Source organism: Klebsiella sp. CD33, assembly GCF_051992865.1.
GTDB lineage: Bacteria > Pseudomonadota > Gammaproteobacteria > Enterobacterales > Enterobacteriaceae > Klebsiella > Klebsiella pneumoniae.
This window is the reverse complement of the sequence record NZ_CP197023.1, coordinates 3,629,353-3,686,736: the sequence shown is the minus strand read 5'-3', so window position 1 is coordinate 3,686,736 and position 57,384 is coordinate 3,629,353. Positions and strand designations below refer to the sequence as shown.

Sequence of the window (57,384 nt, the reverse complement as noted above, 5' to 3'; positions counted from 1 at the left end):
CGTGCGGCTGATCGCCAATAAGATCGCCGGCGAGCCGACGCCAGCCACCTACGACTTCAAGGCGGCAGCGATTCCCCAGGCGCTGCTGGCGGCCCAGCCGGGAGCGGTAAACGTGGCGTCGCTGGGGAAAATTATCCCTGGCTGGGGCCAGACCGAAGACTTTATCGCGCCGTGGTTCGCGACGCTGGAAGCGAAGAACAAATAAAATCAAGCCGGGTGGCGGTGGGCGGCGGCCTGGTGCCCTCGCCCCGGCCCTCTCCGCAGGGAGAGGGGGAAAACCATGCCACCGGGCGAGAGGGATCCCCTATGTCAGCATTACCTTCCCCCGAATACAGCCGCAATATGCGGCTGATTGGCCATAGTGATCAGGGCGGTCGTCCGGACGGCGTGCAGCTGATGGTGCATCGCGGATTCGCCTATATCGGCCATATGGTGTCGCAGGGTTTTTCCGTGGTCGATGTTCGCGATCCGACCCGGCCCACCACCGTCAACTATATTGCCGCGCCGCCGGGCACCTGGAACGTGCACCTCCAGGCGCATGACGATCTGCTGCTGGTGATCAACGCCCGGGATCTGTTTGCTGACGCCCGTTTTGCTGATGAGAAGGTGTACTACACCCGCTCGGTGGGTGACACGGTCAGCGATGTGCAGGACAGGGGCTGGAGCGCCGGGCTGCGCATCTTTGATATTTCCACTCCCGCGCAGCCGCGGGAAATCAGTTTCCTGTCGCTTAACGGCATCGGTATTCACCGCATCTGGTACGTCGGCGGGCGCTGGGCGTATGTGTCCGCGCTGATCGACGGTTTTACCGACTACATCTTCCTGACCATCGATCTGGCCGATCCGCGTAAGCCCGAAGTAGCCGGGCGCTGGTGGCTGCCTGGGATGCACCAGGCGGGCGGTGAAACACCGGACTGGCCGCAGGGCAAACGCTATGCGCTGCATCACGCCATTATTGCCGGGGATACCGCCTACGGCAGCTGGCGCGACGGCGGCCTGACGCTGCTGGATGTCAAAGACCGTACCCAGCCGAGGCTGATTAGTCATCGCAACTGGAGCCCGCCGTTCGGCGGCGGAACGCATACCGCGCTGCCGCTGCCGGATCGTGACCTGCTGGTGGTGCTGGATGAAGCGGTGCTCGACAACCAGGAGGACGGCGAGAAGCTGATCTGGCTGTTTGATATCCGCGAGCCAACCAACCCGGTGAGCATCGCCACCTTCCCGCCGCCGGACGAAGCGGATTACGTGGCGAAAGGGGCGCATTTCGGCCCGCATAACCTGCATGAGAACCGGCCGGGGAGCTTTGTCAGCTCAACGCTGATTTTTGCCACGTATCAGAATGCCGGCGTGCGGGCTTACGATATTTCCAACCCGTATCGCCCGTTGGAGACCGGGGCGCTGGTGCCGGCTGCGCCTGAGAGAATGATGGATACCCGTCCCGGCCGCCCGCGGGTGATCCAGTCCTGTGACGTGTTTGTCGATGCGCAAGGCATTATCTACAGCACCGATTACAACGGCGGGCTATCGGTGATTGAGTATCTGGGGTGAGGGTAAGGTAAACGCAAAATTGTACTCGCATGTCTGCCGGGTGGCGGCTTTCGCCTTACCCGGCCTACGAAAGAGTGCAAGATCAAACCGTTATGCGGCTATCTGTAGGCCCGGCAAGCGCAGTGGACTGACCCCATAAAGTTGGATGGTTCATATTAAGCGGCTCTCAGAGCCTGGGTTCGGTACTCTACCGGACTCAGGCCTTTTAATTTCAGGCTTATCCGCTCGTTGTTGTAGTAATGGATATAGTCCTCTACGGCTTTTCTTAGCGCACTGACACTCCTGAACTCCCTCAGATAAAAACACTCCGATTTCAGGGTACCGAAGAAGTTTTCCATCACTGCATTATCCAGGCAGTTTCCTTTACGCGACATACTCTGCGTCATCCCATGCGCCTTTAAACGTTCCTGATAGCTCCTCATCCTGTAATGCCAGCCCTGATCCGAGTGCAGCAGCGGAGCATCTCCCGGTCTGAGCTTCGGGAACGCACCGTCCAGCATCGTATTCACCATCTCCATCACCGGCCTTTCCGACAGGCTGTAGGCGATAACCTCCCGGTTAAACAGATCGAGAACTGACGACAGGTAAAGCTTTTTTCCCTGTACCGGGAACTCTGTCACATCTGTTACCCATTTTTCGTTGGCTTTTGACGCACCGAAGTTCCGGCTCAGGATATTGGGCGCGGCCTCGCCCGTTCTCCCTTTCCAGGCACGATATTTTTTCGCCCTTATCACAGACCGGAGTGACAGTTCTGCCATCAGCCGCTGCACTGTTTTATGGTTTATCCGCAGCCCCTGTTTTCTCAGTGCGAGCGTGATCCTGCGGTAGCCATAACGACCTTTGTGATAGTGGTATATCTTCCTGATGTTCTCTTTAAGACCCGCATACCTGTCCCCTTGCTTCAGTGCATTCATATTGTAATACCACGTGCTACGGGACATACCGGCCGCCCGCAGAAGGTCCCGCAGAGCGTGTTCATGCCTTAGTTCACTGATTATCAGGGCTTTTTGCCATTTTTTTCGCTCTGAACCAAGGCTTTCAACTTTTTTAGATAGGCATTCTCTGCCCGCAGATAACGCAGTTCGGCCCTGAGCTCTTCGGGGGAGAGTTTTTCCAGCTCTTTATCTGTCAGTGGTGGGATATTTTTTGGCTTTGTCATTTTTCCGGGCCGTCCGCATTGTATGTTTAAAAGACCTTCCGCTCCGGCATCGTTGTACACGTCGAGCCAGCGCCGGACAAGTATTTCTGCGGAGAGATTAAACCGGGCAGCCGCTTCACGCATCGTCAGGCGGTCACTGATAACCGCCCGGACGACCACGAGTTTAAATTCATCGGAATAATGATTATTTTTTGCAGTCAGGCCTTCTGCACCGTGGAACTGCCATGCCCTGACCCAGCGACGGACAGATGTTCTTTCAATACCAAAAAGGTCGGCTGTACTCTGTTCTCCGTCTTTACCGGACAAATAATGATTAACCACAGCCAGTTTTGCTTCAGGGGAATACTTTGGTTTAGCCATAAAATTGCACCTTACTCAGTTGGGTGTCCAACTTTTGGGGTGCAGTCCAGCAGCGCCGCCGGGCAATCCCAGAAAATGGCACTTTTTTAGGGGTTGCTCCCTCTCCCTGTGGGAGAGGGTTGGGGTGAGGGAAACAGGCGCACTCAGCTGTACTGGCGTACCCGCGCCAGCAGCTCGTCGACGCTGTCGATACGCTCGGCCAGCACGATCAGCGCTCTGCCCAGGGTAATGGCGTGGCGCAGACACTCATGACGCATGGCGTCGTCCTGGATAGTGTCGATATCCGCGACGTGCGACAGTCCGACGCTGCGGCGGATAAGTTCGCTGCCGCAGAAGCCGACTGCGTCCGCCCACACCTTTTTCAGAAAGGCGGAGGCGTAGCCGGGGTAAGCCAGCGCCGCGTCGCGGGTTTTCTCCGCCGCCAGCGCCTGGAAGTGCTCGGCAAAGGTGGTCCACAGCTGGTGGATGTCGTTCAGCCGCTGCTCGCGCGCGGCGGCGGCATCGCGAATGCCGAGCTGGCCCGGCAGGCCGCAGTAGTTCAGCAGCAGGTTGCCGATGGCGGTGCCGATATCGAAGCCAATGGGGCCGAAGTAGCCGAACTCGGCGTCGATGGCCTTCAGGCTGCCTTCGGCAACGAAGATCGACCCGCTGTGGATATCGCCGTGCAGCAGCGCTTCCGCATGGGCAAAGAAACGGTGCTTCAGCGCCGCCACCGCCAGCTTAAGCTGAGCGTCGTCGCGCAGGGCGGCGACATCGGCCTCCAGCTCCGCCGGGTAGTTATTGCGCTCGTGGATCTGATACGGGTCGTTAAAGAACAGATCCTCGGTGATCTCGCACATCGCCGGGTTAATAAACTGCGCCACCTGCGCCTTTTTCTCGTGGGGATGGAGGTAGAAATCGCTGGTGTGGAACAACACCTGCGCCAGATAGTCGCCAAGCTGGCGGGCCGCCTGGGGATAGTAGACGTTAGCGATAAGCTCTCCGCGCCAGATGCGGTGGTCGGAAAGATCTTCCATCACCATCACCGCCAGCTCGGGATCAAAGTGATGGATTTTTACCGTGTGCTGCGGGCTGTGCTGATAGTGGGCGATAAGAGTTTGCGCCTCCAGACGGGCGCGGTCGAGGGTCAGCGGCCAGGATTCGCCGACGCAGCGCACGTAGGGCAGAGCCTGTTTGACGATCGCCCGGCTGACGCCCTGGCGATCGAACACTTTAAACACCAGATTGAGGTTGCCATCGCCCACTTCCTGCGCGCTGACCAGCTCAGATGGGTTGTCGATGCCGGCGAACTGTTGCGCGTAAGCCACGGCATCGTGGGCGGTGAAGGTATGGTATTGCGACATTGCCTCGATCCTCGAATTCTGATTAAGCCGTTCAGACGTCTATACTTCTGGATTCCATCCTGACACAATGTGATACAACAACGCAACAGGGATTTAACGACATGCAGACATTACAGACCACCAGCCTGCGGGTGAGTGAAAATCAGCTTTTTATTCTCGACCAGCAGGCCTTGCCGCAGGAAAAACGCTGGCTGGCGGCGGATAACGTTGCGCTGCTGGTGGACCATATTCATACCCTGCGGGTGCGCGGCGCGCCGCTGATTGGCCTGTCCGCCAGCCTGCTGCTGGCTCTGCTGGCCCAGCGCGGCCTGAACCGGGATGCACTCCAGCAGGCGCTGGAGACGCTGCGCGCGGCGCGGCCGACGGCGGTCAACCTGATGAATAATCTGGATCGCATGAAGCAGGCGCTGGCCCGGGAGGATTACCCGCAGGCGCTGGAAGCGGAAGCTTTGCGTCTGGTCGAAGAAGATAAACAGCTGTGCGACCGCATCGCTGAGGCGGGCAGTGCGCTGGTGAAGCCCGGCAGTCGACTGCTGACCCACTGCAACACCGGTGGCCTGGCGACCGCCGGGGTAGGGACCGCCCTCGGCGTTATCGCGCTGGCGCACCGGCAGGGAAAAGTGACCAACGTATGGGTTGATGAAACCCGGCCGCTGCTGCAGGGCGGTCGTTTAACCGCCTGGGAGCTGGGCGAGCTGGGCGTGCCCTATCAGCTGATCGCCGATTCAATGGCCGCCAGCCTGATGGCGCAGGGGCAGGTGGATGCGGTGTGGGTCGGCGCCGACCGTATCGCCGCCAACGGCGACGTGGCGAATAAAATCGGCACCTATTCTCTGGCGGTTTTGGCCCATTATCACCAGATCCCGTTTTACGTCGCTGCCCCGCAGACCACCCTCGACCGCCATTGCCCGAACGGGGCGGCGATCCCCATTGAGCAGCGCGCGGCGGCGGAAGTGACCGGAGTGGCGGGCAGCTTCGGCGCGGTACAGTGGGCGCCGACGGGGGCCGCCGTTTACAATCCGGCGTTCGACGTCACGCCTGCTGGGCTGATAAGCGGCTGGGTGCTGGACAGCGGGGTGGTCACCCCGGCGCAGGTCGCCGCCGGGGCGTTTGCGCCGGACAATGAATAGCCGACACCGTGCCGGGCCTGGAAAAAATGGCTTTCCCGGGCCCGGGCAAGCGCTGCATTACTACGGCAGGACCATGGCTACCGCCGGGGCGGATGACCGGTCGATACGCTGACCCAGCGCGGTGATGGCCGCCTGGAAGGGACACAGCGTACCGACGTCGGTCTGACGGCAGCCCGGCTGATGCCACTCCTGACGCAGCATCGGGTGCTGCGCGTCCGGCGTCTGCAGACGACGCAGGTCGTCGAGGCCCTGGGCCTGGAAATAGACCCGCAGATAGCGTTCTCCGCTCTTCGCGTTGCGCCAGCGCTCCAGCACCAGGCTACTGCCCGGCGGGATATTTCCCCGGCTGTAGCCCGGCAGCTGCCAGCTAAAGTTCATCAGCGTGCGCACCATGGCGATATTGGTGTCATGGGCCACCAGCAGCAGCCAGCGTACGTTCGGATTCGCCTCCGGTTTGACGCCATCGAGCATAGCGTTGAGCAGCACCGACCCGCGTTTTTGCGCGGTATACAACACATCGTTACTCAGATCGTAGTTTTCCGTTAACAGCGGCAGCAGGGCGGTGATCTGCCTGGCCTGGGTGATCTTGCCCCACGCCAGCTGGCTGAGAGGCAGGTTTTCACTCCAGCCGAGACGCAGCGTCTCCACCATATTGGCCATCACGCTCAGTCCGCTAATGGTGGTCTTCCCACTTTTGCTCTGCTCGACCTGCCACGGGGTATCGAAGATCGGGCAGGGCTTATCGGCCTGACAAACCACCTGTTTCAATAGCTGGATGGTCGGCGCCAGCGCCTGCCGACGCTGCGCCAGATCCCCGGCCTTCTCTTTCACCGCCGCCAGCTGGCGGGCGGGGTCGGTTTGCGTGGCGGCGAACTTGTCGGTCTGAAACAGGGGATCGGCATCCCCGCTGACATAATGGATAGCGACGCCGCAGCCGGGGAAGGCGCCATCCACCAGCGCCTGGGCGGTCGCTCGCGTCCGCTGCAGCGGGCTGGCGCGCACGTATATCGACTCCGCCGTCGGGCATCCGGCCTGCAGCAGGCCGAGCTGGCGGTAATGCTGGCCTTCCGCACGCCCTTTGTTGACCACGGCGGCATAGCCATGGCCGGTGAGCTCCCCGTCATGGGTGGTCCACTCGGTCCACGGTCGGCCGGTGGCGGCCTCGATGGCTTCCCGGTTGCCGGCCGTCGGCGGACGAATACCGTGGCGGCTGAGCTCGACCACTTTCTCCAGCTGCCAGTCCGCGGCGGCGGCAGATTGCAGCGCCAGCAGCGGCAGCGCGCAGGCGATAAACAGGCGTAACAGCCCCTGATGTCTTGCAGGCATCATATCTTCTTCCTTATTCGTTAATCGGTTATGAGGAGAACGAGGTCTGCCGTTCGACGGCATGGCGCCGGGCGACGATGGCGGCAGTGGTAAAACAGAGTAGCGCGGAACCTAGACCGGTACCCACCCAGAACAGCGCCAACGTGCTGAAATCATACAGCGTTTTGCCGTTCTCAAGGATAGCCGTTTTATCAATAATGATCCCGGTGAGAAACTCGCCCAGGCCGGCGCCGGCGTAGCTGGCGATGCCGATGGTGCCGAGCGCGGCCCCCGCCGCTTTGCGCGAAGAGATATCGACGGCGATCAGCCCGCCAAGGAAGCAGGTCAGAGCGCCAATAGTGGCCCCGAAGATAATCATCGCCAGAATATCAGTGTAGTAATTGTGCGGCGACCAGAGCATCAGGGCGAAGCCGGCGGTGTTCAGCAGGCTGATAAACCCGGCCATCACGCTGCGGTTGCGCGGGAAAAAGCGGTCGGAGAGCATGCCGGCGATGATGGTCCCGGCGATGCCGGCGATAGCGTTGACGCCGATAATCCCGGACGCCTCCAGGGTGGAATAAGCTTTATCCTGCTCGAGAAAGAAGATCCCCCAGGAGTTGACGGCGTAGCGGTCGATGTACATAAAGGCGGAGGCGAGGGCGAGGGTCCACAGCGCCGGGTTGCGCAGCGCCAGCAGCTGGTTTTTAAACACCGAGCCGCGGGCTTCGACCTCCTCCTGCGGTTCATCGCGGATGACGTTGATGGACGGGAAGCCGCTGCTCTGCGGCGAATCGTGCATGAACAGCACCAGCAGCACCACGCCGGCGGCGCCGAGCGCGGCGGTGGACAGGTAGCCCATCTGCCAGCCAAACCCGGCGATCACCGCGGCGATCACCATATAGGTCACCGCCTCGCCGATATTATGCGCCGTCGACCAGATGCCATAGAAGGTGCCGCGCTCCTTAACGCCGTACCAGCGCGCCAGCGAGACCGCGCAGGGGCCGACGCCCATCGACTGCGCCCAACCGTTGATCCCCCAGAAGATGGCCAGCAGCAGGGCGTTGGTGGTCATCCCCATCATCAGGTTCATCCCGGCGCTGAGCAATAAACCGAGGCTCATATAGCGCACCACGTTGGCGTGATCGGCGATAAAACCATTGACCAGTTTGCCGATGGCGTAGCTGAAGAACAGGGTAGAGCCGATCATGCCGAGCTCCGTCGGGGTGATCCCCAGCTCCACCAGCGCGCTTTTGGCGACGGTGAAGGATAACCGGCAGACGTAAAAGGTGACGTAGGCCAGGGTCATGGCGATAAAGGTTTGCCAGCGCACCCGGCGAAAACGGTGTTCATCAAACGCGGCGCCCGCTTTCGGCGGCGACGCCCGGAAAAAAGCGATAATTCCAGACATAGGTGGTTCTCCGCAGGTCGGAGGCCTGACTGATTGATGTGGTTCGTCCGTGAATGAAGTTATCGTTACTGTGTAGAGTACATAATCAGAAATAGCCTGACCCGTAAGGGTTAATGTAATGGTTGTGGGATCATCTTTTTCAGCTGCGGGTAGAGCGTCTGGCTGGCCAGCAGCAGCGGATTGCCGCGCTGGATCCCCTCCTGCGCCAGAAAATCGTTGCTGGCGCCGCCCGCTTCGCGCATCAGCACCAGCCCCGGCAGGGCGTCCCACGGGTTCATGTGCGGCTCGTAGTAGCCAATCAACCGGCCCGCCGCCGCCCAGGCGCTCATCAACGCCCCGGAGCCGTTGCGGATAAACATGCCGCCGTCGCTGAGCAGCGCCTGCAGAAACGGCAGAAAGTCCGCCGGGGTGACGCGATGCGAGGTGCCGACGCCCATCACGCCCTCTTTGACCGTCGTCGCGGGGTGCGGACGGATCGGAGCGTCGTTGAGCCAGGCGCCATGGCCCCGCAGGGCGTGAAACAGCTCCCGATGGTTGGGGTCGTAGACCACGCCGATGACCGGTTCGCCGTCGGCGACGATCGCCAGCGACAGGCACCAGGTGTGCAGGCCGTTGAGGAAACAGCTGGTGCCATCGATGGGGTCGACCACCCACAGCACTCGCGCGTCGGGCAGGCGAGCGCCGCTCTCTTCGCCGAGAAAACCATCCTCCGGAAACGCGCTCTGAATGCGCTGTTTGACAAAGGCCTCCACCCGCTTATCGGCCACGCTGACCACATCCTGCAGGTCGTCGCCCTTATGGTCGACGGTCAACGCCTCGCGCTGTTGATAGTATTCAAACGCCAGCTCAGCCCCCGCTTTCGCCAGCTCGCAGGCCAGACGGTAGCGGGCCTGTAGCGCTTCTGATTCCTGAGATTGCATAGTGACTCCCTATTTTGCACACGTGTGCATTTTGCGTGAAAAAAACAGCCCCGAAGGGCCGAATGAGTGTGGCCGGGTTTCGCAGAAGATTCTGTGATCGCTCCAGCATAAAATGATTTTTTCATTTGGCGCTATGACGAATAATTAGTTTCACCGGCACTTCGCGATGGCGCGAGGGCAGGCTGAAGCGGGCGATCCGCGTCATTAACAAATCCACCGCGTGGTGGGCCAGCAGGGCGGTATTCTGCTGAACGGTGGTGAGCTGATAGGGCTGCCAGTCCGCCTGCGGGATATCGTCAAAGCCGACGATGGCCGGCAGCGGGGCGGCGGCGTCCCGCAGGCCGTCCTGGGCGCCCAGCGCCAGCATATCGGTGGCGCAAAACAGCGCCTGCATCCCGGGGTTTTCAGCAACCAATTCTCTGGCAGCCTGGTAGCCGGCCTGATAGCCGCCGCCGTCGCAGAAGCGGCTGCTCACCGCCATATCCGACGTCCGGGCGATAAAAGCCTCATAGCGCTGGCGGGTGCTGAAGTTCTCGCGATTTTCGCCAATAAAGCCAACCTGCCGCCAGCCTCGGCGGCTGAACAGATCCGCCACCAGCTTCGCTCCCTGGGCGTTATCGCTGCACACCCGGTCGCAGCCGGCGAGGTCCGCATGGCGGTTGATCAGGGTGACGGGGATCTTGCGCGCCAGATACTCCTCCGCCAGCGACAGCGGCGGCGCGCCGGAGGTGATGATCACCCCGGCGACGTGATAGCTCAGCAGTTGTTTAAGCGAGGGGGCGAGCTGCTGCGGATCGTCAGCGTTCATCAGCAGCGGCATAAAGCCATTGAGCGCCAGCTGATGGACCAGCGGCGCCAGCAGTTTGCTGCGAAACGGGTTGTCGAAACCGGCGGTAACGATGCCGATAAAATTACTGCTGCCGGTGATCATCGTCCGGGCGATGATATTCACCTGATAGCCCAGGGCTTCCGCGGCGCTCAGCACCTTCTGCCGGGTCTTCTCCGACACCGAGGCGCCGGGGGTGAAGGTGCGGGAGACCGCCGAGCGCGAGACGCCGGCCAGTCTGGCCACGTCCTCGGCCTTAATCCATTTTTTATCGCTCATCGTCGTTTCGCGCCGTCTGTTTTCCAGGATGCCGACGCCCGGGCGGGCGTCGGTCACGCACACTGCCTGAAAAGGTATCACAGAAAGGCGTCGTCGCGCAGCGCCTTGCGCCCTATGCCGGGTAGCGGATGTGCTCCACCTCACGCTGCAAAATCACCTTGCCGTGGCGAATGGAGGTCAGCACCCGTGCCTGACGACGGACGGCCTCGTAGTCGTTTTCCGCATCGAGGATCAGCAGGTTCGCCGGGCGGCCTTCGGCGAGGCCGTAGTTATCGCCCAGACACAGCGCCCGGGCGCTGTTGTCGGTGACGAAGTCGAGGCAGCGCTGCAGATCGTCATAGCCGAGCATATGGCAGATGTGCAGTCCGGCATCCAGAATGCGCAGGATATTGCCGTTCCCCAGCGGATACCACGGATCCTGAATCGAGTCCTGAGCAAAGCAGACATTGGTGCCGGCGCGATCCAGCTCCGCCACCCGGGTGACGCCGCGCCGTTTCGGCCAGCTGTCAAACCGGCCCTGCAGATGAATGCTTTCGGTCGGGCAGGAGATGAAGTTGATCCCCGAGGCTTTCAGCAGGCGAAACAGCTTTGAGCAGTAGGCGTTATCGTAAGAGCCCATCGCGCAGGTGTGGCTGGCGGTGACCTGCGCCCCCATGCCGCGCACCCGCGCCTCTTCCGCCAGCACTTCGAGGAAACGCGACTGCGGATCGTCGATTTCATCGCAGTGGACATCCACCAGGCGGCCGTAGCGCTGGGCGAGGTCCATCAAAAACATCACCGAGCTGACCCCTTTGTCGCGGGTGTTCTCATAGTGCGGAATGCCGCCCACCACGTCGGCGCCCATCTCGATGGCGCGCGTCATCAGCTCCCGGCCGTTGGGATACGATTCGATTCCCTCCTGCGGAAAGGCGACAATCTGCAGATCGATGAGATCGGCGGCCTCTTGTTTCACCGCTAGCAGCGCCTGCAGGGCCGCCAGCGACGGGTCGGTGACATCCACATGGGTGCGGACGTGCTGGACGCCGAAATCGCGCAGCATGCCGATGGTTTTCAGCGCTCGCTGACGGGTGTCCTCCGGGGTAATACTCGCTTTGCGCTGGCTCCAGCGGGTGATGCCTTCAAACAGGGTGCCGCTGCGGTTCCACTCCGGCTCACCCGCGGTGAGGGTGGCGTCAAGATGGATATGCGGCTCGACGAAGGGCGGGATCGCCAGCCGGCCCTGGGCGTCGATAGCCCCGGCGTCGGCAGTCTGCATCGCGGCCTGGGCGGTGATGCGGTGAATCATCCCGTCCTGCAGGTCAAGAGTAAACAGCGCCTCCTGGCGGCGCAGGCGAGCGTTAATAATTTTCATGGTGGGTCCTGTAAATGGTTTTGCGATAAACGCCAGATCACCAGCGCGACCGAGGCGTTGAGATGAAACTGAGGGTGGCTGACCGGGTAGCCGGTCAGTTTTTCAATGCGCTGGATGCGCTGATGCAACGTGTTGCGGTGGAGACCCAGCCGGTCGGCGGCCCGCACCACGTTGCCGTTCTCCTGCAGCAGCGTCTCGAGGGTCTCCAGCAGCAGCCATGGCGCTTTGCGGCCCGGCTCGATCAGGCAGCCCAGGGTGTCGTGCATAAAATCGTTGAGCAGCGCCGGGTCGCTGACCGCGGACAGCAATTTGATAAACCCCAACTGCTGATAGTCGCTGATACGCTGGGTCGGCCGCAGGGTATCGCACAGATCCAGCGCCTGGCGCGCCTGCGACAGCGCCCGCGGGTAACCCTGCAGCTGCCTGACCGGTGCGGAGAGGCCGCAGAGCAGCGACAAACTCTCCTCTCCGTCCGCCAGCGCCTGCAGCCACTGCTGCAGCCATTTTTTCTGCTGAAAGCCTTCCCCCTCCTCATCCGGCAGCAGAAAAAGAAACATATTGCTGCGCTCCAGCAGCGGGAAGGGATTGCCCTGCTGGTTGAGCTGCTGCTGCAGCTGCTGACGTACGCTGCGGTGGGCCTGCAGCAGCCAGGCTTCGGCCTGCTCGGGCGGGAACTGGCGAAACAGGCGGGACAGCCCCTCCAGACGCAGCGCCGCCAGCCGCAGCGGACGGGTAAAATCGAGCTGCTGGTGCAGGGCGCGCTGATGGAGCATCTGCAGGTCCGGATAGTCGCCGGTGACCAGCTGCATCAGAATGTCGCGCTGCGACTGCAGGACGTTTTCGCTGCGGACCAGCGCGGTGCCGATGCGCTCGGTGACAATCACCATCTTCAGCAGGTAGGGCTGCTCGATCAGCGGCATGCCCAGCTCGTCGGCAAGGGCGATCAGCGTGGCGGGAATGGCGTGGATATAGGCCTCGCCGGTGAGGATCACCATCCCGGCGATGCCGCGCTGTTTGCCCTCTATCAGCAACTGGATCAGGTTGGCTTCATCCCGGGGATGGTTGATGCCGGTGATAAACACCAGCTCGCCGCCCATGATCCACTCGGCGATATGTTCATTTTCCGCCACATAGTACCAGCGTACGGCCCGCTGCAGCCCTTGCTTTCCCGCCCGCAGACGCAGGGCGGAGAGTCCCTCAAGGGCCAGCAGTTCGCTGACCGTCAGGCTCATGGCTCCTGCTCCGCGACGGCGGCAGGCTGGCGTTTGCTTAGCAGGGTCAGGACGATATAGACCAGCGCGGAGACGGTGATCCCCACCAGCGGCGCGATCCACGGCGAAAGATAGGCCACCACCGCGCCGGCGGCGTAGGCGCCGAGTCCCAGCCAGTTAAAACGCGGCAGGCGGGCGTTCTGCAGCAGGGGATAGCGCCCGCTGCGGGCGAACCAGTAGTCGGCGAGGATCACCCCGCCGATGGGCGGAATAATACTGCCCAGCAGCACGAGGAAGGGGATCAGCATTTCGTACATCCCGCCAATGGCCAGCACAATGCCCACCCCGGCGGCGGCGAGGGTCAGCGTCCGGCGACGTTCGCTGCGCAGCAGATGGCAGGCGGCGGCGGAGACGTTATAGATGGTGGGGCCCTGGATGGTCAGCAGGTTGAGACAGAGCATGATCACCGCGGCCACCGACAGCCCCTGCAGGATCAGCACTTCAACGATATCGGCCTGTTGATAGACGATAGCGCACCAGGCGCCGGCGACGATCATCAGCCCGTTGCCGATGAGGAAGCTGCCCATGCTGGCGAGAATGGCGGTCCGGCTGGAGTTAGCCAGCCGGGTCCAGTTTGTCGCCTGGGTGGCGCCGCTGGCGAAGGTCCCGAAGACCATGGTGATGGCCGCCGACCAGGTCATGGTGTCGCTCGGCGCAATACGGGTCATCGCCTGCCAGCCGCCGGCGTGGTGCAGCGCCAGATACATGGAGACCATCAGCAGCACAAACATCAATGGCACCGACAGGCGCGACAGCGCGTCCAGTCCCTTGTAGCCCACCAGCGCGGTGACACAGAACAAAATGCCAAACAGCACCATCAACGGCTGGGTCAGCGCCTCGGGCAGAGCGAGGATCTTCACCAACGAGATAGCGACCGTGGCGGTGCCCCAGGCGTACCAGCCCAGCTCGGCAAAGCCAAGAATAAAATCGGCCAGCTTGCTGCCAATCTCCCCGAAGCAGAACCGGCCCATCAGCACCGTATTCAGGCCGCTGCGCGCGGCGATCCAGCCCAGCGACGCGGCATAGAGGGCCAGCAAGGCGTTGCCGATGACGGCTATCCACAGCAGATTGACGATGGAAAAGGAGACGCCGAGTTTACCGCCGGCGAACATCGTGCCGGTGAAAAAGGTAAAGCTGAACAACACCATGGCGATGGAAAATACGCCTTTGCGTCCGGCGGCGGGCGCTTCGACGAGGGGAAAATCATTGCTGTTTGACATCCTGGAACCTCTGGCTGGTAGATGGGCGGTGATAGCCGGAAGTAGCAAGAGATGTGCCAGGAAAAACCGGGCACGGGGAATAGCACGCGGTGTGCAACATGCACAGTTATTGAAGGATCCCGGAGGGGTAATGCCATTCTACTGTGCATCCTGCCAGGTTTTGCACCAGTCCAGGGCAGAGGAGGGCAGTGAGCGCATCCCTGGCGCCGGAGGAGAATTTTAGCCAGGACGATCCGCCTGTTTTTGGCCAGAGAGTAGTGGAGAATAGCGGTGTACTGAAAATGGTTGGTTAAATCACTGTGAATAAAGGTTATTTAATATGCTTTTATGATATAACCATTTGTCTTGTGTGTGTTTCCTGAAATATTGTCCCCTCCGGTTAGCGGTGTTAGTATCGGATAAATAGCCATTTAGACGGCTAAATAAATCATCGCTAACCTAAGGAACTGCTATGTGGCAAGAAAGACTCGCGCAACTGGTCACCACCTGTCATTGGATCGGCGCGAAAGGCTGGGCGCCGGCGACCGGCGGCAATATGTCGGTGCGTCAGGATGATACCTGGTGCTGGCTAAGCGAGTCGGGCCGCGACAAAGGCAGCCTGACAACCGAGGATTTTCTGCAGGTTGAGATCGCCACCAACCAGGCGCCTTCCGGACGGAAGCCGTCGGCCGAGACCGGTCTGCACACCCTGGTGTATCGCCTGTTCCCGGAAGCCAACGTGGTGCTGCATGTGCATACCGTCAACGCCACCGTGCTGTCGCGCATCGAAAAAAGCGACACGCTGGCGCTGCAGGGGTATGAAATGCAGAAAACCCTTAGCGGGCAGCATAGCCATCTCGATACCGTTCCGATCGCCATCTTCGATAATGACCAGGATATTGACGCCCTGGCGGCGCGGATTGCCGATTATGCGCAAACCCGCCCGCTGCGCTACGGCTTTCTGCTGCGCGGCCACGGCCTGACCTGCTGGGGGAAAGATATTCAGGAGGCCCGCCGTCAACTGGAGGGGCTGGAGTTCCTGTTCGAGTGCGAGCTGATGCGCCGCCGCTACGAGCCCTGAGCCGGAGCAGGTATGGATTTTTATCTTGGTATCGATATTGGCACCTCGCGGGTGAAAGCGGTGCTGTTTGATCAGCATTTCACCGCCTGCGCCAGCGCCGCGGAAAACACCTCACCCCGCCTGTCGGCCAATGGCTACGCGGAACAGGATATGACCCAGCTGTGGCATTCGGTGCTGGCTATTCTGCGCCAGATTGCCCGCCACCCGGCGCTCCAGGCGGGGCGGCTGCGGGCTATCGGCCTCGCCGGGCAAGGGGAGGGGGTCTGGCTCAGCGATGAGCAGGGCGAACCGGTGGGCCCGGGGATCCTGTGGAGCGATACCCGCAGCCACGAGCTGATGAGCGACCTGCTGCGCCGACCCGGCTTCGACCGCCGCTATTTCGCCGATACCGGCACCCACCTGCAGCCCTGCAATACCAGCCTGCAGCTGTACTGGCTGAAACAGTATCAGCCGGCGCGGCTGGCGGCCGCGCGCTATCTGTTTTTCGCCAAGGACTGGATCCGCTTTCGCCTGACCGGCGTGGCGGCGCTGGAGCTGACGGACGCCAGCAGCTCGTTACTCAATCAGCAGACCGGCAGCTGGTCCTCGGTGGTGATGAACGAGATGGGGCTGAACGAACTGCTGCCGCTGTTTCCCCCGCTGCTGGCCCCGGATGCCCCGGCCGGCACGCTGAGCGACGCGGTGGCGGCGCTGACCGGGCTGCCCGCCGCGACGCCGGTGGCCGCCGGGGCGCTGGATGTCTGTAGCGCCGCGCTGGGCTGCGGCGCGGTCAACGAAGGGGATATCTACACGATCCTCGGCACCACCTGCTGCACCGGGATCGTCTGCCGCGGCCCGCAGACGGTGAACGAGGCGACGCGCTTTGTCACCCATACCGAAGCCGGACAGGTGATCTCCCTGTTTCCGATGCAGGCCGGTACGCCAAACATTGACTGGCTGCAGCAGCATATTTCGCTAGACGCCGATCTGGGGCGCCTGGAGCAGGCGATCGCGGCGGTGGAGCCAGGCAGCGGCGGCGTCTTCTGGCAGCCGTACCTCAATGGCGAACGTGCGCCGTTTTACAGCCCGGACGCGCGGGCCGGCTTTTTCGGCATTAGCCCGCACACCACCCGCGCCGAACTGCAGCGCGCGGTGTTTGAAGGCCTGGCCTTCGCCATTGTCGATGCGCTGCAGGGTTATCCGCAGGGCGGCGAGCTGTATCTGACCGGCGGCGGCGCAGCCTCGGCGACCTGGCTGCAGATTATCGCCGACTGTACCGGACGCACGGTGGTCTCCAGCGCCTTTAACGAACTGAGCGCGCGCGGCGCGGCGATCCTGGCGGCCCGTAGCGTCGCGGCGCTGGCCGAGACGCCTCCGCTGGCGCAGACCCGCTATCAGCCGCGCCCTCAGGCGCATGCCCGCTACGCGGCGCTGTATCCCGTTTACCGCCTGCTGCGCGAGCAGATGCTGCCGGTATGGCAGGCCAGACAGGCCGCCCTTCAACCTCTTTCTCAGGACCTACAACCATGAAAATCGTTTTTACCGCCGAGCATGCTGGCGACCTTAGCGCCTTCCACCAGCTGGGCGAGCTGCTGGTGGAGGGGTGGGCGCTGGGCAAACCGAAACTCAGCGCCGGTCAGCTGATTGAGCTGGCCCACGACGCCGAGGTGCTGGTGACCAGCTATGATGAGGTGACGGACGCGGTAATGGCCGCCTGTCCGCGCCTGCAGGTGATCGCCTGCACCCGCGCGAATCCGGTGAATATTGATACCCAGGCCGCCCAGGCGCGCGGCATCCGGGTACTCTACACCCCGGGGCGCAATGCCGATGCCGCCGCGGAGCTGACGCTTGGCCTGATGCTCAGCCTGGCGCGCCATATTCCGCAATCCCATGCGGCGCTGAAGCGGGGGGAATTCACGCAGGCTGACAATGCCGCCGCCGCCACCCAGCAGGGTCTGCGGCGGGATGTGGTCTGGGACGTGAGCCCGGAAAGTCCCTATGAAGTGTTTAAAGGCACTGAACTGCGCAATAAAACGCTGGGGCTGGTGGGGTATGGCAACATTGGCCGCCGAGTGGCGCGTATCGCCCGGGCGTTCGGCATGGCGGTGTTGGTGGTGGATCCGTTCGTCGCCGCAGAGGATATCAATGAGCCAGGGCTACAGAAAACGACCCTGGAGGCGCTGTTCCGCGAGGCGGATATCGTCAGCCTGCACCTGAGCAGCGGGCCGCACAGCGACGGGCTGGTGAATGCCGCGCTGTTAAACAGCATGAAGCCCGGCGCGCTGCTGATCAATACCTCTCGCGCGGCGGTGGTCGACGAGGCAGCGCTGATTGATGCCCTGCGCCACGGCCCGCTGGGCGGCGCGGCGCTGGATGTCTATCACCGCGAACCGCTGTGGCGCGATCATCCTTTTGTCATCGAGTTCGATAACGTGATTATCACGCCGCATATCGCCGGAGCCACCCGGGAGAGTATCGCCAAACACACGGCGATGATTGCCGCCGATCTTCAGCGCTATGTCGCCGGGGAGCCGCTGCTGTACCAGTGGCGTTAAGCCGCTTGCGCCGCCGCATTCTGCAGCGGCGCGGGTCCATCGTCAGGGGCGATGGGCCGCCATAAAAGCCTGGGTCTGTTCCCAGTCCACTACCCCGGCATCCGATCCCATCCCGGTCGCCACCAGCGCGGCCACCGCCGAGGCGACGTCACACGCTGCTTTCACGCTGAGTCCGCGCGCCAGTGCGGCAATAAACCCGCCGCAGTAGCTGTCGCCGCAGCCGGTGGTATCCACCGCCTCGACCGGCCACGGCGCAATATGCTGCGGCCCGCCATCGCGGCCGATAAGCCAGGAGCCGTTCTCGCCGTCTTTCAGAATGCAGGTGCCCACGCCGAGCGCCAGGAAGAAGCGGCCGATGGCCTCCGGCTGCGTCTCTCCGGAGAGAAAGGCGGCTTCCTCCAGCGAAGGCATGAAATAATCCACCGACGGCAACAGGGGCCGCAGTAGTTCGAGGGTCTCTTCATTCGGGGCGATAAGGTCAAAGCTGGTGGTGACTCCGCGCGCTTTGGCCGCCTGCAACAGCCGCGCGCTCTGTCCCTGGTCCATTGCCGCCAGCAGCCCGGTCCCGCCGTGATGCAGGAAACGACAGTCAAGGACGGCGTCAAATTCCGCTTCACTGACAAACAGGGCGTCAGACGCGCCCCGGCAGTGCAGGGCCGGACGTTCGCCGTTGGGGCGAATCGGCAGGATCGTCGCCGAGGTCTCCTTCAGCGCGGTGCGCTGGATAAGCGAGCAGTCGATGCCCAGCCGGGCATAGCTGGCGAGGATAAAGTCGGCCTTTTCATCTTCGCCCAGGCAGGCCACCGCTGCGGTGCGGATCCCGAGCTTCGCGGCGTTGATATTAGCCCCGGCGGCGGTGCCGGCGGGGTTGAGACGAATTTGCTCAATAAAGGCGACGCCGCCGCGCGGCGGGATCGCCACCACCGGGCGCCCGGCGATATCCAGAATAGTCAGGCCGACAAATACGGCGTCAAAGGTTGCCATCGTTCTCCCGTTTAGCGATGCGTTTGGCGCAGGCGCGCCTGCCAGAAGGATAGGGCGAGGGCCACCACCAGAATCACGCCGACCAGCGCGTCCTTCACCAGATAATTGAGCCCCATCAGGTTCAGGCCGTTATCAATAATGGCAAGGAACAGCACGCCGCCGAGGGTGCCGAGGATGCTGACCCGGCCCAGACGGGTAAAGGCAGTGCCGATAAATACTGCCGCAATGGCGTCCATCAGGTAAGACTGCCCGGCCAGCGGGGTAAACTGCCGCAGGTTGGCGGAGAGGATCACCCCGCCGACGGCGCAGAGCGCCGAGGCGGCCACCAGCACGCCGAGCATGGTCAGGCGATCGCGGATCCCGGCGATACGCGCCGCTTCGCTGTTCTGACCGATGGCGCGGACATATTTGCCCCACAGGGTGCGCTCGGTAACCAGCCAGGCCGCCAGCCACAGCGCCAGCACGATCGCTACCGGCGTGGGGATCCCGCCAAGGTTGCCCACCGCCAGGTCGTGATACTCCGGAGCCATCCGCCGATAGGCTATCGCGCCGCCGCCGTCGGTATAGATGCGCTCGGCGCTGCTGGCGATAAACCAGGTGCCGAGCGTGGCGAGGAAGGGACGGATCCGGCAGATGAGGATCAGAAAGGCATTGAGCAGGCCAATCAGCACGCCGCCGAGCAGAGCGCAGCCCACCGCGGCCTGCCACGGCAGATGCCAGGTTTTCAGGGCGACGAGGGCGAAGGCGGCGCCGAAATCGAGCGCGACGCCCACCGACAGATCAATCGCCCCGGCGCTGACGATCAGGGTCATCGCCATCGCCACAATCAGCAGGATCGCGCTGCCCTGCAGCAGGTTGGCCCAGTTATCCACGGTTAAAAATACCGGATTCGCCCAGCCAAACAGGGCGATGGCCAGCAGGATGATGACGCCAAATCCGGCCCGCGACAGCCAGGCCAGCGGGCTGCTGGCCGTCTGTTCCGCCGACGCAGAGGTTTTCAGAGTGATTTGACTCATGCCTCGCCTCCTTTGTGTCTGACCGCCGAGGCCGCCAGCACCACCAGGATCAGGCCGCCTTTAATGGCGCCCATCCAGAAGATATTGACCCCCAGCAGGCCGAGCCCGTTAGAGAGGGCGTTGACCAGGATTGCCCCCAGCAGCGCGCCCCAGATGGTGACCACCCGACGGCGCGAGAAGGCGGCGCCGATAAAGGTCGCCAGCACGGTCTCCAGCAGCAGCGGCGTGGCCGTCCCGCTGGAGCTGCCGGAGCCCTGGCTGAGCAGCGGCAGAATAGCCAGCCCGGCGGCAATGCCCGCTAACAGCCAGACCAGCAGGGTCAAGCGGCGCACGTTCAGGCCGCTCATCTGCGCCATATCGCGATTGCCGCCCACCGCCTGCACATGCTGGCCGAAGCGGGAGTGGTGGAGCAGGAACTGGAACAGGATAAACACCCCCAGCAGGTAGACCAGCGGCCAGGGCAGGCCCAGCACGCTGTTGTCGCGAAAGGCGACCATCAGCGGATCGCTGACCGCGATGCGCCGCTGGCCGGTCAACAGATCTGTCAGACCGGTAAACGCCACCGAGGTCGAGAGGGTGGCCAGCAGCGGCTGCAGGCCGGCCGCCAGCACCAGCAAGCCATTGATCGCCCCGCACAGCAGGCAAACCGCCGCCAGCAGCGCCAGCAGCAGGAGATACGGCGTGTGCCATTCGGCCAGCCCGAGGCTGAGCAGCGCGACGCCGAGCACCGCCGTCGCCGGCAGGGAGAGGTCGATGCCGCCGGAGACCACGTCATCTCCGCCCACGGCGATAACGCAGACCAGGCCGAAACAAAGGATTGCCAGCGGAACGCTCTGGACCAGCATCAGGCTGATATTTTGCCAGCTGAGAAAGTAGGGCGACTGTACGCTCAGCCATACCAGCAGCGCCAGAAACAGGATCAGGGGAAATTTTTCAATCAGCGTCGCCAGGCCCGGACGGCCGCGACGCTGGATAGCAGTACTCATGGTGAAGGCTCCTGTCCGCCGTTGATCGCCACCAGTAGGGCGTCCAGCGTTAGCCCGCGGGTGGGCAGATTGGCCGCCAGCGCGCCGCGCCAGAGGACCAGGATCCGGTCGCATAGTCCGAGCAGTTCGGGGGCGTCGCTGGAGGAGACCAGCACCGCCCGTCCTTGATCGGCCAGCTGGCGCGTACGTTGATAAATATCCCGGCGGGCGCCGATATCGACCCCAAGGGTGGGTTCATCGAGAATAAACAGCCGGGCATCGGTCCCCAGCCAGCGGGCGAGGATCGCTTTTTGCTGATTACCGCCGCTCATGTAGCGTACCGGCAGCCCCGGGCGTCCCGGGCGGATCGCCAGCTGTTCTATCCAGTCGCGCGCTTTCTGCTCGGCGATACCCCGCCGCTCCCAGCCAAAGGTGGCGGTCTCCGGCAGCGAGGCGAGATTAATATTGTCGGCGGTGGTGAAGGGCAGGATCAGCCCCTGATGGCGGCGGTCGCGCGGCACCAGCGCCATGCCGGCGCGGATCGCCTGCTTTGGCGTACGAATGCGCCGCGGCCGGCCCTCGAGGTGGATGGTGCCGCGTTCCGCCGGGCGTAAGCCGTAGAGTAGGTCGACCAGCACATCGCGTCCGGCGCCCAGCAGGCCGGCGACGCCGACGATTTCGCCCGGCTGAATATCAAAAGAAAGATCCTGCAACTGCCGCCCGTCGCTCAGCTGGCGCACCGAGAGCAGCGGGGTCGCCCCATTGTCTGCCGCCGGGCGCTGGCGCGGAGTATACAGCTGGTCGATTTCCCGGCCGACCATCATGGCGATCAGCGCCTCGGTATTCTGCAGCAGGTCGCGGTCCGGGTAGCCGACAACTTCCCCGTTGCGCAGCACGGTGCCGCGGTCGCAGAGGGTGGCTATCTCATTGAGGTAGTGGGAAATATACAGAATGGCAATGCCCTGGTCGCGCAGGCGCAGGATGGCGGAGGAGACCAGACTGGCCTCCTGCGCCTCCAGGGGGGCGGTGGGTTCGTCGAACACCACCAGCCGCGCTGCGCCGTCGATCAGCGCGCGGGCAATTTGTACCAGCTTGCGCTCGGCCAGGCTCAGGTCGCGCACCAGCCGTTCGGGGTCGATCGCCAGCTGCCAGTTTTGCTGGAAAAATTGCGCCGTGGCGGCCTTCATCCGTCGGCGATCCAGCGCCCCCCAGCGGGTGCGATACTCCTGGCCCAGAAACACCGATTCCGCGACGGTAAAGTGCGGGATCAGGTTCAACTCCTGGTGGATAACGCGGATGCCGGCGGCTTCGATGGCTGCCGGATTGCCGAGGGGCAGCGGGTGACCGTCGAGGGTGGCGCTGCCGCTGTCGGCCTGATACACACCGGCGAGGATCTTGATCAGCGTCGATTTACCGGCGCCGTTCTCGCCAATCAGGCCATGAATCTCCCCCGGATTGAGGCGCAGGGTAACCGCATTAAGCGCGGTGACGCTGGCAAAACGTTTACCGATCTGCTCCATGACCAGACCAGCGGCGGGGCGTTCCCCGCCTGGATGTTGATTAATCACTGCAGCTCGCCGTATCCCAACTGTTTATACACCGCTTTCGCTTCCTGCGGACCTTTCACCGGAACCACCGGAATAAAGGTTTGCACCGGTAGTTTCTGGCCGGCAAAGTAGCGGGCCACGTTGTCAGCCGAGGTCTGGCCGATCAGATGCGGCTGCTGCGCGACGTTAGCCACGAACGGGCTGCCGGGCTCCGCCATGATCTCCAGGGTCTCCGGACCGGCGTCGATGGCCGTCACTTTCACGTCTTTATCGCGACCGGTCTCTTCCAGCGCCTGGACGATGCCGATGGCCGGTTGATCCCAGCAGGCGACATGGATGGCGTCCAGTTTGCCTTTCGGATACTGGCTGAGTAATTCGAGGGTTTTCTTGCGCGCGTCTTCCGGCGAGTTGGCGAACTGTTCCGCGAGCTCGGGCTGGATAATATGAATATCCGGATAATCCTTAAGGACATATTTCCACTGATCGTAGCGAATTCCGCAAATACGCAGCGCGCTGGAGAAGGCGTTAAATACGGCGACGTTGCCTTTGCCGCCTAATTCATCCGCCATGTAGCGGCCGATGGTTGAGCCTAAGGTGTAGTTATCGGAAGTAGTATTGTTGACCGAATATTGAGAAACATGATCTACGGTAAATACCGGGATACCGGCATCACGCAATGCTTTAAATTTTGGTTCGACGGCGCTATCGCCGAGAATACTAATTACCGCGTCCACCTTGCGTGACAGTAAAATATCGTGGTTATTGGCATGCACCTGATTATCGCGGCCGCCATCGACGCCAATGACTTTGCCCCCCAGCTTCTCCACCTCCTTTGTCGCGCCTTTAAAGGCCTCGCGATCCCAGAAATGCTGAGTGCCGACCACGGCAACGCCAATGGTTTTTCCCTGTAAGGAGAGGGCGTCTGCGGCAGCGACGCTCAGCGAGGCAAGGGAAAGCAGTGCCAGCGCGGCAGGCAATAATTTTCTTTTCTGCGACATTGTTATTATGATCCTGTGATGAAGGTGGTTGCGGACCGGTAGCATGACAAGAAGCACCTCGCCACCTCAAATACAAAATAAGTCTAAGTTATGCCAGGAATGTTATATCGCAGAAACGTCAGAGAAAAAGTTTATTTTGTCATGAGGAACCTGAAAATATTTCATGATGGCGGATAGACCTTTTTATTTTGTGGTTTTATTTTTGACTTATTCCGTGTTTATTTAGCGGATAAAGACAATTTTCTTAATATTGTGAGTGCATGGGAAATACGGCGTCTACAGAGAAAAAAAGAAGATTGCGCGGGCTAAAGCTTTTTTTAGCAGAGCAATGTCTGGCCGGGTAAGGATTATTACCCTATTTCCCCGCTTTATTGTAATGAACCTTAAGCTGAGAAGAACGCGGGCGCTATGAAGAAACAGCATAATTATACGGTGATGCACTGGGGAACCTGGCAGGTGGAGAGCCGTGAGGGCGAGATCGTGGCGGTTAAGCCGGTGCCCTGGGATAAAAATCCCTCACGCATCGGCCAGTCGCTCCCCGACGCGGTGACCAGCCAAACGCGCATTCGCCGTCCGGCGGTGCGCGCCGGATATCTCCAGCACGGGCCGGCGTCACGAGAAGGGCGAGGTAAAGAGCCCTTTGTCGAAGTCAGCTGGGAGGTGGCCCTGGACCTGCTGGCGCGCGAGCTGCGCTCGGTCAAGGCGCGCTGCGGCAATGAGGCGATCTACGGCGGCTCCTACGGCTGGGCCAGCGCTGGACGCTTTCACCATGCGCAGAGCCAGCTGCACCGGTTTCTCAAGGGCTTTGGCGGGTACACCGCCAGCACCAATACCTATAGCAGCGCCGCGGGCGAGCGTATTCTGCCGCATATTCTCGGGCCGCTGAGCCCGCTGCACCGACAGCATACCCATTTTTCCGAGCTGGCCCGGGAGTGTCAGCTGTTTGTCGCCATTGGTGGTCTGCCGCTGCGCAATGCCCAGGTCAACGGCGGCGGCGCCAATGACCATATGCTCCAGTACTGGCTGGATAAGATGCAGGCCAACGGCACGCGGTTTATCAATATCAGTCCGGTGCGCAATGACCTCAGCGCGGTGCCCGACGCCGAGTGGCTGGCCATTCGGCCGGGCACCGATACCGCACTGCTGCTGGCCCTGAGCTATGTGCTGATCGCTGAGTCTCTCTACGACCAGGCGTTTGTTGCCAGCCATACCGTCGGGTTTGCCCCCTATCGCGCTTATCTGTTGGGCGAGCACGATGGCGTGGCGAAAACCCCGGCGTGGGCGGCGGCGATTACCGGCCTGGACGCCCAGCGCATCGCCGATCTGGCGCGGGAGATGGCCCGCCACCGGACGATGGTGAATATCTCCTGGTCTATCCAGCGCGCCCGTCAAGGGGAGCAGGCCTACTGGGCGACGGTGGCCCTGACTGCGCTGCTGGGACAGCTCGGCACGCCGGGCGGCGGCCTCGGGTTTGGCTACGCCTGCACCAACCTGGCGGGCGCGGTGCGAAAAGCGTTTTCCGGCCCACGCTTACCCGCCGGAGAGAATGCGGTGGACAGCGTTATCCCGGTGGCGCGGCTGTCCGATATGCTGCTGCACCCGGGAGAAACCTATGAGTTCGACGGTCAGCAGCGGCGCTATCCCGATATCCGTTTAGTCTACTGGGCGGGAGGCAATGCGTTTCATCATCATCAGGATCTCAACCGACTGTGCGAGGCCTGGCGCCGCCCGGAGACGGTGGTGGTGCATGAGCAGTACTGGACCGCGCAGGCCAAATTCTCCGATATCGTTCTGCCGGCCACCACCTCGCTGGAGCGAGAGGATATCGGCAGCGGCGGTCACGACGGGTTTATGATCGCCATGAGCGCGCAGATCCCGCCGGTGGGCGAGGCGCGTGACGATTACGCTATTTTCTGCGATCTGGCCGGGCGGCTGGGATTCGGAGAAGCGTTCAGCGAAGGGCGGGACGCCGGGCAGTGGCTGCGTCATCTCTATGAGGAGTCAAGACCGCGGGCGCAGGAGGAGGGTATTGCGCTGCCCTCGTTCGATGACTTCTGGCAGCAAGGGGTGCTGGAGTACAGCGCGCCGGAGCGGCCGCAAATTTTTCTCGCCGATTTTCGCGCCGATCCTGAGCGCTATCCGCTCTCCACCCCCTCCGGCAAAATTGAACTCTTTTCCGCCACCGTCGCCGGGTTTGGCTATCGCGAATGTCCTGGCCATCCGTGGTGGGATGAACAGGAGGCCGCCCGGCAGCGACAGGAGGCGGCGCGGTGGCCGCTTCATCTGCTCTCCAGTCAGCCGCGCGCCCGCCTGCACAGTCAGTACGACCACGGCAGCGTCAGCCGGGCGACGAAAGTTCAGGGACGCGAGCCGCTGTGGATGCATCCGAGCGATGCGCAGGCAAGGGATATCCGCGAAGGCAGCGTGGTGAAAGTCTATAACGACCGCGGGGCGATTCTGGCGGGGGTGCACCTGAGCGAGCAGATTTTGCCCGGCGTGGTACAGATGTCCACCGGCGCCTGGTATGACCCGCTGGATCCGAAGGAAGAACGGTCGCTCGATAAGCACGGTAATCCCAACGTATTAACCGAGGATCGCGGCAGTTCGCGCCTGGGGCAGGGCTGTAGCGCCCAGAGCTGTTGGGTGGAGATCGCCCCGTGGCGTGAGGAACTGCCGCCGATCACCGCCTTTGATCCGCCGAAGTTTATTGAAGTTTAGGCGTTGGCGCTCGCCGGCGGCGGGGCGGGTAGCCCGGAGAAGGCGCGGTATGCGCCGCCTCCGGCAAAGCCCGCGCCTGGCGGTTTAAGACTGACGACAGTTTGACGTTACGCCAGCCGCGGGTAGGCGCTGGCGATATCGTCGCCGGTAAACTGGGCGATCCAGCCTTCCGGGTTATCAAAAATGCGAATGGCGGTGAAGTTCGGTTCTGATCCCATATCAAACCAGTGCGGAGTGTGGGCGGGAACCGAAATCAGATCGTTCTTTTCGCACAGCACCTGGAACACCTCGTCGCCAATGTGCAGGCAAAACAGGCCAGCGCCCTCGACAAAAAACCGGACCTCGTCTTCGCCATGGGTGTGCTCGTTCAGGAACTTTTCCCGCAGCGCCTCTTTTTGCGGGTTATCGGCGCGCAGGCTGATGACGTCCCAGCTCTGGTAGCCCTTTTCGGCGACCAGTTTATCAATCGCATGCTGATAGGCGGCAATCACCGTTTCTGGGCTGGGATTTGCGCCGAGGTCGCGGTCGGCCTGCCAGCGCTCGAAGCGGACGCCTTTGGCGTTAAGTTGATCCTGAATCGCTTTGGCGTCGGTGCTGTGCCAGACCGGCGTTTGCGGATCGGTCACGGAAAAAAGAGTTAATGCGCTCATGCTGGGATCTGCTCCGGATGAATGTCGTCAAAACGCTGAACCTGAGGATGGTGGCTCGCCGGGTCGCGGTCGCCGCGTACCAACTGGATCGTTCGCAAACCCGCGGCCTCGGCGGCGTCGAGCTCCTGATGGATATCCGACAGGAACAGGATGGTGCCAGGGGCATGGCCCAAGTGTTCAGCAATGTTACGGTAGGACTGCACCTCGCGTTTGGCGCCTACCAGGGTATCGAAATAGCCCGTGAACAGATGAGTAATATCACCTTCATCGCTGTAGCCAAATAACAATTTCTGCGCAGCCACGGAGCCTGAGGAATATACATACAGATCAATACCCTGCGCTTTCCATTTCTCCAGCGCCGGCAGTACGTCCGGGTAGAGATGGCCGGTAAAGTCGCCGTTGAGATAGCCGTCACGCCAGATGATCCCCTGCAGCGCCTTCAGCGCCGTGGATTTACGGTCTTCATCCATAAAGGTGAAGAGGGTAGTGATAAGGTCGGCGGTGCTGGCGGCGGGGGCGTCTGTTTCGCGGCGCAGGTTGTCGAGAATGGTTTTGACCGGTTCAGCGTGCTGCTGAGCGGTCACAAAGCCGGCCAGTCGTTCGCGGGCGTAGGGGAACAGCACGTTATGCACGAAGCGGATATCGCTGGTGGTGCCTTCTATGTCGGTCACGATGGCGCGGATCATGGTTTCTCCAGAGTGGGCGTAGCGTGGAATAACATTAGCATTTAGACGTCTAAGCGTCTTGATTGCCAAATATTAACATCGTGTTATAGTGGCTTCAACAACAGCATTACAATCGGTATAAAAAGAATGAACAATAACCCCTTGATTCCAGAGAGTAAACTTCCTGCGCTCGGCACCACGATTTTTACCCAGATGAGCGCCCTGGCCCAGCAGCATCAGGCCATAAACCTGTCCCAGGGCTTTCCCGATTTTGACGGCCCGCGCTATCTGCAGGAGCGTCTGGCGTACCACGTGGCGCAGGGGGCGAATCAGTACGCCCCGATGACCGGCGTGCCGGCGCTGCGCGAGGCGATCGCCGGGAAGACGGCGGAGCTGTATGGTTACCAGCCCGACGTTAACAGCGAGATCACGGTCACCGCCGGCGCGACGGAGGCCCTGTATGCGGCGATCACCGCCCTGGTGCGCCGCGGCGACGAGGTGATCTGTTTCGATCCCAGCTATGACAGCTACGCCCCCGCGGTGGCGCTGGCCGGCGGCGAGTTACGTCGTATTGCGCTGCAGCCGCCGCACTTTCGCGTCGACTGGCGGCAATTTGCCGCCGCCCTGAGCGAGAAAACCCGGCTGGTGATCCTCAACACCCCGCACAACCCTTCGGCCACCGTCTGGCAGCGCGAGGATTTTGCCGCCCTGTGGCAGGCGATCGCCGAACGCGAGATCTATGTCCTGAGCGATGAAGTCTATGAGCATATCTGCTTTGCTGAGGGCGGCCACGCCAGCGTACTGGCGCATCCACAGCTGCGCGAGCGGGCGGTGGCGGTCTCTTCGTTTGGCAAAACCTTTCATATGACCGGCTGGAAGGTCGGCTACTGCGTGGCCCCGGCGGCCATCAGCGCCGAACTACGCAAGGTGCACCAGTATCTGACCTTCTCGGTGAATACCCCGGCGCAGCTGGCGATCGCCGACATGCTGCGCGAAGCGCCGGAGCATTATCGTGAGCTGCCGGCGTTTTATCGGGAACGTCGCGATCTGTTTATTGAAGCGCTGCGTCCCAGCCGGCTGGAAATCCTGCCCTGTGAAGGGACCTATTTCCTGCTGGCGGACTACAGCGCCATCTCCGATCTAGACGATGTCAGCTTCTGCCGCTGGCTGACCACTGAGATCGGCGTGGCGGCGATCCCGCTCTCCGTCTTCTGCGCCGATCCGTTCCCGCACAAGCTGATCCGCTTGTGCTTCGCCAAACAGCCGGCGACTCTGCTGGCCGCGGCGGCGCGTTTGTGCCAGCTGTAGTTACTTAATCGTCCACGCCTGGGAGAACTGGCGGCCGGCGAACATCTCTGTCAGGCCGCTAATTTGCTTCAGACGCAGCACTTCATCGGCATCCATCCCCAGCTCTTTGCCGATTTTCTGCGGCGTCCAGCCGAGCCGGGTCAGCTCGCGGACGATCTCTGACATGGCGTGGATTTGGTGGCGACCGCGCGCCCGGTTATGGCGTATGGTCGCTGCCATCAGCCCGTCACGCGAGGCAGCATCACTCGTCAGGCAGGTCACCGGCAAATAGCCTTTTAGCGTTTTTTTCAGCACGGCTTTGCTGCAGGCCAGCTCATGGCGGTGAAAACCATCGACAATCGTATACGCCTGTGGGCCTTGCTGGATGACGACGACCGGCTGGGTAAAGCCGTCGGCCTCCAGCGACGTTTGCAGCAGACGCTTCTCCGGCGGCGCCACGTTATTCGGGTTGTAGTCGTTGGGGGCGATCAGCTCCTGTTTGACCCACAGCACGCAGTCGACGGGCTGCGAGCGGAAGGGGCTGTAGTGGTGGAGCACCTGGCGAAACGCGTTGATAGCCTCAATGCGCGCCTCGTCATCCAGCTTTTGCAGGTAAGCTTCCAGCGCCTGCGTCAGTTGTTGTTGCATAAAATCCCCCATTGTTGGCGATGTTTTTCCATGCGTTTACGGTAGCGCTGATAGTGGCTGCTTTTGGTTGGGCTAAACGAAAGCTGTCGGCACCAGTAATCGTTATTGAGCAGTACTTTGCAGACTCGCCGCCAGGATGGGATATCTTTGGTGCCAATGTCCGCAGGTTGGGTATCCGGAATATCCTCCATACCTTTTTTCTGGTACCAGCGCAGGTAGACGGCGATTTTATTGCGGTAGTGCTCGGCGGTGGTTTCCGGCATGCTGTCGAGCAGGAACAGGGCGTAGCTTTTCCACGTCAGGTGGTCGGGCTTGTCGATTTTCCGATGACCGTAGAACTGATTATCATGCCCGGCATAGACCCCGCCGCTGTGCGCGCCGCTCACTCGCTGGCACATCGCGGCCCAGCGCTCAGGTTCCAGCACGTGATACAGCCACAGCCCCTGGCGCTGCTCGGGACCAAACGGTTCGCAAATGCGCATATAGCGCAGCGGCACCCCGGCCTGATACATCAGATCGTACAACGGGTTATAGGGCTCGCCGCTTTTGGCAAACCAGGTCCAGATATCGGCGGTTTTCCAGTCATAGAGCGGGTAGATGTACCAGGCGTGGCCGCCCGGCGCTGAAGTGGTCCATGGTTTATCGTCGGCGAAGCGCTGTTTACGCTGTGAAGAAATCGTCATAAAGCGATTTAGCGATTCGTCGGCGCGAATGCCCACCAGCACGGCGGCGGGACGACGCTGCGAAAACCACTCGGCGAAGTGGCTGACGAAGGCTTCAAAGCTCATTCCGGGTTGATAAAATGAAAAATAGCCCGGGTGGGTAATGGCCCAGGGCGGCGGCTGGCGTACCCACTCGGTTCCGGACTCCCAGCATTGCCATTGCGGCTTATACTGCGTCAGGGCATTTTGGGTGGTGAGCGGCAGGGCGACCCAGTAAAAGGTTTCGATGACATCCGCATACAGCGCACGCAGTTTTTCACAGTGGGCGATGGTGCAGGAGAACTGCGCTTCCCAGTCAATAAACAACACGCAGATTTTTTTCCCCTGTAACCGCGCCGCCTGGGCGGTTAAATGCAGCATAACGGTGGAGTCTTTTCCCCCGGAAAAAGAGACACAGATGCGCGAAAAATTATCCATGACCCACTGGATCCGCTGCTCAGTTGCCTGCAGCACCGATTCCGGTAAGGGATATTTAATAAACGACATGACCATTAATCCTTTAATAGTAGAAAATTCCCGTTAGCTCAGTATAAACGATGAGGGGTAGGAAATTAATGGTCGATTATTGTTTCTGGCAGCGGGGGAACAGAAGGGCGTTATTCGCTGTGATTAAATTGGGGCTGTGATGCCTCTCGATCATTCATTAATATGGTGATTAATTCAGTTAAAAAATGATTTTGCGAAGATGCATGGTGGTAATTAATGTAGATCGTGATATCCGGAAAAAGATTATCTATGTTGATGGCGTGAAGCTGCATAGTGGGTGAGATAAAGTCATATAAATAGGAAGGCAAAAAGCCAATTAAGTCGGTTTTATTAATCATGTTAAGAATGGTCATAAAAGAGTCGCTGCGAAAGGCAATATTGCGCGGATTCAGCCAGGCGATGCTGCTTTGCTGCACGCGCTGAATAACGGGATCGTTGGTAATATAGTGAGTGAAAAACTCCTGTGCCAGTGACTCTACCGAGGTAAGCGTTTCGCGTCGCGGATGGCCCGCCCGGCAAACCGCCAGCGTCTGCACCGTCTGATAGGGCTGACAGATCGTGGCGCGGTTGGTAATGGGCATGCGGGTGAACACCAGGTCCGCCTGGCGATACGCCAGCAGCTCCTCAGCCGATTCGGTGGTGGTCAGGTTATGGTGCTCAATTTGCAAGTTCGCCTGATGACAGAGCTGGTTAATCATAACGTGGCTATTGACTGAACAGAACAGCGGGGGGCCATATATCACAATACGTTTACGCAGTTCTGAGCGATTATTAAGATTGATGGTTTTTTCCAGCTGCTCCAGATTTTGCTGTAGATGATAATGAAGATTGACGCAGGCGGTGGTGGGCGTCATTCCTTTGCCAACACGAACAAATAGCGGATCGTTTAACTGCTGGCGCAGACGCTGCAACGACTGACTCACCGCTGAGGGGGTGATAAATAACATCGCCGCCGCTTTGCTGATGCTCAAATGTTGATAGATACATTCGAAAATAACCAATAAATTCAAATCGAACTTTTTCAGATCGTAAAGATTTGCCATTAATGCAGTCCTGTTTATTACCGGTGCGGATTATAATATTCTTAATGATAATGTTTTGTGGCTTAATATTTGCGGTGTGAATTTAATTATTGGCAAATACAGTTAAGTTCTGCTTAATATATCTTATCGTCGACGGTGGCGCCAGCGGTCGCTTCCGCCAGGCGCCATTGCGGGATGGAATTACTCTTTTTCACCCATCATAATATGCAGTTTCTCTTTATCCGGTAGGCCGACCACCTGCTGCAGCATATTATCTTTATTCATATAATAAATCGCCGGCGTCACGTTGGCTCCCAGATCGTCCATCAGCTGCTGGTTGACGTTGAGCATTTTCATTTTCTCCGGCGGAATTGCTTTCGGGATCGTCAGAGCCATTTTCCCATTCGATTGCTCGTAATCATGCCAGGTTTTCGCCGGATCGCTGCTGGCGAGAATCGCCGCGGCGGTGGCCGGGCTCTCCGGCTTAATCACCCCCACCAGCAGAGTGCGGATCTGCACTTTACCGGCCTCTACCCAGGGGCGGGATTGCTGCCAGAACTGCTTGCAGTAGGGACAGAAGGGATCGGCAAAGACATACAGCACGATAGGGGCGTCCTTGCGACCATCCTGCAGCCAGTGGGCGCTGGCCATCTTCTTCCACATCTCTTGTCCCGCCGGGGTATAGAGTTCTTTCTGAAACAGCTGCTCGCTGAGGTTGCTGCCGTTCTCATCATACATATAGCCGGAGATCGCGTGTTTACCATCCGGCGTTAGGTAGATGGCGACCCCCATGTCCTGGTATTTGCCCAGCCAGCCTTTCATTCCCCCCGGCGCCTCAAAGGGTTTTATAATGGTAATGCCCTGTTTTTCAATCGCTTTTACCGGAGCGGGGAGTTCCTCCGCATGGCTGCATAACGGCAAAAGGCTGAGTAACAGCAGACGCTTTAACATAAGTATTCCTTGTAAAATCAGCAGGAAAGGGCAAAACGATTGTCGAACCTATCACAGTCATAGGCAAGATCAGCAGAATGACGGATTGCCCTTTGCTGGCGTGGGTGATGTAATCCTGGATGCTGTTACATTAAGGTAATGTAGAGCGCAACACATAGCCAGTCTGACTGGCGCTGAACCTACCCTCGGGTATTTCAGGTAACGGGGCCGCCTGAAAAGGTGGCCTTTTTACTTTTGTCGCGGCAAATGATGCGAAAAACAGCGATTAGCGCTGAACGCGTCGACAGGTTCACAGAGTTGTCTTGTTCCGGTTGTTAGATAACGCTTATTGATTCGATAATGTAAACGCATTGGTCGGGTCAGGAAAAATTCGTTAACTTAGACCTCAACGAAAACACGGAGGAAGTATAGATGTCCTTAATTAACACCAAAATCAAACCGTTCAAAAACCAGGCATTCAAAAATGGTGAATTCATCGAAGTCACCGAGAAAGACACCGAAGGCCGCTGGAGCGTCTTCTTCTTCTATCCGGCTGACTTCACCTTCGTCTGCCCGACCGAACTGGGCGACGTGGCTGACCATTACGAAGAACTGCAGAAGCTGGGCGTAGACGTTTACTCTGTGTCTACCGATACCCACTTCACCCACAAAGCGTGGCACAGCAGCTCTGAAACCATCGCCAAAATCAAATATGCGATGATCGGCGACCCGACTGGCGCCCTGACCCGTAACTTCGACAACATGCGTGAAGATGAAGGTCTGGCTGACCGCGCTACCTTCGTCGTTGACCCGCAGGGTATCATCCAGGCGATCGAAGTTACCGCTGAAGGTATCGGCCGTGATGCGTCTGACCTGCTGCGTAAAATCAAAGCGGCGCAGTATGTTGCGTCTCACCCAGGCGAAGTCTGCCCGGCGAAATGGAAAGAAGGCGAAGCGACGCTGGCTCCTTCTTTAGATCTGGTTGGTAAGATCTAAGTCTGTTTGTGCCCGGCGGCGCTACGCTTGCACGGGCCTACAAGATCGTAGGCCGGGTAAACGGCGTGCCACCCGGCAATCAATGGGCGCTTTCGCGCCCATTTTATTCCAACACCATGATGCAAGCGCATTCAGGCAGCCTGACGAGGCCGCTTGCATGATGATGTTTTAAGCCCAGGAGATAACAATGCTCGACACCAACATGAAAACCCAGCTCAAGGCCTACCTTGAGAAGCTGACCAAGCCTGTTGAGCTGATTGCCACGCTGGATGACAGCGCTAAATCGGCAGAAATCAAGGAACTGTTGGCTGAAATCGCTGAACTGTCAGACAAAGTCACCTTTAAAGAAGACAACACGCTCGCGGTACGTAAGCCCTCGTTCCTGATTACTAACCCAGGTTCCGACCAGGGGCCGCGTTTTGCGGGCTCGCCGCTGGGCCACGAGTTTACCTCGCTGGTGCTGGCGCTGCTGTGGACCGGCGGTCATCCGTCGAAAGAGGCCCAGTCGCTGCTGGAGCAGATCCGCGATATTGATGGCGATTTCGAATTCGAAACCTACTATTCGCTCTCCTGTCATAACTGCCCGGACGTGGTCCAGGCCCTGAACCTGATGGCGGTGCTCAACCCGCGCATCAAACACACGGCGATTGACGGCGGGACCTTCCAGAATGAGATCACCGAGCGTAACGTCATGGGCGTGCCAGCGGTGTTCATGAACGGTCAGGAGTTTGGTCAGGGACGGATGACGCTGACTGAAATCGTCGCCAAAGTGGATACCGGTGCGGAAAAACGCGCAGCGGAAGAGCTGAATCAGCGTGACGCTTACGATGTACTGATCGTTGGCTCCGGCCCGTCCGGCGCGGCGGCGGCGGTCTACTCTGCACGTAAAGGGATTCGTACCGGCCTGATGGGCGAACGCTTCGGCGGCCAGGTGCTGGATACCGTGGATATCGAAAACTATATTTCGGTGCCGAAAACTGAAGGCCAGAAGCTGGCAGGCGCGCTGAAAGCGCACGTCAATGACTATAACGTCGACGTGATCGACTCCCAGAGTGCGACCAAACTGACGCCGGCGGCGACAGAGGGCGGCCTGCATCAGATCGAAACCGCCTCCGGCGCGGTGCTCAAGGCGCGTAGCGTCATCATCGCCACCGGGGCGAAATGGCGCAATATGAACGTGCCGGGCGAAGAACAGTATCGCACCAAGGGCGTGACCTACTGCCCTCACTGCGATGGTCCGCTGTTTAAGGGCAAACGCGTAGCGGTAATCGGCGGCGGGAACTCCGGCGTGGAAGCCGCCATTGACCTGGCGGGCGTCGTAGAGCACGTAACCCTGCTGGAGTTTGCCCCAGAGATGAAAGCCGACCAGGTGTTGCAGGATAAAGTCCGCAGCCTGAAGAATGTCGACATCATTCTTAATGCGCAGACCACGGAAGTGAAAGGCGATGGCAGCAAAGTCACCGGTCTGCAGTATCGTGACCGGGTGAGCGGCGATGAGCATCATGTCGCGCTGGCGGGGATCTTCGTCCAGATTGGCCTGCTGCCTAACACCACCTGGCTGGAAGGCGCCGTTGAGCGCAACCGCATGGGTGAGATCATCATCGATGCGAAGTGCGAAACCAACGTCAAAGGCGTGTTCGCCGCGGGCGATTGCACCACCGTGCCGTACAAACAGATTATTATCGCGGCAGGGGAAGGGGCAAAAGCGTCGCTGAGCGCTTTCGACTACCTGATCCGCACGAAAACCGCATAACAAGTCAGACAATAGACCTGCATAACAAAGAGGCTACCCAGGGGTAGCCTCTTTTTTTATACTCTTTTCGTCATTCTTACCTGACGACCATTACCGGGATATGGGCATGGCGGATCACGCTCGAGGCATTGGAGCCGAGCAGGTGGGTACTGATGGAGGGATTGCGTGAGCCAATAACTACCACGTCGGCGTTAATTTCGCTGGCCAGCTCGTTGACCATATCGCGCACGCTGCCAAAACGGACATGTAGCTTGATACGAGACGGGTCAATGCTGAAGTGGCTGACCATCGTCTGCAGGCGAGTCTCCGCCTCATGCTGCAGATGTTCCTCAAACCGCCGCAGGTCGGCGGTAAAACGGCTCATGGTAAAGCTCGCGGAACCCGGTAAGACGTGGAGCAGATGGATCACCCCGTCCTGCTGGGCCAGAAACTCCGCGTGCCGGACGGCTTTATCGCTCAGCGCCATCTCAAAGACATCAACCGGCATAATGATAGTCTTATACATATGCAATCCTCCTTGTTCGTTTGCGTCTATATCAACATATTATATGCGGATATTGTGTCATTCAGGTCGCAAAACTGTCAGCCAGGCAGGCGCAAAGCGTAAAAAAGGGTAAGCGGCGGGAAAACAGCAGAAAGAGGATGTGCGGACATCCTCTGAATAAAGCGCGAAACGCCTCAGGCAGCGGAATTAGCGGTGGAATTCGCCAGCGGCTTCCGGCTGGTACAATAGCTCCAGCACTTCCAGGTGCGTCGATGCGCCGCCCGGCAGCTCCCAGTGAATGGTGCTGCCGACTTTCAGGCCCAGCAGCGCGGCGCCCACCGGCGCGAGGACGGAGAGCTGGCTGGCGCTGTCGGTCACCTGTGACGGAAACACCAGCGTCCGCACGCGCTCTTCGCCGCTGGTTAAATCGCGGAATTTTACCCTGCTATTCATGGTGACGACATCATGCGGCATCGCTTCCGGGGCCAGCATTTGCGCGCGGTCGAGTTCCTCATTCAGGGCATCGGCAACCGGTGAGTTGGCGAAAGCCGGCTGCTCCAGCAGCCTGTCGATACGTTCGGCATCCAGTTCATTAATGATGATTGCGGGTCTGGTCATTGCATACTCCATGTTATCCAGGAACCTGTCCGTAAAAGAAAACCCTCGCCGAAAGGGGCAAGGGTTAAGGTCCTACCATCATACTGAGAGTTGCCGGCAGTTTGAAGTGATGAAACGCACATTCAGCGTGCAACACCATCCGGCGGACGGTGTTTTCCAATCAGCATCCCGCTTTGCGCTAGTGGCCAACCTTATCGAGGATAAACTGTGCGCCGCAGTTACCCGGGTGAGGCTGGGGCAGAAAAGCGGAAGTGGCCAGCGGGGCGTTGATGGTCGCGGCGTTGAGCGAGATTTGCATCTCCGTCAGATAGGCCGGATTACCGTTGCAGGTTAGCTTAAACGCCTTCACGCTCTGCGGACCCCAGGCGCGGGCCACGGCGGCGTCGAAGTCGGCGCGGCTGACCGTTTGGCCATAGTGCTTCGCGAGAAAATCCCCCACCGGGCTGCGCTTAATTTCACCGTTTAGTCGCACCATGGCGCCAAAGTAGCTGTCGGGATCGAAGCCGAAGCAGACGCCATGTTTGGCATATTCGTAGCGTTCCAGACAGGAGGTGCCGCCCGATCCCGGCATCACATTATTAAGTTTATTGGCCATCTCCAGCGACAGCCCGGTCTCCGCCGCCTGGCATTTGCGGTTCGCTTTTACCTCCGGCATGTTGGGCACCGGACGCGTGGCGCAGCCGTAGCGCATCCAGCGACGTTCATCCACTCCGCGCGCGGCAATGGACTTTGGCAGCCCGGGCCACAGGCCATGCACGGTCAGAAAGTCGGCTTTATTCGCGGTGTCCTGCTGCAGGCGACACTCTTCCGGTTCGTTGCGATTGCGGTCATATATGCTCTGACAGAATCCGGTTTGCCAGGAGAGGGCAAGGACGTAGCGGTCAAAATCAGCGTATCGCGTCGCGGTGAGCGGTTCAGCACCGGCCTGAGTGGCGGTAAGCACAAGGGCAATCGCGGCGAAATCCTTCCTGAACATTTTTATTCCTGATTATGGATGGCAAAAGATAACGGGGAGTTATTAAAGCATAAAAAAGGCGCCCGCTGGCGCCTTTTCGCGTGGTTAGACCATTAGTGGAGCGCGCTGCCGGGCACCAGGATTTCAGTAGCAACGATCACCACCAGCAGGCCAACGAGCACCGGCACTGAGGTGCGCTTGACCACTTCGAATGGGGAAATCTTCGCCATCCCGGCAACGGCGACCACCACCCCGGAGACGGGCGATATCGTGCGGCCGAGGTTAGAAGCCTGCAGCATCGGAATCGACAGGTAGGCCGGATTGATGCCGGAGGAGTGCGCCAGCTTGGGGATCATCTCAACGAAGGCGTAGAACGGGGCATTACCGGAACCGGTGGTCATCGCCGCCAGCATGGTCAGGATCACCAGCACCAGCATCAGAATAATGCTGGCCGAGCCGAAGGAGGTGGCGATTGAGATCAGACCGTTGATAAAGCCGATAGTGCTTAACCCCTGGGCAAAGACGCCGGCGGCAACCAACAGCATCACTACGCCGGCGAAGGCGTCGGCCATTCCACGGTAGGCGACTTCCAGCCCGCTAAAGACGTTTTTGGTGTTGAAACCGCGCAGGAACTCGAGGATCGCCGCCAGCAGCATGCAGCCAACGAGGATGGTGATAATGTGCAGCTCCGGCCCCCATTTACCGTCAAAGATCAGCACGCCGATGATCGGGGTAAACGGCAGAATGGCATACAGCGCCGGGGCGGTGGTGGTGATGTCGTTGACATCGAGCATCTCGTGAGAAATGTGTTCTTTTTTATCAAGATAGCGCTGCCAGAAAAAATGGGCGATTGCCATGCAGATAATGGCCGCGATGGAGATCGGCAGCGTGGTTTTAAAAGCAAAGTCGATCAGCGGCATTTCAGCGGCTTTGGCCGCCAGGACGACGTCACCCGAGGTTGGCGAGAGGATAATCGCCGCCGGTGAGGCGCAGATGGCGGCGGCGGCCCCGCGGCTGATACCGACGTTCACCATTACCGGGAACAGCGTCGCCATCAGTAGTACGCCAAGGCCGGTCGCGGAGGAGACGGCCAGCGACATCAGGCAGGCGACAAAATAGGCGGCAATCATCAGCAGATAGGGCGAATTAATATAGCGCAACGGCTTCGACGCTAATTTGACCACCATATCATTAGCGCCAATATGGGTCATATAGGTGGCGAAGCCGCACAGCATCATGATCATCATACCCAAATCGCCGCCGCGGCTCATGAGTAGAATCTTAATGTATTCAATAATATCGGTAGCGGAATAGCCGGTGCTCGCGGTATTACCCGGTAACACTTTATGTCCCAGCAGGGCGCTGACGATCAGTAAGATTAAGCCTCCGACGAACAGCACCCCGGTGGCCGAGTAGCCTTTAATGATATAGCGGGCTACGCCCACAATGACCACGATCCCTATCAGGATCTCAATAAACGTCAGCATTTATTACCCCTAAACCCAAAGAATATGTAGATAAAAAGCACCACACCAAATTTTAATGTGCGAATGTGCCGAAAAAACGGACAAAACTCGCTGATGCAAATCAATAAAGCGATAAGAACTACACGTCCCCCATCACGCCTGGATATAATCACCAGATGGATAGTTAAGCCGTTCTGATGGACAGCGGGCGAAAATCAGGAGTTTGCCTTATTTCGTTCAACCTGCATTGAGATTATCTTTGCTATTTTAGGTGGCTTTTAAATCAAAGTGGTAATAGAAAAGTGTTGATGTTACGTCGTTTTTCATTGTTTTCTCTTGGTTTTTTAGGATGGTTATTGGTGTCCGGAAACGCCAGCGCGTCGTTTTCATCGACCCTTAGCGAAGGTTACCATACCTTAAGTAATAACGTAGCGCAGACCTGGAATGAGCCGGAGCACTATGATTTGTACGTTCCAGCCATCACCTGGCATGCGCGCTTTGCCTATGACAAGGAAAAAACCGATAAGTATAACGAACGTCCGTGGGGGGCAGGTTTCGGCGTCTCGCGCTGGGATGAGAAAGGGAACTGGCATGGCCTGTACCTGATGGCGTTTAAAGACTCTTTTAATAAGTGGGAGCCCATCGGCGGCTACGGCTGGGAGAAAACCTGGCGCCCGCTGACGGACCAGAATTTCCACCTCGGCCTTGGCTATACCCTCGGCGTCACGGCGCGCGATAACTGGAACTACATCCCGATCCCGGTGATCTTGCCATTGGCGTCAATAGGTTACGGTCCGGCAACTTTCCAGATGACCTATATTCCCGGCACCTACAATAACGGTAACGTTTACTTCGCCTGGGCGCGCTTCCAGTTTTAATTCGCTAAGTCTTAGCAATAAATGAGATAAGCGGAAGGTCTTGTGCAAAAACAAGGACTAAAGCGTTACCCACTAAAAAAGATAGCGACTTTTATCACTTTTTAGCAAAGTTGCACTGGACAAAAGGTACCACAATTGGTGTACTGATACCCGACACAGCATTAGTGTCGATTTTTCATATAAAGGTAATTTTGATGTCTAAGATTAAAGGTAACGTTAAGTGGTTTAATGAGTCCAAAGGATTCGGTTTCATTACTCCGGAAGATGGCAGCAAAGATGTATTCGTACACTTCTCTGCAATCCAGTCCAACGGTTTCAAAACTCTGGCTGAAGGTCAGCGCGTAGAGTTCGAAATCACTAACGGTGCCAAAGGCCCTTCTGCTGCAAACGTCATCGCTCTGTAAGCAACGCGTCAGTAGAATATAAAAACCCGCTAATAAGCGGGTTTTTTTTTGCCTATCTCCTTCGCTTTTAGCGGCTGGCCGCCTGCGAGAAAAGCCAGAAGGCGACCGCCGTCATCGCAAACGAACCCAGCAAATTCACCGCGACGTTGAGCAGCGCCCAGCTTACCCGGCCCTGCTGCAGGAGAAACACCACTTCCGCAGAAAAGGTGGAGAACGTGGTCAGGCCGCCGCAGAAACCGGTGGTAATCAGCAGTTTCCACATCGGGTCAATACCGGTCAGACGATTAAACCACGCCAGCCCGGCGCCAATCACAAAGGCGCCTAACAGGTTGGCCGTTAGAGTCCCAATCGGGATAGCATGGTGCACAGGATTGAGCTTCATGCCGAGCCACCAGCGCAATACGCTGCCGGTGCCGCCGCCAATAAAAACGGCGCAAAGAAGTTGAAACACGGTCGTTTCCTGCTATTTGATGTAAGAGAGTGTCAAGTGTAGCGCGCATCGGGCGCGATTGGCTATCCATAACCTGACGGGAGAAGAACATGCGGGTAGCGGCAGGACAATTTGCCGTCACGCCAGTATGGCGGACGAATGCGCAAACCTGTGTGGCGATGATGCAGCAGGCGGAGCGAGAAGGGGCAGCGCTGCTGGTGCTGCCGGAGGCGTTGCTGGCGCGGGATGACAACGACCCGGATCTGTCAGTTAAATCGGCCCAGCCGCTGGATGGCGCATTTTTGCAGCCGCTGTTGGCCGAGAGCAGGCGTAACAGCCTGACCACGGTCCTGACGCTCCATGTGCCGTCAGGGGAGGGGAGAGCGACCAACACGTTGGTGGTATTGCGGGAAGGCGCAGTGATCGCCCATTATCATAAACTTCATCTATATGACGCCTTCGCGATGCAGGAGTCCCGGCGGGTGGATCCCGGTCAGCAGATCCCGCCGGTGATTGAGGTGGCGGGATTACGCGTTGGCCTGATGACCTGCTACGATCTTCGCTTTCCGGAACTGGCGCTTTCGTTGGCCCTGAATGGGGCACAGCTGCTGGTGCTGCCCGCTGCATGGGTGAAAGGGCCGCAGAAAGAGCATCACTGGGCGACGCTGCTGGCGGCACGCGCTCTCGATACTACCTGCTATATCGTGGCGGCAGGCGAATGCGGAACGCGCAATATCGGGCTGAGCCGCATCGTCGATCCGCTGGGGACCACTCTGGCGGGGGCCGGGAGCGAGCCGCAGCTGATCTTTGCCGATCTCTCTGCGGATGACCTTGCGCGCGTTCGCGAGCGTTTACCAGTGCTGCGGAACCGACGATTTGCGCCACCGCAATTATTATGACGTTTTTTTAAACAAGGCTTGATTCACCTTGTTACAGATTGCTATTGTGTCCGCGCGTCAAATACCCGTATTGTTTATCCCAATAATTCGCTGTGCACGTCAGGATGGACATCTCAGCGCTCACTCCCGGAGGGGAGGCTATGGGCCGAAACACGCAGCCCACGCACAGGTGGATTACAATAGGACGGATAAATGCGTGTATGATGGCGTATTCGCAGCTTGTATAGAGAAGAAGGTTAGCTATGGGTGAGATTAGTATTACCAAACTGCTGGTAGTCGCAGCACTGATTATCTTAGTGTTTGGTACCAAGAAATTACGTACGCTGGGCGGCGACCTGGGGTCGGCTATCAAGGGCTTTAAAAAAGCCATGAACGAAGATGACGATAGCGCGAAGAAAACCACCGCAGAAGAAGAAGCGCCGGCGCAGAAGCTCTCTCATAAAGAGTAATTCTCCGGCTGCGTCTCCTGACGGGATGCTGGCGGTACGGCGAAGAGGCCGCGACGTTTATCGTTGCGGCCTTTGTCGTTTTTGTCGACGCCGCGGAGAAAAGATGCAACTAACTGTTACGGACAGGCGAAACGGATGAAGCGGAGAGAGCCGCTGCGCCGAAAAGGCGCGCAGCGGCGGAAGCGGTGGGTTATTTAACTTCCATCCCTTTAGCCTGCAGGTCGGCATGATAGGAAGAGCGGACGAAGGGACCGCAGGCGGCGTGGGTGAAGCCCATCGCCATCGCTTCCGCTTTCATCTCTTCAAACTCTTCCGGGCTGACGTAGCGCTGCACCGGCAGGTGGTGACGGCTCGGCTGCAGATACTGGCCTAACGTCAGCATGGTGACGCCATGGCGACGCAGGTCGCGCATCACTTCGATGATCTCGTCGTTGGTTTCGCCCAGACCTACCATCAGGCCGGATTTCGTCGGGATCTCCGGGTGCGCTTCTTTAAAACGCTCCAGCAGCTTCAGCGACCAGTTGTAATCCGCGCCCGGACGTACCTGACGATAAAGACGGGGCACGTTTTCGAGGTTATGGTTGAAGACATCCGGCGGGGTCACCGTCAGAATATCAAGTGCGCGATCCATGCGGCCGCGGAAATCCGGAACCAGCGTTTCGATCTTAATCGACGGGTTTTTCTCGCGAATGGCGCTGATGCAGTCGGCAAAATGCTGTGCGCCGCCATCACGCAGGTCGTCACGGTCTACCGAGGTGACTACGACATAGCGCAGACCCATATCGGCGATAGTTTGCGCCAGCTTTTGTGGCTCGTTTGCATCTGGCGCGACCGGGCGTCCATGCGCGACGTCGCAGAACGGGCAACGGCGGGTACAGATCGCGCCGAGGATCATAAAGGTCGCGGTACCGTGGTTGAAGCATTCTGCAAGGTTCGGGCAGGAGGCCTCTTCGCACACAGAGTGCAGGCCGTTCTTACGCATCGCTGCTTTGATTCCCTGGATACGGGACGAGTCTGCCGGAAGTTTGATTTTCATCCATTCCGGTTTTCTGAGCAGAGCTTCACGCTCAGTTGCCACGTTTTTCACCGGGATAAGGGCCATTTTATCGGCGTCGCGGTACTTAACACCGCGTTCCATCACAATGGGTTTACTCATAGCGTGCGTGTTCCAGTTGCGAGTCACGAAGGAAAGCGAATTAATTCAATGAAATGTTGCAATTATCAACTATTTTTGAATCAAGAGCAGGCAGTATACCATTGAAAAGGGGCAGAAAGCAGCCTGCCTGCCCGGCAAATTGTAAAATAGTTGTTGTTTTATCCTTTTCCCTTCCGTGCGCTACGCCTTAAACGAGCGGATCACCGTCTCGATGATCTCTTTCAGCAATGGCTCTTTCCCGCTCAGCTTATTAAAGTGCAGCGCAACGTCAATCTGCTCTCCACCCAGGGAAGGGAAATCCAGGGTCTGCAGCGGCCAGAGACGGGACACCATGGCGAACAGGCGTTCGGTGGTCAGACCCAGCATATCGCTCCCGGCGATCATCGCCGCCTGGGTCATCAGGTTAAAGGTGCTAAAGCCGCAGCGGCGCTCGCCCATCTCTTCCTGTAGTCGGCGATGGAGGGTGGGGTAGCGCTGGCCTTCCGGCAGCAGCAGCGCAAATTCGTACTCCGCGAGGGTCGTTTCATCCTGCGGACCGTCCAGCGCGGGATGCCCTGCGCGGCAGTACATCTGTACCCGATCCTGATACAGCACATGATGGCTTATCGCCTGGCCGCTGTGCAGGTGGGTATCAATGAGCAGATCCACCTGGCGCTGGTCAAGCTGCCGCGCGGCGTCGACGATGGCGATATTGTGCAACAGGATCTGCGGGAAGGTCGGCTTCAGCGCGCTGGCCAGGCCAGGCATCAGCAGCGCTCCCATCGCTGGCGTAGTGGCGATAGTGATCACCCGCTGCTGGTGCGGGCTACCGGTGATATCCAGCGCGCTGAGGAAAGCTTCCATGCCGCGGCTGATGTATTGATGAAGATGGGTGGCATAGGCGGTGGGGGTGACGCCCTGTCCTTTGCGGATAAATAGCGGATCGGGGAACAACGCCCGCAGTTTGTTAATTGACTGGCTAATCGCCGAGGGTGTGATATTGAGTATCTTCGCGGCGTTGACGATACCTTTATGTACGTATACCGCTTCAAAGATCGTCAACAGATTGAGGTCAATATTACGCAGGATGCGAAACATTTGACGATCGTAACGTTCATCCTGTCTGTCAGGAGATTCTGACGGAGGCGTATTCTCTGGCACGCGATGAGTCCGGTTGGGAATGATAGGCCAAGTATAGCGGCCCACCGCGTTGCCGTGCGTGACAATTGATTGCAAAAATAACGTGTTACTCGTTTAGCGCCCCGCTGACAGCGGGACGTTGGCCTGCCGCTTAATCCCGGGGAAGATATTCGTGCGGTGGATGATTTAGCAGCGCCAGCAGATTGGCGACCAGCCGCGGAGCGACCGTCTCCGGGGAGGCTGCAGGCTGCCACTGGCGCATTTGCGTCATCTCCATACCGGCATAGCCGCAGGGGTTGATACGCAGAAACGGCGTGAGATCCATGGCGATATTAAGCGCCAGACCGTGGAAAGAACAACCTTTACGGATCCGCAATCCCAGAGAGCAGATTTTGCGTTCGCCGACATAGACGCCAGGGGCGTCGGCGCGGGGGTGCGACTCGATACTATATTCAGCCAGGGTATTGACGACCGTTTGCTCCAGCAGCGTCACCAGCTCCCGCACGCCCAGCTTACGGCGCTTGAGGTCCAACAGGACGTACATCACCTGCTGTCCCGGACCGTGATAGGTGACCTGGCCGCCGCGATCGCTCTGGATCACCGGAATATCGCCGGGCACCAGCACGTGTTCCGCTTTGCCGGCCTGACCCTGGGTGAATACGGGGTGATGTTCCACCAGCCAGATCTCGTCGAGGGTATCTTCATCACGGGCGTCGGTAAATTCATGCATCGCCTGCGAGACGGGTTCGTAAGGTTGCAGGCCAAGCTGCCGGATAAGAATTTTATTGTGCTGCAAAACAACATCTCCGCCGGGAAGAGAGAATTCAGGTTGGGGAGTATATCACAGCCGTGCAGAAGGGAATGAGAAGACCCGGCACGGCGGCCGGGTCAGGGAAAAGGTTACAGCACCATCCGAACGATATCGATATTGCCTAACTCTTCGTACAGCGTTTCCACTTGTTCAATGTGGGTGGCGTTGATGGTGATGGAGACCGAGTGGTAGTTACCTTTGCTGCTCGGTTTTACTGACGGCGAGTAATCACCAGGCGCATGGCGCTGTACCACTTCCACCACCTGATCAACCAGCTCCGGCAACGCCTGCCCCATTACTTTGTAAGTAAATGGCGTAGGGAATTCAAGCAGTTCGTTAAGTTTGGTTTTCATGTCAGCTCCGGTGTTACGACAAAATAATAACTCCCACCAAGGGCGGGAGTTATCAGGTTACTTGGATGAATAGTATATGGGGATGGAAATCACACTTTCAAGTGTTCGATTTTTAACCAAACCAGTGGTGGAACATTAATTTAATGTAATCAATAATTTTGCCGAAGAAATTACCTTCCGGAATTTCCTGCAGGACCACCAGCGGACGCTGGTCGATGGTTTTACCATCCAACTGGAAGTTAATGGTGCCGACAACCTGGTTTTTCTGCAGCGGGGCGTGCAGCTCAGTGTTATTCAGTACGTAGCTGGCTTTCAGATCTTTCATTCGGCCGCGCGGAATGGTCAGGTAGACGTCTTTATCCACCCCCAGCGAAGCGCGATCGCTGTCGCCGAACCAGGCCGGTTCGGAGGCAAACTCTTTGCCAGCTTTAATCGGGTTGACGGTTTCGAAGAAGCGGAAGCCCCAGGTAAGCAGTTTTTTGCTTTCCGACTCACGGCCTTTGAACGTCCGGCCGCCCATTACCGCGGAGATCAGGCGCATCTGGCCTTCGGTGGCGGAGGCGACGAGGTTGTAACCCGCTTTGTCGGTATGGCCGGTTTTGATGCCGTCGACGTTCAGGCTGTTATCCCACAGCAGGCCGTTACGGTTCAGCTGGCGGATGCCGTTGAAAGTGAACTCTTTCTCACGATAGATGGAGTACTCGTTCGGTACGTCGCGGATCAGCGCCTGGCCAATCAGCGCCATGTCGCGCGCGGAGCTGTACTGTCCGTCAGCATCAAGACCGTGAACGGTCTGGAAATGGGTGTTTTTCAGGCCCAGAGCATTGACGTAGTTGTTCATCAGGCTGACGAAGGCGTCCTGGCTGCCGGCGACGTAGTCGGCCATCGCCACGCAGGCATCGTTACCGGACTGCAGGTTAATACCACGGATCAGCTGAGAAACCGGCACCTGCATGCCCGGCTTGAGGAACATCAGAGAAGAGCCTTTGAAAACCGGGTTGCCGGTGGCCCAGGCATCGTTGCCGACGGTGACCAGATCGGACTCTTTGAATTTGCCCGCTTTCATCGCCTGACCGATAACATAGCTGGTCATCATTTTGGTCAGACTGGCCGGGTCGCGGCGGGAGTCGGCATTGTTTTCAGCCAGTACCTTGCCAGAGTTGTAATCGATAAGGATCCAGGATTCGGCGTCAATCTGCGGGGCGCCTGGGATCATCGTTTTGATATTCAGGTCATCGGCGCGGGCAGCGGAGGAGAGCGCTGCAACGGAGAGCGCCGTAATGAGTAAACGAGCGGTGAAAGAGGTCTTCATGGTCAGAACAACGGCATCCGTGATGGAGTTAAAAAAGTGCCTTACTATAGCAAATGCTCTGCGGGCCAGCATCCGACATTGCGCATGAGTTTGTTAATGACTTTTACATGCGCGAGGTGAACGGGCGGCCCGCGGCGTTTAGTTGGCGCGAGTAATAAAGGACTGCAGCTGCGCTTCGCTTTGCAGGCGCTGCTGCACGGCGCTGGCCTGTGCTTTATCAGCAAAGGGACCCAGCTGAATACGCCAGACCGCGCCGTTTTGCATGACCCGGCCTGGCACAGAAAACTGCTGGCTCAGGCGCTGCTGATACTGCTGCGCCCGCGTCTGGTCGCTTACTGCGCCCACCTGGACAACAAAATTACCGCTGGCGCTGGAGGTCGCCGAGGACGAGGCCGCCACGGCGCCAGCGGCTGCGGCGGTGGCCGCAGCGGGCGCCACATTACCCTGAATGGAGCCAGGCGCGGTCACTGGCGCTGTTGGCGTGGCGCCGGCGGCAGGAGCCGTCGCGGCGGCTGCCGCTGGTTCGCTACTCTCCAGCACGCCGTTGTTCAGGGGCGTCGGCGCGCCGAGGAAACCGCCGCTGTTCACCGGCGCGCCCACGCTGTCTGCCGGCGTCAGCGTGCTGTTGCTGATCGGGCGAACGTCAGTGGGTGCGGGCTGGCTCATGCCAGCGGCGTCCCCACCGTCCAGATTCGGACGGGCGGGCAGGGCGTAAGTCTGTTTGGCGACGGTGGTACAGGCCATCCCCGGGCCGGAAAGCGAACCGTCAGGCGCGACGATGATGGGGTCGATGCGCACTTTGGTGTTGTTGGAGGTGTTCAGGCGGTCAGCGGATGCGCGGGAAAGCGAGATGACCCGATCGTTGCCATAGGGACCGCGATCGTTAATCCGCACGACGATCATCCGTCCGTTGGCAAGGTTAGTGATCCGCGCGTAGCTCGGGATCGGCAGCGTCGGGTGCGCTGCGGTCAACTGAGTCGGATCGAAGGCTTCGCCGCTGGCGGTCAGGTTGCTGTTGGGTTCAGCGTCATAGATCGCCGCGAAACCGGCCTGAGTAAAGTTGGCCGGATCCTGAACGATTTTGTAGCTTTTACCGTCGCGCTCATAATCCTGATTCGCCGTGGCGTTCGGCGTTTCATACTGCGGATCGGCGCCGCTGATCTCAACCGTCGGGCCATTACAGACGGCCGGCTGTGGAGTACTGACCGTTTTTTGTTGCACGTCATCACTCGAACATGCCGCCAGCAGCCCCGCTGCTATGCAGATCCCCAGCCATTGCTTACGCATTGCTAACCCCTTTAAACGCTTTTCGACAACATTTTTCTGTGGGTATGGATCGACATTACGATACCAAACCCGGCCATCAGTACGATCAGGGCGGAGCCCCCGTAGCTCACCAGCGGCAACGGTACGCCCACCACCGGTAAAATACCACTCACCATACCAATATTTACGAAGACATAAACGAATAAAATCAACATTAAACCACCGGCCATGACCCGGCCAAAGGTGGTTTGCGCCTGGGCGGCGATCCACAGTCCGCGCATAATCAGCAGAATATAAAGCGCTAGCAGGATCAGTACGCCAATCAGGCCCAGCTCTTCGGCGAGGACGGCGAAGATAAAGTCGGTGTGGCGTTCCGGCAGAAACTCCAGCTGCGATTGGGTGCCGTGCAGCCAGCCTTTGCCGCGCAGACCGCCGGAGCCAATGGCAATTTTAGACTGAATAATGTGATAGCCGGCGCCCAGCGGGTCGGTTTCCGGATCGAGGAGCATCATCACGCGCTGACGCTGATAGTCGTGCATCAGGAAGAACCACAGGATCGGAATAAAGGCGGCGACCAGCACCACGGCGATACCAATCAGGCGCCAGCTGAGGCCGGAGAGGAACAGCACAAACAGCCCGGATAGGGCGATCAGGATCGAGGTCCCGAGGTCAGGCTGCGCCGCCACCAGCAGCGTCGGCAGGAAGATTAGCACCAGGGCAATGCCGGTGTTCTTCAGCGACGGTGGACAGACATCGCGGTTAATAAACCGCGCCACCATCAGCGGCACGGCTATTTTGGCGATCTCCGACGGCTGAAAGCGAACAATACCGAGATCCAGCCAGCGCTGCGCCCCTTTGGAGATGGCACCGAAGGCGTCAACGGCTACCAGCAGGATGATACAGAAAATATAGAGGTAGGGCGCCCAGCCTTCATAGACCCGCGGCGGGATCTGCGCCATGACGATCATGATCACCACGCCCATGGCGATCTGGCCGATTTTACGCTCCATCATGCCGACATCCTGACCGCTGGCGCTCCAGATAACCAGCGCGCTGTAGGTCAGCAGCGCCAGCAGGATAAGCAGCATGGTGGGGTCAAGATGGATTTTATCCCATAGCGATTTTTTGTTCGGATTATCCGTCATTATTGATCCTCCCCTGCGGTTACCGCCGGGTTTTCGCTTGGCAGCGTAGTGTTGTTATCGCCCAGCATGATGTGATCGAGGATCTGGCGCATAATCGTACCGACCGCCGGGCCGGCGCCGCCGTTTTCCAGAATCATCGCCACGGCAACCTGCGGGTTGTTATAAGGCGCAAACGCTGTCATCAGTTTATGGTCGCGCAAGCGCTCGGAGATCCGGTGCGCGTTATAGGTTTCGTTGGCCTTCAGGCCGAACACCTGAGCGGTACCTGACTTGGCCGCGATTTTATACGGCGCGCTGGCGAAGTATTTGTGCGCGGTGCCGTTGCCGCGGTTGGCCACGCCGTACATGCCGTCTTTGGCGATTTCCCAATAGCCGGAATGGATATCGCCTACCGGCGGCTCATGGGGCTGGACCCAGGGTACGGGCTTGCCGTCTTCCACGGTGCTCTGCAGCAGATGAGGCACCTTCACCACGCCGTCGTTAATCAGGATCATCAGCGCTTTGTTCATCTGGATCGGCGTGGCGGTCCAGTAACCCTGGCCGATGCCCACCGGAATGGTGTCCCCCTGGTACCAGGGTTTCTTAAAGCGCTTGAGCTTCCATTCGCGGGTCGGCATGTTGCCAGAGCGCTCCTCGGAGAGGTCGATACCGGTGTAGTGGCCGTAGCCAAACTTGCTCATCCACTCTGAGAGACGGTCGATGCCCATGTCATAGGCGACCTGGTAGAAATAGGTATCTGCAGACTCTTCGAGCGCTTTGGTGACGTTCAGATGGCCGTGGCCCCACTTTTTCCAGTCACGATAGCGTTTCTCTGAGCCGGGCAACTGCCACCAGCCGGGGTCGAAGAGGCTGGTGTTGCGGGTGATCACCCCGGCGCTCAGCGCCGAGACGGCGACGTACGGTTTGACCGTCGACGCCGGCGGATAGACCCCCTGCGTCGCTCGGTTGACCAGCGGTGTGTTCGGGTCGTTGAGCAGCGCGGAGTAGTCTTTGCTGGAGATGCCGTCGACGAACAGGTTCGGGTCATAGCTCGGGGTTGAAACCAGCGCCAGAATAGCGCCGGTACGCGGGTCGGTCACCACCACGGCGGCGCGGCTGCCGGCCAGCAGCGTTTCAATATACTGCTGCAGCTTGAGGTCGAGGGTGAGGTAGATGTCGCGTCCGGCCTGCGGAGGCACCTCTTTCAGCTGACGAATGACGCGGCCGCGGTTGTTCACTTCAACCTCTTCGTAGCCGGTCTGACCGTGCAGAACGTCCTCGTAATAACGCTCTATACCCAGCTTCCCAATGTCGTGCGTCGAGGCGTAGTTGGCCAGCTTGCCCTCTTTATCCAGGCGGTCGACGTCTTTATCGTTAATTTTTGAGACATAGCCAATGACGTGAGTCAGCGCCGAATTATAGGGGTAATAACGACGCTTGTAGCCTTTGACTTCCACGCCGGGAAAGCGGTACTGGTTGACGGCAAAGCGGGCCACCTGCACTTCGCTGAGGTTGACCTTTACCGGAATCGAGGTAAAACGATGGGAGCGGGCGCGCTCCTTTTTGAAACCGGCGATGTCATCGTCGGTTAAATCGACGACGTCGCGTAGCGCATCCAGCGTCTGCTGTACGTTATCGACTTTCTCCGGCATCATCTCCAGCTGGTAAATGGTGCGGTTAAGCGCCAGCGGGGTGCCGTTGCGATCGTAAATAATGCCGCGGCTCGGCGGGATCGGCACCAGCTTGATGCGGTTTTCGTTCGAGCGCGTCTGATAGTCGTCGAAGCGAACGATTTGCACATTGTACAGGTTGGCGATCAGAACGCCGGTAAGCAGCAAAATCCCCAAAAAAGCGACCAGCGCCCGGCGCACGAACAGCGAGGATTCAGCCGTATAGTCGCGGAAAGAATTCTGTAATTTCATTCGCTGCTTAGTCTACCCTGATCATCATTACTCACGGTGGTACGGGTGGTTGGTGGTGATGCTCCACGCCCGGTACAGACTCTCGGCCACCAGTACGCGCACCAGCGGGTGAGGTAAGGTGAGGGTGGAGAGCGACCAACTCTGTTCCGCCGCTGCTTTACAGGCGGGAGAGAGACCTTCCGGACCGCCTACCAGTAAACTGACGTCGCGCCCGTCCTGTTTCCAGCGTTCCAGTTCGCGCGCCAGCTGCGGTGTATCCCATGGTTTACCCGGAATATCCAGGGTCACGATGCGGTTCTTACCGGCAGCGGCTAACATCATCTCGCCCTCTTTTTCGAGGATGCGTTTGATATCAGCGTTCTTACCGCGCTTACCGGCAGGGATCTCCACCAGCTCGAACGGCATATCTTTGGGAAAACGGCGCAGATACTCGCTAAAGCCGGTCTGTACCCAGTCCGGCATTTTGGTGCCAACGGCCACCAGCTGCAACTTCACGCATTAACTCCAGAGTTTTTCCAGCTCGTACAGACGACGGCTCTCTTCCTGCATGACGTGGACCATCACGTCGCCGAGGTCGACGACGATCCAGTCGGCGGCGGCTTCCCCTTCAACGCCCAGCGGCAGCATGCCGGCGGCGCGGGACTCCTGAACCACGTGGTCGGCGATAGACATCACATGACGCGTGGAGGTGCCGGTGCAGATAATCATGCAATCGGTGATGCTGGATTTGCCATGTACATCAATGGCAACGATGTCCTGACCTTTCAGGTCATCAATTTTGTCGATAACAAAATCCTGGAGTGCTTTACCCTGCAAGTGTTCCCCCTGGGTGCGTGAAGATTGATAATCATAAAGAGCCTGACAGTATACCTGAACTGATGAAAAAGTCGGGTGAAATGTCTGTCGGCAGGCGTTCGTGGCGGGCTATCATCCCATCCCTCGCCGCGGATTGCATCGCCATTTTTGTAAAACAATTTCTGCAAACCGGCTTTGGCGGATGCTGCCTGGCAGCGGAGAATAACAGCCTGCTCTGGCCTGTCAATGGTCTGGCGGGAATTCTTCTTGCGGCTGCCAGACGGCCTGGCTATTTAATACCCGCAGGGTGGTGAAATCGTCGCGGATTTCGAGGAGGCTCCAGGCGCCATGGGCAATGGGAAAGTGCCACATCGCCGCCGGAGGCATCTGCAACAGCAGGGCGGTCAGCAGGCTCAGGACGCCCTGATGGCCGACGATCAGCAGATGGTCAAGATGGCGGCAGTCGGTCAGCGTTGGGATAAACTCGCTGACGCGGCGGGCAAAATTCTGAAAGCTTTCGCCGTTGGTGGGGGCCGCATGCTGCCAGTCGGCACACCAGGCGGCATAGTTTTCCGCATCTTCTCGCTGGAGGTCGCGATGATGACGCATCTCCCAGTCGCCGAAAAACATCTCATTGAGCGCGGGATGGCGCTCACGCGGAATAGCGCGGTCGCCAAGCAGCAGATCGGCCGTTGTCTCGGTCCGCGCCAGCTCGCTACAGAATACTTTATCGAAAGGCGCCAGGCGCAGCCGTTCGCCGAGCGCGCGCGCCTGAGCGACGCCGCGCGGCGTCAGGGGCGTTGGGGCATGGCCGCTGTATAACCCGGCAACGTTGGCTTCGGTTTCGCCATGGCGAACTAACCACAATTTCATGAACAGGCTCTGACAGGCGATGAAGAGATGGCGTTACGATAGCGCTTTTTTCGCGCCAGGCCCAGCCTGGGGTTAGCAATAGAGTCCCTGCTCGCGGATGTAATCCAGCACGGCGGCAGGCAGCATCTCGGCGCAGGACTCGCCGCGCTCAAGGCGCTGGCGGATGATCGTCGCGGAAATATCGAACCACGGCGTCTCAGCCAGGTAGATCACGCCGGAAGGGCGGTTATGCAGAGACTCCACGTCGTGTGTTAAATGGCGATCCAGCCAGCGCTGATCCGCTTCCTGCGCCATGGTCAGCGGGTAACCCGGGCGGCGGCAAACAATCAGGTGGACATTGTCGAGAATGGTTTCATAGTTGTGCCAGGTGGGAAAGGTCAGTAGCGAATCCTGGCCAATGATAAACGCCAGCGGTTTGCGCAGCCCCTGCTCCTGGCGCCACTCCTGCAGCGTTTGCGCCGTCCAGGAGGGGGTATCGCGCCGTAGTTCGCGTTCATCGAGCGTGAACAGCGGTTTATCGGCAATCGCCAGCTTCAGCATGTGCACGCGCTGGGCGCTGGTGGCTTCCGGCTGCGGCCGGTGCGGCGGGACGTTGTTAGGCATGATGATGACCTTGCTCAGGCCAATCTGATTCGCCAGGATCTCAACCGGCTTGAGGTGACCGTAATGCACCGGATCGAAGGTGCCGCCATAGATTGCCTGTAACTGAGTCATATCAACCATCAATAAAAACGTCCGCCAGGGCTTTGTGGCAGAGCAACAACGAAAGACTTTCCAGTTCGGGCCAGACGTCGTGCCCGTAATCCTGTTTAAAGGTGAGCTCCGCGCGGGTCAGAAGGGTCACCGCCTGGCGCAGCTGTTCCCCGCTCAGGCGCGTGAGGGCGTCGCTGAGCAGCTGACGGCGGTTTTGCCAGACCCGATGTTTATCAAACAGCGAGCGCAGCGGCGTGTGCGTCGCCTGGCGCTTGAGGGTAACCAGCAGCAGCAGCTCCCGCTGCAGAGTACGCAGCAGGATCGCCGGCTCGCAGCCTTCAAGGCGTAACTGCTGCAGAACGTGCAGCACGCGCTTACTTTTGCCTGCCAGTAGGGCATCGACCCAATGGTAAGGCGTAAAGTGCGCGGCATCGTTTACCGCTTGCTCAACGCGGGGCAGGGTTAGCTTACCGTCCGGCCAGAGCAGCGCCAGACGCTCCAGCGCCTGCGCCAGCGCCAGCAGATTGCCTTCGTAACAGTAGCACAGCAGCTGACTGGCCGCGTCGTCGAGCTGCAGCTGATGCTGTTTGGCACGGGCGGCCAGCCAGCGCGGCAGCTGCGCGTATTCCGGCGTCTGGCAACTGACCTGGACGGCGCGCTGAGCCAGGGCGGTGAGCCATGCGGCATTCTCCTGGGCTTTGGTCAGCTTATTTCCGCGAACTATCAGCAGCAGGTCGTCGTGCAGCAGGCCAACCAGCGTGGCGAGCTGTTCATTGATCGCCGCGTTGGGGCCGTTTTCCGGTAGGATCAACAGCAGGGTTTGCCGGCTGGCAAACAGGCTCATCGCCTGGCTTAAGGCGAAAATCGCCTGCCAGTCGGTGCTGTTGTCGATTGAAAAAGTATGGTGCTCGGTAAAGCCCTGCGCGGCAGCAGCTTCGCGAATGGCGTCCTGGCTTTCCTGCAACAGCAGGGGATCGTTGCCAAGCAGCAGATAGGCCGCGCGCAGCCCTTCAGTGAGCTGCGCGCGGAGCTGTTCCGGGTACAACCGAATCATCATTGACCCAGCGTGGTGGAGACGCGGTTACCCGAGGAAGCCGGCGCCGCGCTGCTGGCGACCGGTTTCTCTTCCTGCTGGGTTGCTTCAACATCCGCTACCTGAACGCTTGGCAGCTTACGAATCAGCTGTTCCGCCGCTTTGTCGTACATTTCCTGGATAATCATATCCTGCTCGGCGTCTTTCGCTAATGCCGCCTGCGGGTTATCAAAGAACGACCGATAGACCTTGGTGGTAATCGGATAGATATCGTGACCCGGGATCAGGACGCTGGCATGAACGGTCATGACCATCTGATACTCCGCCGTACGACCATCCTGGAACACCGATGCGGTATCTTTCTGAATCGACGAGCCATCGAGGCGCAGAGAAGGGACATCTTTACGCAGCGTGCTGGCGTCGATCAGTTCCACGCCGTTAAGACGCAGCTGATTACGTACCGCGCGGCTTAACGGGCCGTTCGGATCGCTCGACTGGAAAATCATGGTTTTCATGGTGGCGGGCACCTTGGTAGTGCTACGCAAATGCCAGCCACAGCCGGCGGTGACGAGCACCGCCAGAGATAACAACATTGTTACCAGATATCGCACGCTTCCTCCCGCGCTTAGCCAACGACCAGATTGAGCAGTTTACCCGGAACGTAAATCACTTTACGCACGGTTTTACCGTCGAGATATTTCGCCACCAGATGTTCCTGGCCGGCGCGCTCGCGAACCTGCTCTTCAGTTGCATCTACCGCAACGGTAATTTTACCACGAACTTTGCCATTGACCTGGACGACGACGAGGGTGCTGTCTTCCACCATCGCGCTCTCATCCGCTACCGGCCACGGCGCGTTGTCGATATCGCCTTCGCCGTTCAGCTCACGCCACAGGGTGAAGCTGGCGTGTGGAGTGAACGGGTTGAGCATACGCACCACCGCCAGCAGAGCTTCCTGCATCAGCGCACGATCCTGCTCATCTTCCTGCGGCGCTTTCGCCAGCTTGTTCATCAGCTCCATGATTGCCGCGATGGCGGTGTTGAAGGTCTGACGACGGCCGATGTCATCGGTCACTTTGGCGATGGTTTTGTGGATATCGCGACGCAGCGCTTTCTGATCTTCGCTCAGAGCCGCCACGTTCAGTGCCGCAACCTCTCCTTTGGTGGTGTGCTCGTAGACCAGTTTCCAGACGCGTTTCAGGAAGCGGTTCGCCCCTTCAACGCCAGATTCCTGCCACTCGAGGGTCATATCCGCCGGGGACGCAAACATCATGAACAGACGCACGGTATCCGCGCCGTAGCGCTCAACCATCACCTGCGGGTCGATGCCGTTGTTTTTCGACTTGGACATCTTGCTCATGCCGGTGTACACCAGCTCGTGGCCCGCCGCGTCTTTGGCCTTCACGATGCGGCCTTTTTCGTCGCGCTCAACGATGGCGTCAACCGGGGAAACCCAGTTACGTTCGCCGTTTTCGCCCACATAGTAGAACGCGTCAGCCAGCACCATGCCCTGGCACAGCAGCTGTTTCGCCGGCTCATCGGAGTTCACCATGCCCGCGTCGCGCATCAGCTTATGGAAGAAGCGGAAGTAGAGCAGGTGCATGATGGCGTGTTCGATACCGCCGATGTAGATATCTACCGGCAGCCAGTAGTTGGCCGCTTTCGAATCCAGCATTCCTTCCTGATACTGCGGGCAGGTGTAGCGCGCATAGTACCAGGAGGATTCCATAAAGGTATCAAAAGTGTCGGTTTCGCGCAGCGCCGGCTGGCCGTTGACGGTGGTCTTGGCCCATTCAGGATCGGCTTTGATCGGGCTGGTGATGCCGTCCATGACCACGTCTTCCGGCAGGATCACCGGCAGCTGATCTTCCGGGGTCGGCAGCACGGTGCCATCTTCCAGGGTCACCATCGGGATCGGCGCGCCCCAGTAGCGCTGACGGGATACGCCCCAGTCGCGCAGACGGTAGTTAACTTTACGCTCGCCCACGCCCATAGCAGCCAGTTTGTCGGCAATGGCGTTGAAGCCCGCTTCATAATCAAGACCGCTGAACTCGCCGGAGTTAAACAGGACGCCTTTCTCGGTCAGCGCCTGCTCGGAGAGATCCGGCTCGGAGCCGTCGGCAGCGAGGATAACCGGCTTAATGTTCAGACCGTACTTGCTGGCGAACTCGTAGTCGCGCTGGTCGTGACCCGGAACGGCCATTACCGCGCCGGTGCCGTATTCCATCAGCACAAAGTTTGCCGCCCAGACCGGAATTTCTTCACCGGTCAGCGGATGAATGGCTTTAAAGCCGGTATCGACGCCTTTTTTCTCCATCGTCGCCATGTCGGCTTCGGCCACTTTGGTATTGCGGCACTCGTCGATAAAGGCGGCCAGCGCCGGATTGTTCGCCGCAGCCTGCTGCGCCAGCGGGTGACCCGCCGCGACGGCCAGGTAGGTACAACCCATAAAGGTGTCCGGACGGGTGGTGTAGACAGTCAGTTTGTCAGCGTAGTCGTTGACGTCAAAGGAGATTTCTACCCCTTCCGAACGGCCGATCCAGTTGCGCTGCATGGTCTTCACGGTGTCCGGCCAGTGGTCCAGCTTATCCAGATCGTTCAGCAGTTCATCGGCGTAGGCGGTGATTTTAATAAACCACTGCGGGATCTCTTTACGCTCGACCTTGGTATCGCAGCGCCAGCAGCAGCCGTCGATAACCTGTTCGTTGGCCAGCACGGTCTGGTCATTCGGGCACCAGTTCACTGCGGAGGTTTTTTTGTACACCAGGCCTTTTTTGTACAGCTCGGTGAAGAACTTCTGCTCCCAGCGGTAGTATTCCGGGGTGCAGGTCGCCAGCTCGCGGCTCCAGTCATAGCCGAAGCCCAGCATTTTGAGCTGGTTTTTCATGTAGGCGATGTTGTCGTAGGTCCACGGCGCTGGCGCGGTGTTGTTTTTCACCGCCGCCCCTTCTGCCGGCAGACCGAACGCATCCCAGCCGATCGGCTGCAGGACGTTTTTGCCCAGCATGCGCTGGTAGCGGGCAATCACGTCGCCGATGGTGTAGTTACGCACGTGACCCATGTGTAGTCGACCAGAAGGATAAGGAAGCATCGACAGGCAGTAATACTTCTCTTTGCTCTCGTCTTCAGTTACTTCAAATGTACGATTTTCGTCCCAGTGAAGCTGGACTTTCGATTCTATCTCTTCCGGGCGGTATTGCTCTTGCATGGCAGCCAGTGGTCCTGTTTTCAATACAGCTACAA

Annotated in this window: 54 protein-coding genes (1 of these 54 only partly in view); 14 read left to right on the top strand and 40 right to left on the bottom strand. The window is 59.2% G+C overall.

Annotated elements, in window-relative coordinates:
* Together ACR809_RS18250 and ACR809_RS18245 are read left to right on the top strand one after the other, a co-directional pair.
* Positions 1–205, top strand: the final stretch of a protein-coding gene (locus tag ACR809_RS18250; RefSeq protein ID WP_002894036.1) for a sugar ABC transporter substrate-binding protein. Its footprint begins 860 nt before the window's first position; the window shows 205 of its 1,065 coding nt (coding positions 861–1,065); its start codon lies beyond the left edge, outside the window; its stop codon occupies positions 203–205.
* Positions 206–306: 101 nt separating this feature from the next.
* Complete coding sequence (locus ACR809_RS18245; protein WP_004178989.1) at positions 307–1,548, top strand: LVIVD repeat-containing protein; 1,242 nt, start codon at positions 307–309, stop codon at positions 1,546–1,548.
* Positions 1,549–1,703: 155 nt separating this feature from the next.
* Here the strand turns inward: ACR809_RS18245 and ACR809_RS18240 are convergent.
* Both ACR809_RS18240 and mtnK read right to left on the bottom strand, forming a co-directional pair.
* Positions 1,704–3,067 (bottom strand): IS3-like element ISKpn1 family transposase gene (locus ACR809_RS18240; protein WP_122051477.1). Its coding sequence is split into 2 segments (ribosomal slippage): positions 1,704–2,599 and positions 2,599–3,067, totalling 1,365 coding nucleotides; the frame shifts between segments, so codons are not numbered across the junction.
* A gap of 143 nt (positions 3,068–3,210) precedes the next feature.
* Complete coding sequence (mtnK, locus tag ACR809_RS18235) at positions 3,211–4,410, bottom strand: S-methyl-5-thioribose kinase (protein ID WP_065806627.1); 1,200 nt, start codon at positions 4,408–4,410, stop codon at positions 3,211–3,213.
* A gap of 101 nt (positions 4,411–4,511) precedes the next feature.
* On the opposite strand from mtnK, the gene mtnA reads away from it, so the two are divergent.
* A complete protein-coding gene (gene mtnA / locus ACR809_RS18230) occupies positions 4,512–5,540 on the top strand; it encodes an S-methyl-5-thioribose-1-phosphate isomerase (protein ID WP_085820302.1) in 1,029 nt (342 codons plus the stop codon).
* A gap of 60 nt (positions 5,541–5,600) precedes the next feature.
* Here the strand turns inward: mtnA and ACR809_RS18225 are convergent, their stop codons facing one another.
* The 7 genes from ACR809_RS18225 to codB all read right to left on the bottom strand — a co-directional run bounded on the left by ACR809_RS18225 (position 5,601) and on the right by codB (position 14,120).
* Positions 5,601–6,869 carry a histidine phosphatase family protein gene (locus ACR809_RS18225; RefSeq protein WP_040236609.1) on the bottom strand — a complete coding sequence of 423 codons (1,269 nt, stop codon included), beginning with the start codon at positions 6,867–6,869 and terminating at the stop codon, positions 5,601–5,603.
* Positions 6,870–6,894: 25 nt separating this feature from the next.
* Complete coding sequence (locus tag ACR809_RS18220; protein ID WP_002894151.1) at positions 6,895–8,253, bottom strand: MFS transporter; 1,359 nt, start codon at positions 8,251–8,253, stop codon at positions 6,895–6,897.
* Positions 8,254–8,363: 110 nt separating this feature from the next.
* Positions 8,364–9,173 (bottom strand): inositol monophosphatase family protein, encoded by an 810-nt coding sequence (locus ACR809_RS18215; RefSeq protein WP_004178995.1) that lies wholly within the window; start codon positions 9,171–9,173, stop codon positions 8,364–8,366.
* 121 nt (positions 9,174–9,294) lie between these two features.
* On the bottom strand, positions 9,295–10,245 hold the full coding sequence (locus ACR809_RS18210; protein WP_072157843.1) for a LacI family DNA-binding transcriptional regulator: 951 nt from the start codon (positions 10,243–10,245) through the stop codon (positions 9,295–9,297).
* A gap of 145 nt (positions 10,246–10,390) precedes the next feature.
* Positions 10,391–11,629, bottom strand: a complete 1,239-nt coding sequence (gene codA, locus ACR809_RS18205) for a cytosine deaminase (protein ID WP_122051476.1) — start codon at positions 11,627–11,629, stop codon at positions 10,391–10,393.
* On the bottom strand, positions 11,626–12,861 hold the full coding sequence (locus ACR809_RS18200; RefSeq protein ID WP_122051475.1) for a PucR family transcriptional regulator: 1,236 nt from the start codon (positions 12,859–12,861) through the stop codon (positions 11,626–11,628). The genes codA and ACR809_RS18200 overlap by 4 nt, the downstream gene beginning before the upstream one ends.
* Entirely contained in the window at positions 12,858–14,120 is a 1,263-nt protein-coding gene (gene codB / locus ACR809_RS18195; RefSeq protein ID WP_023283417.1) for a cytosine permease, read from the bottom strand. Before codB ends, ACR809_RS18200 begins: the two co-directional genes overlap by 4 nt.
* 451 nt (positions 14,121–14,571) lie before the next feature.
* Here codB and ACR809_RS18190 point away from each other — a divergent pair, with 451 nt between their 5' ends.
* From ACR809_RS18190 to ACR809_RS18180, 3 genes are read left to right on the top strand one after another with little or no spacing between them, the layout of a single operon-like run.
* Positions 14,572–15,180, top strand: a complete 609-nt coding sequence (locus tag ACR809_RS18190; protein ID WP_002894164.1) for a methylthioribulose 1-phosphate dehydratase — start codon at positions 14,572–14,574, stop codon at positions 15,178–15,180.
* Positions 15,181–15,192: 12 nt separating this feature from the next.
* The gene (locus ACR809_RS18185) at positions 15,193–16,689 is read left to right on the top strand and encodes an FGGY-family carbohydrate kinase (RefSeq protein ID WP_004147551.1); all 1,497 of its coding nucleotides are present in this window, start codon (positions 15,193–15,195) and stop codon (positions 16,687–16,689) included.
* The gene (locus ACR809_RS18180; RefSeq protein ID WP_004191366.1) at positions 16,686–17,714 is read left to right on the top strand and encodes a 2-hydroxyacid dehydrogenase; all 1,029 of its coding nucleotides are present in this window, start codon (positions 16,686–16,688) and stop codon (positions 17,712–17,714) included. Before ACR809_RS18185 ends, ACR809_RS18180 begins: the two co-directional genes overlap by 4 nt.
* Positions 17,715–17,756: 42 nt before the next feature.
* On the opposite strand, the gene ACR809_RS18175 is transcribed toward ACR809_RS18180, so the two are convergent.
* The 5 genes from ACR809_RS18175 to ACR809_RS18155 are packed head-to-tail and all read right to left on the bottom strand — an operon-like array spanning position 17,757 to position 23,224.
* Positions 17,757–18,698: a carbohydrate kinase family protein gene (locus ACR809_RS18175; protein WP_004147553.1), complete on the bottom strand. Its 942-nt coding sequence runs from the start codon at positions 18,696–18,698 to the stop codon at positions 17,757–17,759.
* A gap of 11 nt (positions 18,699–18,709) precedes the next feature.
* Positions 18,710–19,714 carry an ABC transporter permease gene (locus ACR809_RS18170; protein WP_004223619.1) on the bottom strand — a complete coding sequence of 335 codons (1,005 nt, stop codon included), beginning with the start codon at positions 19,712–19,714 and terminating at the stop codon, positions 18,710–18,712.
* Complete coding sequence (locus tag ACR809_RS18165; RefSeq protein WP_122051474.1) at positions 19,711–20,700, bottom strand: ABC transporter permease; 990 nt, start codon at positions 20,698–20,700, stop codon at positions 19,711–19,713. Before ACR809_RS18165 ends, ACR809_RS18170 begins: the two co-directional genes overlap by 4 nt.
* Positions 20,697–22,199, bottom strand: coding sequence for a sugar ABC transporter ATP-binding protein (locus ACR809_RS18160; RefSeq protein ID WP_021441413.1), 1,503 nt, complete (start codon positions 22,197–22,199; stop codon positions 20,697–20,699). The genes ACR809_RS18165 and ACR809_RS18160 overlap by 4 nt, the downstream gene beginning before the upstream one ends.
* Before the next feature lie 44 nt (positions 22,200–22,243).
* On the bottom strand, positions 22,244–23,224 hold the full coding sequence (locus ACR809_RS18155; RefSeq protein ID WP_122051473.1) for a sugar ABC transporter substrate-binding protein: 981 nt from the start codon (positions 23,222–23,224) through the stop codon (positions 22,244–22,246).
* A 408-nt stretch (positions 23,225–23,632) separates the two neighbouring features.
* Here ACR809_RS18155 and ACR809_RS18150 point away from each other — a divergent pair, with 408 nt between their 5' ends.
* Positions 23,633–25,942, top strand: coding sequence for a molybdopterin-dependent oxidoreductase (locus ACR809_RS18150; protein WP_117062579.1), 2,310 nt, complete (start codon positions 23,633–23,635; stop codon positions 25,940–25,942).
* A gap of 107 nt (positions 25,943–26,049) precedes the next feature.
* On the opposite strand, the gene ACR809_RS18145 is transcribed toward ACR809_RS18150, so the two are convergent.
* Positions 26,050–26,592, bottom strand: coding sequence for a 1,2-dihydroxy-3-keto-5-methylthiopentene dioxygenase (locus ACR809_RS18145; RefSeq protein ID WP_002894357.1), 543 nt, complete (start codon positions 26,590–26,592; stop codon positions 26,050–26,052).
* Positions 26,589–27,278 (bottom strand): acireductone synthase, encoded by a 690-nt coding sequence (gene mtnC / locus ACR809_RS18140; RefSeq protein ID WP_040181792.1) that lies wholly within the window; start codon positions 27,276–27,278, stop codon positions 26,589–26,591. The genes ACR809_RS18145 and mtnC overlap by 4 nt, the downstream gene beginning before the upstream one ends.
* Positions 27,279–27,419: 141 nt before the next feature.
* Between mtnC and ACR809_RS18135 the strand changes: the two genes are divergently transcribed.
* Positions 27,420–28,565, top strand: a complete 1,146-nt coding sequence (locus tag ACR809_RS18135; RefSeq protein WP_020802207.1) for a pyridoxal phosphate-dependent aminotransferase — start codon at positions 27,420–27,422, stop codon at positions 28,563–28,565.
* On the opposite strand, the gene ACR809_RS18130 is transcribed toward ACR809_RS18135, so the two are convergent.
* The 4 genes from ACR809_RS18130 to dsbG all read right to left on the bottom strand — a co-directional run bounded on the left by ACR809_RS18130 (position 28,566) and on the right by dsbG (position 32,373).
* The gene (locus ACR809_RS18130) at positions 28,566–29,192 is read right to left on the bottom strand and encodes an IbrB-like domain-containing protein (protein WP_032443814.1); all 627 of its coding nucleotides are present in this window, start codon (positions 29,190–29,192) and stop codon (positions 28,566–28,568) included.
* Complete coding sequence (locus tag ACR809_RS18125) at positions 29,177–30,400, bottom strand: phosphoadenosine phosphosulfate reductase (protein WP_016946809.1); 1,224 nt, start codon at positions 30,398–30,400, stop codon at positions 29,177–29,179. The genes ACR809_RS18130 and ACR809_RS18125 overlap by 16 nt, the downstream gene beginning before the upstream one ends.
* Before the next feature lie 110 nt (positions 30,401–30,510).
* Positions 30,511–31,443 (bottom strand): DNA-binding transcriptional repressor CitR, encoded by a 933-nt coding sequence (citR, locus tag ACR809_RS18120; RefSeq protein ID WP_004147565.1) that lies wholly within the window; start codon positions 31,441–31,443, stop codon positions 30,511–30,513.
* A 180-nt stretch (positions 31,444–31,623) separates the two neighbouring features.
* Positions 31,624–32,373: a thiol:disulfide interchange protein DsbG gene (dsbG, locus tag ACR809_RS18115; RefSeq protein ID WP_002894375.1), complete on the bottom strand. Its 750-nt coding sequence runs from the start codon at positions 32,371–32,373 to the stop codon at positions 31,624–31,626.
* Positions 32,374–32,784: 411 nt separating this feature from the next.
* Between dsbG and ahpC the strand changes: the two genes are divergently transcribed.
* Together ahpC and ahpF are read left to right on the top strand one after the other, a co-directional pair.
* Complete coding sequence (ahpC, locus tag ACR809_RS18110) at positions 32,785–33,348, top strand: alkyl hydroperoxide reductase subunit C (RefSeq protein ID WP_002894394.1); 564 nt, start codon at positions 32,785–32,787, stop codon at positions 33,346–33,348.
* Between the two features lie 187 nt (positions 33,349–33,535).
* Positions 33,536–35,101 (top strand): alkyl hydroperoxide reductase subunit F, encoded by a 1,566-nt coding sequence (gene ahpF / locus ACR809_RS18105; protein WP_004142378.1) that lies wholly within the window; start codon positions 33,536–33,538, stop codon positions 35,099–35,101.
* A gap of 76 nt (positions 35,102–35,177) precedes the next feature.
* Here ahpF and uspG read toward each other — a convergent pair whose 3' ends face one another.
* The 4 genes from uspG to dcuC form a co-directional block, all read right to left on the bottom strand.
* The gene (gene uspG / locus ACR809_RS18100) at positions 35,178–35,606 is read right to left on the bottom strand and encodes a universal stress protein UspG (RefSeq protein WP_002894401.1); all 429 of its coding nucleotides are present in this window, start codon (positions 35,604–35,606) and stop codon (positions 35,178–35,180) included.
* A 186-nt stretch (positions 35,607–35,792) separates the two neighbouring features.
* A complete protein-coding gene (rnk, locus tag ACR809_RS18095; RefSeq protein ID WP_002894404.1) occupies positions 35,793–36,203 on the bottom strand; it encodes a nucleoside diphosphate kinase regulator in 411 nt (136 codons plus the stop codon).
* Positions 36,204–36,381: 178 nt separating this feature from the next.
* A complete protein-coding gene (rna, locus tag ACR809_RS18090; RefSeq protein ID WP_021312515.1) occupies positions 36,382–37,179 on the bottom strand; it encodes a ribonuclease I in 798 nt (265 codons plus the stop codon).
* A 92-nt stretch (positions 37,180–37,271) separates the two neighbouring features.
* Positions 37,272–38,645 carry an anaerobic C4-dicarboxylate transporter DcuC gene (gene dcuC / locus ACR809_RS18085; RefSeq protein WP_004142371.1) on the bottom strand — a complete coding sequence of 458 codons (1,374 nt, stop codon included), beginning with the start codon at positions 38,643–38,645 and terminating at the stop codon, positions 37,272–37,274.
* Positions 38,646–38,983: 338 nt separating this feature from the next.
* Here dcuC and pagP point away from each other — a divergent pair, with 338 nt between their 5' ends.
* Positions 38,984–39,502: a lipid IV(A) palmitoyltransferase PagP gene (gene pagP / locus ACR809_RS18080; protein WP_004183399.1), complete on the top strand. Its 519-nt coding sequence runs from the start codon at positions 38,984–38,986 to the stop codon at positions 39,500–39,502.
* Between the two features lie 194 nt (positions 39,503–39,696).
* On the top strand, positions 39,697–39,906 hold the full coding sequence (cspE, locus tag ACR809_RS18075; RefSeq protein ID WP_002439184.1) for a transcription antiterminator/RNA stability regulator CspE: 210 nt from the start codon (positions 39,697–39,699) through the stop codon (positions 39,904–39,906).
* A 67-nt stretch (positions 39,907–39,973) separates the two neighbouring features.
* On the opposite strand, the gene crcB is transcribed toward cspE, so the two are convergent.
* Positions 39,974–40,357, bottom strand: a complete 384-nt coding sequence (gene crcB, locus ACR809_RS18070; RefSeq protein WP_002894459.1) for a fluoride efflux transporter CrcB — start codon at positions 40,355–40,357, stop codon at positions 39,974–39,976.
* 89 nt (positions 40,358–40,446) lie between these two features.
* On the opposite strand from crcB, the gene ACR809_RS18065 reads away from it, so the two are divergent.
* Together ACR809_RS18065 and tatE are read left to right on the top strand one after the other, a co-directional pair.
* Positions 40,447–41,235, top strand: a complete 789-nt coding sequence (locus ACR809_RS18065; RefSeq protein WP_002894461.1) for a deaminated glutathione amidase — start codon at positions 40,447–40,449, stop codon at positions 41,233–41,235.
* 242 nt (positions 41,236–41,477) lie between these two features.
* Positions 41,478–41,684: a twin-arginine translocase subunit TatE gene (gene tatE, locus ACR809_RS18060; protein WP_002894464.1), complete on the top strand. Its 207-nt coding sequence runs from the start codon at positions 41,478–41,480 to the stop codon at positions 41,682–41,684.
* 190 nt (positions 41,685–41,874) lie between these two features.
* Here the strand turns inward: tatE and lipA are convergent, their stop codons facing one another.
* The 15 genes from lipA to leuS form a co-directional block, all read right to left on the bottom strand.
* Positions 41,875–42,840, bottom strand: a complete 966-nt coding sequence (gene lipA / locus ACR809_RS18055; RefSeq protein WP_002894467.1) for a lipoyl synthase — start codon at positions 42,838–42,840, stop codon at positions 41,875–41,877.
* 180 nt (positions 42,841–43,020) lie between these two features.
* Complete coding sequence (locus tag ACR809_RS18050; protein WP_020803604.1) at positions 43,021–43,980, bottom strand: YbeF family transcriptional regulator; 960 nt, start codon at positions 43,978–43,980, stop codon at positions 43,021–43,023.
* A 130-nt stretch (positions 43,981–44,110) separates the two neighbouring features.
* Entirely contained in the window at positions 44,111–44,755 is a 645-nt protein-coding gene (lipB, locus tag ACR809_RS18045; protein ID WP_002894472.1) for a lipoyl(octanoyl) transferase LipB, read from the bottom strand.
* A gap of 104 nt (positions 44,756–44,859) precedes the next feature.
* Positions 44,860–45,123 carry a DUF493 family protein YbeD gene (gene ybeD, locus ACR809_RS18040; RefSeq protein ID WP_002894474.1) on the bottom strand — a complete coding sequence of 88 codons (264 nt, stop codon included), beginning with the start codon at positions 45,121–45,123 and terminating at the stop codon, positions 44,860–44,862.
* Between the two features lie 112 nt (positions 45,124–45,235).
* Entirely contained in the window at positions 45,236–46,435 is a 1,200-nt protein-coding gene (gene dacA, locus ACR809_RS18035; protein WP_002894539.1) for a D-alanyl-D-alanine carboxypeptidase DacA, read from the bottom strand.
* 138 nt (positions 46,436–46,573) lie between these two features.
* Positions 46,574–47,722: an endolytic peptidoglycan transglycosylase RlpA gene (rlpA, locus tag ACR809_RS18030; protein ID WP_004147579.1), complete on the bottom strand. Its 1,149-nt coding sequence runs from the start codon at positions 47,720–47,722 to the stop codon at positions 46,574–46,576.
* 11 nt (positions 47,723–47,733) lie between these two features.
* A complete protein-coding gene (gene mrdB, locus ACR809_RS18025) occupies positions 47,734–48,846 on the bottom strand; it encodes a peptidoglycan glycosyltransferase MrdB (protein WP_002894613.1) in 1,113 nt (370 codons plus the stop codon).
* Positions 48,846–50,747 (bottom strand): peptidoglycan DD-transpeptidase MrdA, encoded by a 1,902-nt coding sequence (gene mrdA / locus ACR809_RS18020; RefSeq protein ID WP_002894617.1) that lies wholly within the window; start codon positions 50,745–50,747, stop codon positions 48,846–48,848. Before mrdA ends, mrdB begins: the two co-directional genes overlap by 1 nt.
* Before the next feature lie 27 nt (positions 50,748–50,774).
* The gene (gene rlmH / locus ACR809_RS18015) at positions 50,775–51,242 is read right to left on the bottom strand and encodes a 23S rRNA (pseudouridine(1915)-N(3))-methyltransferase RlmH (protein WP_002894620.1); all 468 of its coding nucleotides are present in this window, start codon (positions 51,240–51,242) and stop codon (positions 50,775–50,777) included.
* A 3-nt stretch (positions 51,243–51,245) separates the two neighbouring features.
* Positions 51,246–51,563 carry a ribosome silencing factor gene (gene rsfS, locus ACR809_RS18010; protein WP_002894623.1) on the bottom strand — a complete coding sequence of 106 codons (318 nt, stop codon included), beginning with the start codon at positions 51,561–51,563 and terminating at the stop codon, positions 51,246–51,248.
* Positions 51,564–51,785: 222 nt separating this feature from the next.
* The gene (locus tag ACR809_RS18005; RefSeq protein ID WP_122051472.1) at positions 51,786–52,415 is read right to left on the bottom strand and encodes an adenosylcobalamin/alpha-ribazole phosphatase; all 630 of its coding nucleotides are present in this window, start codon (positions 52,413–52,415) and stop codon (positions 51,786–51,788) included.
* Between the two features lie 72 nt (positions 52,416–52,487).
* Entirely contained in the window at positions 52,488–53,138 is a 651-nt protein-coding gene (gene nadD / locus ACR809_RS18000) for a nicotinate-nucleotide adenylyltransferase (RefSeq protein WP_032410755.1), read from the bottom strand.
* Positions 53,131–54,162: a DNA polymerase III subunit delta gene (gene holA, locus ACR809_RS17995; RefSeq protein WP_002894692.1), complete on the bottom strand. Its 1,032-nt coding sequence runs from the start codon at positions 54,160–54,162 to the stop codon at positions 53,131–53,133. The genes nadD and holA overlap by 8 nt, the downstream gene beginning before the upstream one ends.
* Complete coding sequence (gene lptE, locus ACR809_RS17990) at positions 54,162–54,752, bottom strand: LPS assembly lipoprotein LptE (RefSeq protein WP_002894693.1); 591 nt, start codon at positions 54,750–54,752, stop codon at positions 54,162–54,164. Before lptE ends, holA begins: the two co-directional genes overlap by 1 nt.
* 14 nt (positions 54,753–54,766) lie before the next feature.
* Positions 54,767–57,349 (bottom strand): leucine--tRNA ligase, encoded by a 2,583-nt coding sequence (gene leuS, locus ACR809_RS17985; RefSeq protein WP_004176877.1) that lies wholly within the window; start codon positions 57,347–57,349, stop codon positions 54,767–54,769.
* Between the last annotated feature and the right edge of the window lie 35 nt (positions 57,350–57,384).

Coding starts and splice junctions, on each gene's coding strand:
- ACR809_RS18165 (WP_122051474.1), bottom strand. CDS start 20,700: ATGAGTACTGCTATCCAGCGTCGCGGCCGTCCGGGCCTGGCGACGCTG.
- codA (WP_122051476.1), bottom strand. CDS start 11,629: ATGAAAATTATTAACGCTCGCCTGCGCCGCCAGGAGGCGCTGTTTACT.
- ACR809_RS18225 (WP_040236609.1), bottom strand. CDS start 6,869: ATGATGCCTGCAAGACATCAGGGGCTGTTACGCCTGTTTATCGCCTGC.
- ACR809_RS18005 (WP_122051472.1), bottom strand. CDS start 52,415: ATGAAATTGTGGTTAGTTCGCCATGGCGAAACCGAAGCCAACGTTGCC.
- ACR809_RS18170 (WP_004223619.1), bottom strand. CDS start 19,714: ATGAGTCAAATCACTCTGAAAACCTCTGCGTCGGCGGAACAGACGGCC.
- ACR809_RS18190 (WP_002894164.1), top strand. CDS start 14,572: ATGTGGCAAGAAAGACTCGCGCAACTGGTCACCACCTGTCATTGGATC.
- mtnK (WP_065806627.1), bottom strand. CDS start 4,410: ATGTCGCAATACCATACCTTCACCGCCCACGATGCCGTGGCTTACGCG.
- ACR809_RS18245 (WP_004178989.1), top strand. CDS start 307: ATGTCAGCATTACCTTCCCCCGAATACAGCCGCAATATGCGGCTGATT.
- citR (WP_004147565.1), bottom strand. CDS start 31,443: ATGGCAAATCTTTACGATCTGAAAAAGTTCGATTTGAATTTATTGGTT.
- mtnC (WP_040181792.1), bottom strand. CDS start 27,278: ATGATCCGCGCCATCGTGACCGACATAGAAGGCACCACCAGCGATATC.
- nadD (WP_032410755.1), bottom strand. CDS start 53,138: ATGGTTGATATGACTCAGTTACAGGCAATCTATGGCGGCACCTTCGAT.
- dcuC (WP_004142371.1), bottom strand. CDS start 38,645: ATGCTGACGTTTATTGAGATCCTGATAGGGATCGTGGTCATTGTGGGC.
- cspE (WP_002439184.1), top strand. CDS start 39,697: ATGTCTAAGATTAAAGGTAACGTTAAGTGGTTTAATGAGTCCAAAGGA.
- ACR809_RS18065 (WP_002894461.1), top strand. CDS start 40,447: ATGCGGGTAGCGGCAGGACAATTTGCCGTCACGCCAGTATGGCGGACG.
- codB (WP_023283417.1), bottom strand. CDS start 14,120: ATGTCAAACAGCAATGATTTTCCCCTCGTCGAAGCGCCCGCCGCCGGA.
- uspG (WP_002894401.1), bottom strand. CDS start 35,606: ATGTATAAGACTATCATTATGCCGGTTGATGTCTTTGAGATGGCGCTG.
- rna (WP_021312515.1), bottom strand. CDS start 37,179: ATGTTCAGGAAGGATTTCGCCGCGATTGCCCTTGTGCTTACCGCCACT.
- ACR809_RS18175 (WP_004147553.1), bottom strand. CDS start 18,698: ATGGCAACCTTTGACGCCGTATTTGTCGGCCTGACTATTCTGGATATC.
- leuS (WP_004176877.1), bottom strand. CDS start 57,349: ATGCAAGAGCAATACCGCCCGGAAGAGATAGAATCGAAAGTCCAGCTT.
- ACR809_RS18155 (WP_122051473.1), bottom strand. CDS start 23,224: ATGTCGCAGAAAAGAAAATTATTGCCTGCCGCGCTGGCACTGCTTTCC.
- dsbG (WP_002894375.1), bottom strand. CDS start 32,373: ATGTTAAAGCGTCTGCTGTTACTCAGCCTTTTGCCGTTATGCAGCCAT.
- ybeD (WP_002894474.1), bottom strand. CDS start 45,123: ATGAAAACCAAACTTAACGAACTGCTTGAATTCCCTACGCCATTTACT.
- ahpC (WP_002894394.1), top strand. CDS start 32,785: ATGTCCTTAATTAACACCAAAATCAAACCGTTCAAAAACCAGGCATTC.
- rlpA (WP_004147579.1), bottom strand. CDS start 47,722: ATGCGTAAGCAATGGCTGGGGATCTGCATAGCAGCGGGGCTGCTGGCG.
- ACR809_RS18220 (WP_002894151.1), bottom strand. CDS start 8,253: ATGTCTGGAATTATCGCTTTTTTCCGGGCGTCGCCGCCGAAAGCGGGC.
- ACR809_RS18145 (WP_002894357.1), bottom strand. CDS start 26,592: ATGAGCGCATTAACTCTTTTTTCCGTGACCGATCCGCAAACGCCGGTC.
- holA (WP_002894692.1), bottom strand. CDS start 54,162: ATGATTCGGTTGTACCCGGAACAGCTCCGCGCGCAGCTCACTGAAGGG.
- ACR809_RS18130 (WP_032443814.1), bottom strand. CDS start 29,192: ATGCAACAACAACTGACGCAGGCGCTGGAAGCTTACCTGCAAAAGCTG.
- ACR809_RS18215 (WP_004178995.1), bottom strand. CDS start 9,173: ATGCAATCTCAGGAATCAGAAGCGCTACAGGCCCGCTACCGTCTGGCC.
- lipA (WP_002894467.1), bottom strand. CDS start 42,840: ATGAGTAAACCCATTGTGATGGAACGCGGTGTTAAGTACCGCGACGCC.
- mtnA (WP_085820302.1), top strand. CDS start 4,512: ATGCAGACATTACAGACCACCAGCCTGCGGGTGAGTGAAAATCAGCTT.
- ACR809_RS18180 (WP_004191366.1), top strand. CDS start 16,686: ATGAAAATCGTTTTTACCGCCGAGCATGCTGGCGACCTTAGCGCCTTC.
- ACR809_RS18150 (WP_117062579.1), top strand. CDS start 23,633: ATGAAGAAACAGCATAATTATACGGTGATGCACTGGGGAACCTGGCAG.
- rnk (WP_002894404.1), bottom strand. CDS start 36,203: ATGACCAGACCCGCAATCATCATTAATGAACTGGATGCCGAACGTATC.
- dacA (WP_002894539.1), bottom strand. CDS start 46,435: ATGAAGACCTCTTTCACCGCTCGTTTACTCATTACGGCGCTCTCCGTT.
- ACR809_RS18125 (WP_016946809.1), bottom strand. CDS start 30,400: ATGTCGTTTATTAAATATCCCTTACCGGAATCGGTGCTGCAGGCAACT.
- tatE (WP_002894464.1), top strand. CDS start 41,478: ATGGGTGAGATTAGTATTACCAAACTGCTGGTAGTCGCAGCACTGATT.
- mrdB (WP_002894613.1), bottom strand. CDS start 48,846: ATGACGGATAATCCGAACAAAAAATCGCTATGGGATAAAATCCATCTT.
- mrdA (WP_002894617.1), bottom strand. CDS start 50,747: ATGAAATTACAGAATTCTTTCCGCGACTATACGGCTGAATCCTCGCTG.
- ACR809_RS18160 (WP_021441413.1), bottom strand. CDS start 22,199: ATGGAGCAGATCGGTAAACGTTTTGCCAGCGTCACCGCGCTTAATGCG.
- ahpF (WP_004142378.1), top strand. CDS start 33,536: ATGCTCGACACCAACATGAAAACCCAGCTCAAGGCCTACCTTGAGAAG.
- ACR809_RS18185 (WP_004147551.1), top strand. CDS start 15,193: ATGGATTTTTATCTTGGTATCGATATTGGCACCTCGCGGGTGAAAGCG.
- ACR809_RS18200 (WP_122051475.1), bottom strand. CDS start 12,861: ATGAGCCTGACGGTCAGCGAACTGCTGGCCCTTGAGGGACTCTCCGCC.